The 57671-nt window shown below is 70.1% G+C and carries 49 protein-coding genes (1 of these 49 running past the window's edge); 17 read left to right on the top strand and 32 right to left on the bottom strand.

Features of this window, described 5'->3' with window-relative positions; all coding sequences use genetic code 11:
• Window positions 1-315: 315 nt before the first annotated feature.
• Complete coding sequence (gene ftsZ / locus ACFWN2_RS33565) at window positions 316-1632, bottom strand: cell division protein FtsZ (RefSeq protein WP_382434331.1); 1317 nt, start codon at window positions 1630-1632, stop codon at window positions 316-318.
• A 542-nt stretch (window positions 1633-2174) separates the two neighbouring features.
• On the opposite strand from ftsZ, the gene ACFWN2_RS33570 reads away from it, so the two are divergent.
• Both ACFWN2_RS33570 and ACFWN2_RS33575 read left to right on the top strand, forming a co-directional pair.
• Complete coding sequence (locus ACFWN2_RS33570; RefSeq protein WP_382434333.1) at window positions 2175-2300, top strand: hypothetical protein; 126 nt, start codon at window positions 2175-2177, stop codon at window positions 2298-2300.
• Window positions 2301-2462: 162 nt separating this feature from the next.
• A complete protein-coding gene (locus tag ACFWN2_RS33575; RefSeq protein ID WP_382434335.1) occupies window positions 2463-2951 on the top strand; it encodes a hypothetical protein in 489 nt (162 codons plus the stop codon).
• A gap of 22 nt (window positions 2952-2973) precedes the next feature.
• On the opposite strand, the gene ACFWN2_RS33580 is transcribed toward ACFWN2_RS33575, so the two are convergent.
• The 8 genes from ACFWN2_RS33580 to ACFWN2_RS33615 all read right to left on the bottom strand — a co-directional run bounded on the left by ACFWN2_RS33580 (window position 2974) and on the right by ACFWN2_RS33615 (window position 13202).
• Complete coding sequence (locus ACFWN2_RS33580) at window positions 2974-3723, bottom strand: cell division protein FtsQ/DivIB (protein WP_382434337.1); 750 nt, start codon at window positions 3721-3723, stop codon at window positions 2974-2976.
• Window positions 3720-5057 (bottom strand): UDP-N-acetylmuramate--L-alanine ligase, encoded by a 1338-nt coding sequence (gene murC / locus ACFWN2_RS33585; protein ID WP_382434339.1) that lies wholly within the window; start codon window positions 5055-5057, stop codon window positions 3720-3722. The genes ACFWN2_RS33580 and murC overlap by 4 nt, the downstream gene beginning before the upstream one ends.
• Window positions 5058-5098: 41 nt before the next feature.
• On the bottom strand, window positions 5099-6202 hold the full coding sequence (murG, locus tag ACFWN2_RS33590) for an undecaprenyldiphospho-muramoylpentapeptide beta-N-acetylglucosaminyltransferase (protein WP_382434341.1): 1104 nt from the start codon (window positions 6200-6202) through the stop codon (window positions 5099-5101).
• Window positions 6203-6223: 21 nt separating this feature from the next.
• Window positions 6224-7690, bottom strand: coding sequence for a putative lipid II flippase FtsW (gene ftsW, locus ACFWN2_RS33595; protein ID WP_382434342.1), 1467 nt, complete (start codon window positions 7688-7690; stop codon window positions 6224-6226).
• A 68-nt stretch (window positions 7691-7758) separates the two neighbouring features.
• The gene (murD, locus tag ACFWN2_RS33600; RefSeq protein ID WP_382434343.1) at window positions 7759-9132 is read right to left on the bottom strand and encodes a UDP-N-acetylmuramoyl-L-alanine--D-glutamate ligase; all 1374 of its coding nucleotides are present in this window, start codon (window positions 9130-9132) and stop codon (window positions 7759-7761) included.
• A 4-nt stretch (window positions 9133-9136) separates the two neighbouring features.
• The gene (gene mraY / locus ACFWN2_RS33605) at window positions 9137-10222 is read right to left on the bottom strand and encodes a phospho-N-acetylmuramoyl-pentapeptide-transferase (RefSeq protein ID WP_382434345.1); all 1086 of its coding nucleotides are present in this window, start codon (window positions 10220-10222) and stop codon (window positions 9137-9139) included.
• Window positions 10219-11679, bottom strand: a complete 1461-nt coding sequence (murF, locus tag ACFWN2_RS33610; protein ID WP_382434347.1) for a UDP-N-acetylmuramoyl-tripeptide--D-alanyl-D-alanine ligase — start codon at window positions 11677-11679, stop codon at window positions 10219-10221. The genes mraY and murF overlap by 4 nt, the downstream gene beginning before the upstream one ends.
• On the bottom strand, window positions 11676-13202 hold the full coding sequence (locus ACFWN2_RS33615) for a UDP-N-acetylmuramoyl-L-alanyl-D-glutamate--2,6-diaminopimelate ligase (protein WP_382434349.1): 1527 nt from the start codon (window positions 13200-13202) through the stop codon (window positions 11676-11678). Before ACFWN2_RS33615 ends, murF begins: the two co-directional genes overlap by 4 nt.
• 298 nt (window positions 13203-13500) lie before the next feature.
• Here ACFWN2_RS33615 and ACFWN2_RS33620 point away from each other — a divergent pair, with 298 nt between their 5' ends.
• Window positions 13501-14250 carry a universal stress protein gene (locus tag ACFWN2_RS33620; RefSeq protein ID WP_382434351.1) on the top strand — a complete coding sequence of 250 codons (750 nt, stop codon included), beginning with the start codon at window positions 13501-13503 and terminating at the stop codon, window positions 14248-14250.
• Window positions 14251-14294: 44 nt separating this feature from the next.
• A complete protein-coding gene (locus tag ACFWN2_RS33625) occupies window positions 14295-19448 on the top strand; it encodes a TIR domain-containing protein (protein ID WP_382434353.1) in 5154 nt (1717 codons plus the stop codon).
• Here the strand turns inward: ACFWN2_RS33625 and ACFWN2_RS33630 are convergent.
• The 5 genes from ACFWN2_RS33630 to mraZ form a co-directional block, all read right to left on the bottom strand.
• Window positions 19445-20632, bottom strand: coding sequence for a putative glycoside hydrolase (locus tag ACFWN2_RS33630; protein ID WP_382434355.1), 1188 nt, complete (start codon window positions 20630-20632; stop codon window positions 19445-19447). The genes ACFWN2_RS33625 and ACFWN2_RS33630 overlap by 4 nt on opposite strands.
• Window positions 20633-20791: 159 nt before the next feature.
• The gene (locus ACFWN2_RS33635) at window positions 20792-22693 is read right to left on the bottom strand and encodes a peptidoglycan D,D-transpeptidase FtsI family protein (protein WP_382434358.1); all 1902 of its coding nucleotides are present in this window, start codon (window positions 22691-22693) and stop codon (window positions 20792-20794) included.
• Window positions 22693-23301, bottom strand: a complete 609-nt coding sequence (locus ACFWN2_RS33640) for a hypothetical protein (protein ID WP_382434360.1) — start codon at window positions 23299-23301, stop codon at window positions 22693-22695. Before ACFWN2_RS33640 ends, ACFWN2_RS33635 begins: the two co-directional genes overlap by 1 nt.
• Window positions 23298-24251, bottom strand: coding sequence for a 16S rRNA (cytosine(1402)-N(4))-methyltransferase RsmH (gene rsmH / locus ACFWN2_RS33645; RefSeq protein ID WP_382434361.1), 954 nt, complete (start codon window positions 24249-24251; stop codon window positions 23298-23300). The genes ACFWN2_RS33640 and rsmH overlap by 4 nt, the downstream gene beginning before the upstream one ends.
• Before the next feature lie 167 nt (window positions 24252-24418).
• A complete protein-coding gene (mraZ, locus tag ACFWN2_RS33650; RefSeq protein WP_053733094.1) occupies window positions 24419-24850 on the bottom strand; it encodes a division/cell wall cluster transcriptional repressor MraZ in 432 nt (143 codons plus the stop codon).
• 617 nt (window positions 24851-25467) lie between these two features.
• On the opposite strand from mraZ, the gene ACFWN2_RS33655 reads away from it, so the two are divergent.
• The 3 genes from ACFWN2_RS33655 to ACFWN2_RS33665 are packed head-to-tail and all read left to right on the top strand — an operon-like array spanning window position 25468 to window position 30222.
• Window positions 25468-26469: an AAA family ATPase gene (locus ACFWN2_RS33655; protein WP_382434363.1), complete on the top strand. Its 1002-nt coding sequence runs from the start codon at window positions 25468-25470 to the stop codon at window positions 26467-26469.
• 2 nt (window positions 26470-26471) lie between these two features.
• Window positions 26472-27746, top strand: a complete 1275-nt coding sequence (locus ACFWN2_RS33660; protein WP_382434365.1) for a DUF58 domain-containing protein — start codon at window positions 26472-26474, stop codon at window positions 27744-27746.
• Between the two features lies 1 nt (window position 27747).
• On the top strand, window positions 27748-30222 hold the full coding sequence (locus tag ACFWN2_RS33665) for a transglutaminaseTgpA domain-containing protein (RefSeq protein ID WP_382434367.1): 2475 nt from the start codon (window positions 27748-27750) through the stop codon (window positions 30220-30222).
• A 205-nt stretch (window positions 30223-30427) separates the two neighbouring features.
• On the opposite strand, the gene ACFWN2_RS33670 is transcribed toward ACFWN2_RS33665, so the two are convergent.
• Entirely contained in the window at window positions 30428-30823 is a 396-nt protein-coding gene (locus ACFWN2_RS33670; RefSeq protein ID WP_382434369.1) for a DUF3040 domain-containing protein, read from the bottom strand.
• A 282-nt stretch (window positions 30824-31105) separates the two neighbouring features.
• Here ACFWN2_RS33670 and ACFWN2_RS33675 point away from each other — a divergent pair, with 282 nt between their 5' ends.
• Both ACFWN2_RS33675 and ACFWN2_RS33680 read left to right on the top strand, forming a co-directional pair.
• Complete coding sequence (locus ACFWN2_RS33675; RefSeq protein WP_382434371.1) at window positions 31106-31612, top strand: hypothetical protein; 507 nt, start codon at window positions 31106-31108, stop codon at window positions 31610-31612.
• On the top strand, window positions 31612-33150 hold the full coding sequence (locus ACFWN2_RS33680; protein WP_382434373.1) for an alkaline phosphatase D family protein: 1539 nt from the start codon (window positions 31612-31614) through the stop codon (window positions 33148-33150). Before ACFWN2_RS33675 ends, ACFWN2_RS33680 begins: the two co-directional genes overlap by 1 nt.
• 43 nt (window positions 33151-33193) lie before the next feature.
• Here ACFWN2_RS33680 and ACFWN2_RS33685 read toward each other — a convergent pair whose 3' ends face one another.
• From ACFWN2_RS33685 to ACFWN2_RS33700, 4 genes are all read right to left on the bottom strand, one after another.
• Window positions 33194-36352 carry a S8 family serine peptidase gene (locus tag ACFWN2_RS33685; RefSeq protein ID WP_382434375.1) on the bottom strand — a complete coding sequence of 1053 codons (3159 nt, stop codon included), beginning with the start codon at window positions 36350-36352 and terminating at the stop codon, window positions 33194-33196.
• A 604-nt stretch (window positions 36353-36956) separates the two neighbouring features.
• Window positions 36957-37616: a hypothetical protein gene (locus ACFWN2_RS33690; RefSeq protein WP_382434377.1), complete on the bottom strand. Its 660-nt coding sequence runs from the start codon at window positions 37614-37616 to the stop codon at window positions 36957-36959.
• 85 nt (window positions 37617-37701) lie between these two features.
• Window positions 37702-38976 carry a DNA polymerase IV gene (locus ACFWN2_RS33695; protein WP_382434379.1) on the bottom strand — a complete coding sequence of 425 codons (1275 nt, stop codon included), beginning with the start codon at window positions 38974-38976 and terminating at the stop codon, window positions 37702-37704.
• Between the two features lie 30 nt (window positions 38977-39006).
• On the bottom strand, window positions 39007-40104 hold the full coding sequence (locus ACFWN2_RS33700) for an amidohydrolase family protein (protein ID WP_382434380.1): 1098 nt from the start codon (window positions 40102-40104) through the stop codon (window positions 39007-39009).
• A 12-nt stretch (window positions 40105-40116) separates the two neighbouring features.
• Between ACFWN2_RS33700 and ACFWN2_RS33705 the strand changes: the two genes are divergently transcribed.
• The gene (locus ACFWN2_RS33705; protein WP_382434382.1) at window positions 40117-41427 is read left to right on the top strand and encodes a glutamine synthetase; all 1311 of its coding nucleotides are present in this window, start codon (window positions 40117-40119) and stop codon (window positions 41425-41427) included.
• Here ACFWN2_RS33705 and shbA read toward each other — a convergent pair.
• The 6 genes from shbA to ACFWN2_RS33735 all read right to left on the bottom strand — a co-directional run bounded on the left by shbA (window position 41408) and on the right by ACFWN2_RS33735 (window position 45668).
• Window positions 41408-41899 (bottom strand): RNA polymerase sigma factor ShbA, encoded by a 492-nt coding sequence (gene shbA, locus ACFWN2_RS33710; protein ID WP_382434588.1) that lies wholly within the window; start codon window positions 41897-41899, stop codon window positions 41408-41410. The two genes, ACFWN2_RS33705 and shbA, sit on opposite strands and share 20 nt — an antisense overlap.
• 233 nt (window positions 41900-42132) lie before the next feature.
• The gene (locus ACFWN2_RS33715) at window positions 42133-42810 is read right to left on the bottom strand and encodes an RNA polymerase sigma factor (RefSeq protein ID WP_382434384.1); all 678 of its coding nucleotides are present in this window, start codon (window positions 42808-42810) and stop codon (window positions 42133-42135) included.
• 103 nt (window positions 42811-42913) lie between these two features.
• A complete protein-coding gene (locus tag ACFWN2_RS33720) occupies window positions 42914-43480 on the bottom strand; it encodes a sigma-70 family RNA polymerase sigma factor (RefSeq protein ID WP_382434386.1) in 567 nt (188 codons plus the stop codon).
• A gap of 85 nt (window positions 43481-43565) precedes the next feature.
• Complete coding sequence (locus ACFWN2_RS33725; RefSeq protein ID WP_382434388.1) at window positions 43566-44282, bottom strand: methyltransferase domain-containing protein; 717 nt, start codon at window positions 44280-44282, stop codon at window positions 43566-43568.
• Window positions 44279-44848 carry a sigma-70 family RNA polymerase sigma factor gene (locus ACFWN2_RS33730; protein ID WP_382434389.1) on the bottom strand — a complete coding sequence of 190 codons (570 nt, stop codon included), beginning with the start codon at window positions 44846-44848 and terminating at the stop codon, window positions 44279-44281. Before ACFWN2_RS33730 ends, ACFWN2_RS33725 begins: the two co-directional genes overlap by 4 nt.
• 100 nt (window positions 44849-44948) lie before the next feature.
• Window positions 44949-45668 (bottom strand): class I SAM-dependent methyltransferase, encoded by a 720-nt coding sequence (locus ACFWN2_RS33735; RefSeq protein WP_382434390.1) that lies wholly within the window; start codon window positions 45666-45668, stop codon window positions 44949-44951.
• A gap of 33 nt (window positions 45669-45701) precedes the next feature.
• Between ACFWN2_RS33735 and ACFWN2_RS33740 the strand changes: the two genes are divergently transcribed.
• Genes ACFWN2_RS33740 through ACFWN2_RS33765 form a run of 6 tightly spaced genes read left to right on the top strand, consistent with a single transcriptional unit; the run spans window position 45702 to window position 50710 of the window.
• On the top strand, window positions 45702-46547 hold the full coding sequence (locus tag ACFWN2_RS33740) for a ParA family protein (RefSeq protein WP_167976179.1): 846 nt from the start codon (window positions 45702-45704) through the stop codon (window positions 46545-46547).
• Window positions 46540-47301 carry an Fpg/Nei family DNA glycosylase gene (locus ACFWN2_RS33745; protein WP_382434392.1) on the top strand — a complete coding sequence of 254 codons (762 nt, stop codon included), beginning with the start codon at window positions 46540-46542 and terminating at the stop codon, window positions 47299-47301. The genes ACFWN2_RS33740 and ACFWN2_RS33745 overlap by 8 nt, the downstream gene beginning before the upstream one ends.
• A gap of 32 nt (window positions 47302-47333) precedes the next feature.
• Window positions 47334-48575 carry a cytochrome P450 gene (locus ACFWN2_RS33750; protein ID WP_382434394.1) on the top strand — a complete coding sequence of 414 codons (1242 nt, stop codon included), beginning with the start codon at window positions 47334-47336 and terminating at the stop codon, window positions 48573-48575.
• A gap of 42 nt (window positions 48576-48617) precedes the next feature.
• Window positions 48618-49172: an RNA polymerase sigma factor gene (locus ACFWN2_RS33755; RefSeq protein ID WP_382434396.1), complete on the top strand. Its 555-nt coding sequence runs from the start codon at window positions 48618-48620 to the stop codon at window positions 49170-49172.
• Complete coding sequence (locus tag ACFWN2_RS33760) at window positions 49172-49690, top strand: hypothetical protein (RefSeq protein WP_382434398.1); 519 nt, start codon at window positions 49172-49174, stop codon at window positions 49688-49690. Before ACFWN2_RS33755 ends, ACFWN2_RS33760 begins: the two co-directional genes overlap by 1 nt.
• 42 nt (window positions 49691-49732) lie before the next feature.
• Window positions 49733-50710, top strand: a complete 978-nt coding sequence (locus ACFWN2_RS33765) for a quinone-dependent dihydroorotate dehydrogenase (protein ID WP_382434400.1) — start codon at window positions 49733-49735, stop codon at window positions 50708-50710.
• 194 nt (window positions 50711-50904) lie between these two features.
• On the opposite strand, the gene ACFWN2_RS33770 is transcribed toward ACFWN2_RS33765, so the two are convergent.
• From ACFWN2_RS33770 to rimO, 7 genes are all read right to left on the bottom strand, one after another.
• Window positions 50905-52089, bottom strand: a complete 1185-nt coding sequence (locus ACFWN2_RS33770; RefSeq protein ID WP_382434402.1) for a uracil-xanthine permease family protein — start codon at window positions 52087-52089, stop codon at window positions 50905-50907.
• Between the two features lie 236 nt (window positions 52090-52325).
• Window positions 52326-53147 carry a hypothetical protein gene (locus ACFWN2_RS33775; RefSeq protein WP_382434404.1) on the bottom strand — a complete coding sequence of 274 codons (822 nt, stop codon included), beginning with the start codon at window positions 53145-53147 and terminating at the stop codon, window positions 52326-52328.
• Window positions 53148-53188: 41 nt separating this feature from the next.
• On the bottom strand, window positions 53189-54040 hold the full coding sequence (locus tag ACFWN2_RS33780) for a PspA/IM30 family protein (protein WP_382434406.1): 852 nt from the start codon (window positions 54038-54040) through the stop codon (window positions 53189-53191).
• A gap of 358 nt (window positions 54041-54398) precedes the next feature.
• A complete protein-coding gene (locus ACFWN2_RS33785; RefSeq protein WP_090073917.1) occupies window positions 54399-54821 on the bottom strand; it encodes a helix-turn-helix domain-containing protein in 423 nt (140 codons plus the stop codon).
• Between the two features lie 105 nt (window positions 54822-54926).
• Window positions 54927-55403: a CinA family protein gene (locus ACFWN2_RS33790; protein WP_382434408.1), complete on the bottom strand. Its 477-nt coding sequence runs from the start codon at window positions 55401-55403 to the stop codon at window positions 54927-54929.
• Complete coding sequence (gene pgsA, locus ACFWN2_RS33795) at window positions 55400-55978, bottom strand: CDP-diacylglycerol--glycerol-3-phosphate 3-phosphatidyltransferase (protein WP_382434409.1); 579 nt, start codon at window positions 55976-55978, stop codon at window positions 55400-55402. The genes ACFWN2_RS33790 and pgsA overlap by 4 nt, the downstream gene beginning before the upstream one ends.
• Window positions 55975-57378: a 30S ribosomal protein S12 methylthiotransferase RimO gene (gene rimO, locus ACFWN2_RS33800; protein ID WP_382434411.1), complete on the bottom strand. Its 1404-nt coding sequence runs from the start codon at window positions 57376-57378 to the stop codon at window positions 55975-55977. Before rimO ends, pgsA begins: the two co-directional genes overlap by 4 nt.
• Before the next feature lie 129 nt (window positions 57379-57507).
• Here rimO and ACFWN2_RS33805 point away from each other — a divergent pair, with 129 nt between their 5' ends.
• On the top strand, window positions 57508-57671 hold the 5' portion of the coding sequence (locus ACFWN2_RS33805) for a hypothetical protein (protein ID WP_382434413.1). It continues 160 nt past the right edge of the window; only the first 164 of its 324 coding nucleotides appear in the window; its start codon is at window positions 57508-57510; its stop codon lies beyond the right edge, outside the window.

Below are 57671 nucleotides of genomic sequence, written 5' to 3' on the forward strand. Positions count from 1 at the left end.
CGCTTGACACCCCTGACCAGGTGTGGCCCGCTCTTGGTGCGGCTCGTGATGGGACCCCACCGCCAACGCAACCCTTCTACGAAACAGGCAGCCGCCCTACGCAACAGGCGTGCCATCAACCCGCAGGCAGCGCTACCCCCATTTCAGATTGCCGGGGTCTGGGGCAGAGCCCCAGGGGAAGCACGCAGCGCAACAGGCCGCACGCAAAACGACCCACCCGCAGAAGCCGCGACACGCCAACACGCCCACCCAAGGCAACAAAAAGACCCCCTGAGCCCAAGACTCAGGGGGTCCAACAAGATCAAACCAGCAAACTCACCGCCGCATGAACGGCGGAACGTCCACCTCGTCATCAGGGTCATCGGTGACCGGCACCGGCCGGGAAGGCAAAGACCCGTTGGGCGAGGACAACGACCGAGGCACAGAAGGCACGTACCCGTTCCCCTGAACCGGAGAAGGCTGCGGCGGCACGCTGGTGGGCGGCTGCTGCACGGGCGGAGCCTGCCGGATCTCGGGCTGCACCGGCTGCACGGGCTGAACCGGCGGCTGCACCGGAGCCTGAACAACAGGAGTCTGCGCAACGGGCTGCGCGTGCTGGGGCGCGGCCGAAGCGGACGCGATCGGCCCGGTGGCTGTCCGAGGCGGCGACGACAACGCCGTCGGCTCGAGCTTCTTGTGGGTCGGTCCCCCGCCGTCGAACCCGGCCGCGATCACCGTGACCCGGACCTCGTCGCCCAGGGAGTCGTCGATGACCGTACCGAAGATGATGTTCGCGTCGGGGTGTGCGGCTTCCTGGACCAACGACGCGGACTCGTTGATCTCGAAGAGTCCCAGGTCGGAGCCGCCCGCGATCGAGAGCAGCACGCCGTGCGCGCCCTCCATCGAGGCTTCCAGCAGAGGCGAGTTGATCGCCTTCTGCGCGGCCTGGACCGCTCTTCCCTCGCCGCGCGCCGAGCCGATGCCCATCAACGCCGAGCCCGCGCCGGACATGACCGACTTGACGTCGGCGAAGTCCAGGTTGATCAGACCCGGGGTCGTGATGAGGTCGGTGATGCCCTGGACACCGGAGAGGAGCACCTCGTCCGCGGACCGGAAGGCGTCCATCAGGCTGACGCCGATGTCGCCGAGCTGCAGCAGCCGGTCGTTGGGGATGACGATGAGCGTGTCGCACTCGTTGCGCAGGGCCTGGATGCCGTCCTCGGCCTGCTTGGCGCGGCGCTTGCCCTCGAACGAGAACGGGCGCGTCACCACACCGATGGTCAGTGCGCCGAGCTTGCGGGCGATCGAGGCCACCACCGGCGCGCCGCCGGTGCCCGTGCCGCCGCCCTCACCGGCGGTCACGAAGACCATGTCGGCCCCCTTGAGGACCTCCTCGATCTCCTCGCGGTGGTCTTCGGCAGCCTTGTGCCCGACCTCCGGGTTCGCGCCGGCGCCGAGGCCGCGCGTCAGCTCACGGCCGATGTCGAGCTTGACGTCGGCATCAGACATCAGCAAGGCCTGTGCGTCGGTGTTCACCGCGATGAACTCGACGCCCTTGAGCCCGACCTCGATCATGCGGTTGACGGCGTTGACGCCGCCACCACCGATGCCGACGACCTTGATCACCGCGAGGTAGTTGTGCGGGGGCGTCATCGGATCCGCCTTCCTGATCGTGGTCCGTGCTGTGCTGGGTGTGATGCACCCGGATTGAAGCTCTCAACCTCTCGTCGAGGCTCAGAGTTATGTCAACCCCGTATGTTCCTGCTGGACGGTAAGCACCGGCGGCACGTCGGTCCAGCAGCCACGCCGTAGGGTCCCAACACTGTGCGCTACTACTCCCCGGTCGTGCCGTCAAGTAGTTGCGAACGGCCCTGAGGACGACGCACCCCCCAAGCCTAGTCGGACGCCGATTCGGAGATCGTCTCGCCTCTGCCTTCGCGGGATCCAGGCGTTTTCCGGCGGTCCGGCGCCGACATCGGTGGCCGGGGACGGGGATGCCGAACGTCGCTCCGGCCGCGATCGCTCGCGAGGGGGGCGATCCGAACAACGAGATCACCACGTGCGAGGACGAGCGGCGGCCCCACTGGTCCGGGCCCGGCCTTGAGTACTTCCTTCGGGTGACAACGATCAATTCGGCTAATACCCCGAGTGGCACTCCGATGAGCACGGTAGTCGTTCATCACAGGAGGCACGTCTTGGCACCCGCACCCGCGTCCGTGCGTTCGCTCGTCATCGAAGCGATCGTCCTGGAACTCGTCACGAGCAGGCTGGGCAGCCTCGTCGTACGGGTCGCGATGGCGCGACTGAGGCCCGGCGGCTGACCGCGGACCTCAGGAGAATCCCTTGTGCTCCCAGTCGATTCGCCGGTCCGCGCACCGGCGAACGCGTCGCTTCCCGACGCCGTCGAGGCCACCGGCTCCACGTCCGTGACGTCGGCACGACGCACGCGCTGACGTTGGACGCCCTCGAACTGAAGGACCACCGTGGAACCACTTCCACCAGTAGTGACCGTCGGCACGGAGCCGTCGCCGAAACGCCGGCCGCCGTGGCTGGCGATCGGTTTCGCGCTCGTCGCACTGACAGCGGGCGGAATCGGCTTCGGACTGGGCAGGGCCACCGGGCCCGACCTGCTCCGCTCCGCCGGCGCGACCTCGGCCGCGCCGTCCACGTCGTCCTCGCCCGACGTGTTCACGGTCGACGGGTCGATGACCGTGAACGGCTCGTGCGGTTCGGGCGGCTACAGCGACATCAGGCTCGGTGGACAGGTCGAGATCGTCAACCAGGACAACGAGGTCCTCGCGGTCGGCACGCTGCTGACCGGCTTGGGCTCGTGCAAGTTCAACTTCGCCGTGACCGGTGTTCCCAAGGGAGAACGGCTCTACGGCGCCAAGATCGGCAACGCCAACCGCGGTGTCATCTGGAAGACGCAGCAGGAAGCCGACACCGACGGCTTCCACCTGACCCTGGGCTAAGAACTCCGGCTAGAAACTCCGGCTACGAAACGGTGGCGAGGTCCGGCGACGACACGTCGTACGTCGTGCCCTCCCGCGAGAGCAGCACGAGCAGCACGGCGCCCTTGCGCGGCGTCGCCTCGGAGGAGCCCCACTTCACCACCCGGTTGCCGGTGAGCGTCAGCTTCACGTCGGCACCGGTCGTGGCGGACACCGACACGACCTCGGGCCGCAGCTTCTCCGGCAGCTCGTTCAGGACGCCGACGGCGGCGCGGGTGGCCGGGTCGGAGGACGACGGCAACGTCAGCACCAGCTCGGGCACGCCCTGCGCCGCCGCCGGCACGATCGCGTAGTCCTTGCCGGTCGAGTCGACCAGGTGGAAGCCGTCTGGCAGCTTCACCGAGCCGACCGGGACCCGTTCGGTGAGCAGCAGGCGGACCGTGCCGGGGAGCTGGCGTTCCACCTCGACCGCGGCCACGCGCGGGATGCCTGCCACGCGGTCGTGGATCTCCTGGAGGTCCAGGCGCGCCAGCGGGGAGCCCGCGTCGATCGACGCCACGGCGCGGACCTCGTCCTCGGTCAGCGCCGAGTTGCCGCGGACGTCCACCTGGCGGACGCCGAGCAACGGCGTGAAGAAGACGCAGTACACCAACGCCAGCACGGACAGCACCGTCAGCAGCGCGACCAGGCGGCGGCGCAGGATGACCCTGCGCCGCGCCCGGTACTCGGCGCTCTTCGGTCTCCGGTTCGCGGGGCGAACTCGCGTGGACCTTCCGCGAACCGGGGCGCTCATGCCTGCTCTTCGCTCGCCAGCGCGGTGACGATCTCGGGGCCGAGCATCGTCACGTCGCCCGCGCCCATGGTCACCACCAGGTCGCCCTCGCGCACCAGCGACGCCACCAGGGCGGGCACGCGGTCGAACGACGGCTCGTAGTGCACGGACGCCGTGACCTGGTCGGCGATCAGCCCACCGGTCACGCCGGGCTCCGGCTCCTCGCGGGCGCCGTAGACGTCCAGCACGACGACCTCGTCCGCCAGCGACAGCGCGGCGGCGAACTCGGTCGCGAACGTGCGGGTCCGCGAGTACAGGTGCGGCTGGAACACCACGACGACACGGCCGGCACCGGCGACCGGACGCGCGGCACGCAGCTGTGCGTCGACCTCGGTCGGGTGGTGGGCGTAGTCGTCGTAGACCGACACGCCACGGCCACGGCCCTTGAACTCGAACCGCCGCCGCACGCCACCGAACGCCGCCAGGCCTTCGAGCAGACCGGTCTGGTCGGCACCGAGCTCAAGGCCCGCGAGCAGCGCCGCGATCGCGTTCAACGCCATGTGCTCGCCCGGCACCGCGACCCGGACCTCGACCGGCACGCCGTCGATCTCGACCGACGCGAGGCCGCCCGCCTCGAACGGCTTGTAGTCGACCAGACGCGCGTCGGCGCCCGCACGTCCGTACTCGCGCACGCGGATCCCGCGCGCACGGGCCTCGGCGATCAGGCGAGCGGCACCGGGATCGTCCACACAGGACACCAGCACCCCGCCCGGCGCGATCCGGTCCAGGAACGAGTCGAACACGGCCGTGTAGGCCTCGACGGTGCCGTGGTGGTCGAGGTGGTCGGCCTCGACGTTGGTCACGACTGCGACGGACGGCGAGAAGAACAGGAACGAGCCGTCGGACTCGTCCGCCTCGGCCACGAACACGCCGCCGGTGCCCTGGTGGGCGTTGGCGCCGGACTCGTTCAGGTCACCACCGATGGCGAACGACGGGTCGACACGGCAGTGCTGCAACGCCACGGTGAGCATCGACGTGGTCGACGTCTTGCCGTGCGTACCGGCAACGCACACGACGCGATGGTCTTCCATCAACGCCGCGAGGGCCTCGGCGCGGCGCAGCACGGTGATGCCGCGCTCCAGGGCCGCCGCGTACTCAGGGTTCGTGTCCTTGATCGCGGTCGACACCACGACCTCGGTCGCGCCGCCGTCGAGCTGGTCGAGGTTCGCGGCGTCGTGACCGACGGCGATCCGCGCGCCCTGGGCGCGCAGGGCCAGCACGGTGCGGGAGTCCTTGGCGTCCGAACCGGACACCTGCACGCCGCGCGCCAGCAGGATGCGGGCGATGCCGCTCATGCCGGCACCACCGATACCGACGAGGTGAACGCGTTCGAGGCTCACTTCTTGATCACATCCAGAACGGTGCGGGCCAGGATCTCGTCCGCCTCGCGACGGCCGGTGCCGAGCGTCGCGGCGGACATCTGCGCGAGCCGGTTGCGGTCCGCCATCAGCGGCACCACGAGCGACGCGACCTTCTGCGGCGTGAGCTCCTCGTCGGGCACGAGGATGCCACCACCGGCGGAGACGACGGGGCCGGCGTTGAGCGCCTGCTCGCCGTTGCCGATGGGCAGCGGCACGAACACCGCGGGCAGGCCGACGGCCGACACCTCGGCGACGGTCATCGCGCCCGAACGGCACAGCACGGCGTCCGCGGCGGCGTACGCGAGGTCCATGCGCTCCAGGTACGGCACCGGCACGTACGGCGGGCGACCCGGAACCTGTTGCACCGCAATGTTGTTCTTCGGGCCGTACGCGTGCAGCACGCCCACGCCCGCGCGCGCGAACTCGGCGGCGACCGGCGCGACGGCCTCGTTGATCGAACGCGCGCCCTGCGAGCCGCCGAACACCAGCAGCACCGGAGCGTGCGGGTCGAGGCCGAAGAACCGGCGGGCCTCGTCGCGCAACGCGGCGCGGTTCAGCGACGTGATCGACTGGCGCAGCGGGATGCCGATGATCTGCGCGTCGGTGAGGCCGGAGTCCGGCACCGCCGCGGCGACGTGCTCGGCGAACTTCGCGCCGACCTTGTTCGCGAGACCGGCCTTGGCGTTCGCCTCGTGCACGACGATCGGCACGCGGCCGCGCGCGGCGAGGTACGCGGGCAGCGCCACGTAGCCGCCGAACCCGACGACGACGTCCGCGCCGACGCGCTCCAGCACCTCACGGGTCTGCTTCACGGCGCCGCGCACGTTCAGCGGCAGCTTCAGCAGGTCGAGGGTGGGCTTGCGCGGCATCGGCACCGGCGGGATCAGCTCCAGCGGGTAGCCGCGAGCCGGGACGATCTTGCTCTCTAGGCCGCGCTCGGTGCCGAGCGCGACGACGCGCGCGTCCGGCCGCAGCCGCATGACCGCGTCGGCCAGCGCCAGTGCCGGCTCGATGTGTCCGGCGGTGCCACCGCCCGCGACCACGACGCACGGACCACTGGGGGCAGGGTGCCCGGTCAAGACTTCCTCCGAGGGATCAAATCAGTTCGATCGCCCGCGACCGCGGGTCGACCGGCCAAGCTCTGAACGGCCCTGTGTGCGCCGCGAGTCGCGGCGACGGTACTCCGACGGCGGAGCAGAGCGTCCAGCCATACGACGTTCGTCCACGACCGGAAGTTGCTGCGTGCGGGAACGTCCCGGTGCCCGCGGGGGCGTCGACGGGCGGACGGGCTTGCGTTTGGCGGGCACCCGGTACGCCTCGGGCGCGGGCAGTTTGAGCAGGCCACCGACCCTGCCGGGGCCGAGCGACCGCAGCGCCGCCACGGCGTCGGGCTCGTGCCGCGCGCAGTTCGCGAGAATGCCGAACACGATCATGGTGATCACGATCGACGTGCCGCCGGAGGAGATCATCGGCAGCGTGAGTCCCGTGACGGGCAGCAGCTGCACGACGTAGCCGATGTTGATCGCGGCCTGCGCGACGAGCCACACCGTCATCGTCGCGGACACGATCCGGATCCACGGGTCGGTGTTGCGCGACGCCACCCGCAGGCCGACCCACGCGAGCCCGCCGAACAGCCCCAGCACCAGCGCGCACCCGACGAACCCGAGCTCCTCGCCGATGACGGCGAAGATGAAGTCCGACTCGACGTTGGGCAGGTACCGCCACTGCGAGCTGCCCCGCGCGAGCCCCTTGCCGAACAGGCCTCCGTCGGCGAGCGCGAACATCGCCTGCCGCGCCTGGTGACCGGCTCCGTCGGGATCCGCGTCGGGGTTGAGGAACGACGTCACGCGCTGCAACCGGTACGCGGCACCGATCGCGAGCACGACGGCGCCCGCCACCGCGCCGGCGGCGATCACGCCGAACAACCGCATCGGCGCGCCGACGAACCACAGCAGGCTGATCAGCACCACGCCGAGCGTGATCGTGCCGCCGAGGTCGGGCTGCAGCATGACCAGCGCGAACACCAGCATCGCGACCGGCACGACGGGCACCAGCAGGTGGCGGTACTGCGACAGCAGCGCCCGCTTGGTGACCAGGACGTGCGCGCCCCACAACGCGAGCGCGAGCTTCACGGCCTCGATCGGCTGGAACGAGACGGGCCCGAGCGTGAACCACGAGCGCGCGCCACCGCGGACGTCACCGAGCGGCGTCAGCACCAGCGCCAGCAGCAGCACGCCGATGCCCATCGCGGCCGTCGAGAAGTGCCGGAGCTTGCGCAGCGGGAACCGCAGCATCACCCAGAACAGCACGGCACCGATGCAGACGTAGATCAGCTGCTTCTGGAACACGCTGTAGGCGGACACGCCCGACGCGACCTGACCTGGTGCCGACGCCGACAGCACCATCACCAGGCCGAGCACGGTGAGCATGCCGAAGATCGCGAGCAGGAGGTGGAAGTCGGCGAGAGGACGGCTCATCCACGACGTCAGGCCCGTGCGCAACGAGGCGACGCGGCCGGTGGGACGAACCTTCCGCTTGCTTCTCGGCTTGTCGGCGACGACGGTCACCAGATCATCGTCTCCTGTGTCAAGCGCTCGAACGGGGATTCCTGGGGGCGTGTCGCCCCCTTTGAACCCTACCGACCACCCGTCAGGCGCTTCACGGCGTCCGTGAACGCCTGCCCTCGGTGCGCGTAGTCGGTGAACATGTCCATCGACGCCGCCGCGGGGGCGAGCAGGACCGTGTCCCCGGACTGCGCGAACTCCTGCGCCTCCCGCACGATCGCCAGCATCGGGTCCGCGTCACCCGTGAGGTCGAGCAGCTTCACCGGCACGTCCGGCGCGTGCTTCGCCAACGCGTCCGCGACGACCTGGCGATCAGCACCGATCAGCACCGCGCCGCGCAGCCGGTGCGCCTCGGTGCGCACCATGTCCTCGACCGAAGCGCCCTTGAGCAGCCCGCCGGCGATCCAGACGACGCTGTCGAACGCCCGCAGGGACGCCACGGCCGCGTGCGGGTTCGTGGCCTTCGAGTCGTTGACGTACTTGACGTCGGCGGCGTCGACCGTGACGAGCACTGCGCGGTGCGCGGCCGGTTCGAACGCCTCCAGACCCTCGCGCACCGCCTCGGACGGCACGCCGTAGGCACGGGCGAGAGCGGTGGCGGCCAGGGCGTCGGCGATCCCGGGAGGACCGGCCGGGCGGATCTTCGCGACCTCGACCAGCGGCTCGTCGTCGGCGAACGCGCGGTCGACCAGCCAGCCGTCGCGCACGCCGAGCTGACCGGGTTCGGGCTCGTCGAGGGTGAACCCGACCTTGTCCTTGGCGGGTGCGGCCCGCAGCAGGTCGACGACCAGGTCGTCCTCCAGCCAGCCGATCGCCACGTCACCGGTGAGGACCTGGGCCTTGGCCTGCGCGTAGGCGGCCATGCCGCCGTGCCAGTCGAGGTGGTCCTCGGCGAGGTTCAGCAGCACGCCCGCCTGCGGCCGCACCGACGGCGCCCAGTGCAGCTGGAAGCTCGACAGCTCCACCGCGAGCACCCGGCGACCGGCCAGCAGAGCGTCCACGACGGGCAGGCCGACGTTGCCGCAGGCCACGGCGTCCGCTCCGGCGGCGTGCAGGATCGACTCCAGCATGCCGACCGTCGTGGTCTTGCCGTTCGTGCCGGTGACCGCGAGCCACACGGGCGGATCGGCCAGTTCGGAGGCCATCCGCCAGGCCAGCTCGACCTCGCCGATCACCTCGATGCCCGCGGACGACGCGGCCGCGAGCAGCGGGCTCGACGGCTGCCAGCCGGGGCTCGTGACCACGAGGGAGGTGCCGGCCGGGGGTTCCGCCAGGCCGGGCACCAGTTCCACGCCTTCGAGCAGGGTCTCCAGCGCCGCCAGTCGTTCCGGCGACGAGTCCGTCACCATGACCTCGGCGCCCGCCGCGAGCAACGCCTCCGCGGCGGACCGGCCGGTCACTCCAGCACCGGCGACCAGCACCTTTGTTCCGGCCAGCTTGGTCATCGTCTTAGAAACCGCCCGTCAGCCACTCGCTGTAGAACACGCCGAGCCCGAACATGCAGCAGATGCCGGCCATCAACCAGAACCGGATGATGACCGTGGTTTCCGCCCACCCGGCGAGCTCGAAGTGGTGGTGGAACGGTGCCATGCGGAACAGGCGCCGTCGTGAGGTGCGGAAGACCGCGACCTGCAACGCCACCGACAGGGCCTCGACCACGAACAGACCACCGATGACGATCATCAGCAGCTCGGTGCGGGTCGCGATCGCGAGACCGGCGACGAGACCGCCGAGCGCGAGCGAACCGGTGTCACCCATGAAGATCTTGGCCGGAGCGGCGTTCCACCAGAGGAAGCCGATGCAGCCCGCCATCGCGGCCGCGGCGATCACCGCGAGGTCCAGCGGGTCGCGGACGTCGTAACAACCGGCCACGGCGTAGCTGGAGCAGTTGTAGCGGAACTGCCAGAACGAGATCACGACGTACGTGCCGAACACCATCGCCGACGAACCACCGGCGAGGCCGTCGAGGCCGTCGGTCAGGTTCACGGCGTTCGACCACGCGGCGACCATGCCGTAGCAGAAGACGACGAACCCGACGACGCCGAACGAGACCACGGTGATGTCGCGGACGAACGACAGGTTGACCGACGCGGGCGTCAGGCCGTCCTTGTTCGGAAACTGCAGCACCAGCACCGCGAACGTGATCGTCGCGATGAACTGGCCGACCAGCTTCGCCGTCTTGTTCAGACCCAGGTTGCGGGCCTTGCGGATCTTGATGAAGTCGTCGAGGAAGCCGACGATGCCGAGCGACGTCGTCAGCATCAGCACGAGCAGGCCGGACGCCGTCGGGGTCTGGCCCGACGCCGACGCCGACATCGAGTTCACGAGGTGCGTGCCGAGGTAACCGGCCCACATCGCGACCAGGATGGCGAGGCCGCCCATGGTCGGCGTGCCGCGCTTGGTCTTGTGGTGCTGCGGACCGTCCTCGCGGATCTCCTGGCCGAAGCCCTGGCGAGAGAAGACCTTGATCAGGTAGGGCGTCAGCAGGATCGACACTGCCAGTGCGATCGCTGCGGCGATCAGGATGCTCTTCACTTGGTTCCTGCCTCCAGCAGGGCCTCGGCAATGCGCCACAGGCGATAGGCGTTGGATGCCTTGACCAGCACTACGTCACCGGGCCGGACTTCCCCCAGCAGCAACGCGATCGCCGCGTCCGCGTCCGGCACCCCGACGGATTCGTCTCCCCAAGATCCTTCCAGGTGCGCACCCTGGTGCATCGCGCGGGCCGCTTCTCCGACGACGACCAGCTTGCTGATGTCCAGGCGCACCACCAGGCGGCCGATCTCGTCGTGCTCGCGCACCGCGTCGTCGCCCAGTTCCGCCATCGGGCCGAGGACGGCCCAGCTGCGGCGGGCAGGGGTGGTGGAGCGCGCGATCGACGCGAGCGCCTTGAGCGCCGCCCGCACCGAGTCGGGGTTCGCGTTGTAGGCGTCGTCGATGACCGTCACGCCGTCGGGACGGTCCCGGATGTCCATTCGGTGCGCGGAAACCCGTTCGGCCGCGCCGAGTCGCTGGGCCACTTCTTCTGGCGTGGCGCCCAGTTCGAGCGCGATGGCGGCGGCGACCAGTGCGTTGCCGACCTGGTGCGTGCCGTTGAGCCCGAGCTTGACCTCGGCGTCGCCCTGGGCCGTCTTCAGCGTGAAGCTCGCACGGGCCTGTTCGTCCAGCACGATGTTCTCGGCGCGGACGTCGGCCTTCGAGCTCTCGCCGACGAGGACGACCTTGGCCTTCGTGCGGCTCGCCATGCCCGCGACCAGCGGGTCGTCGGCGTTGAGGATCGCGACGCCGTCCTCGGGCAGCGACTCGATCAGCTCGCCCTTGCCCTGCGCGATGCCCTCGCGCGAGCCGAACTCGCTGAGGTGCGCCGTGCCGACGTTGAGCACGGCGCCGAACTTCGGCGGGGCGATCTCGCACAGGTTCGCGATGTGGCCGATGCCGCGCGCGGACAGCTCCAGCACGAGGAACTTGGTGTCCTCGGTGGCCCTGAGGGCGGTCCACGGGTGGCCGAGCTCGTTGTTGAACGAACCGGGCGGGGCGATGGTCTCCCCGGCCGGGCTCAGCACCTGGGCGATGAGGTCCTTGGTGGACGTCTTGCCCGCGGAGCCGGTGATGCCGACGATCGTCAGGTCCTTCAGGCGGTCCGTGACGTGGCGCGCGAGCTTGGCCAGCGCCTCCAGCACGGCCGCGCCCTCACCGTTCGTGTCTCCGGCAAGCACGTAGGCGTTGGCGTGCCTGGTCTGCACCGGCGGCGCGATCACCGCGGGGGCGTCGACCTCGCGGCCGGCCAGCACGCCGGCGGCACCCGAGGCCACCGCCTGCGCGGCGAAGTCGTGGCCGTCCACGCGTTCACCGGGCAGGGCCAGGAAGAGGCCCCCCTCGGTGACCTTGCGGGTGTCGAACTCGATGGTGCCCGTGACGACCGGGCTCCCGTCGGTGGCGTGCAGGCGTCCGCCGACGATCTCAGCGATCTCGGCGAGCGTGAGTGCGATCAACGGTGCGCCTCTCTGATCGCGGCGGTCAGCGTCTCGACGTCCGAGAACGGGTGGATCACGCCGGCGATCTCCTGTCCGGTCTCGTGCCCCTTGCCCGCCACGACGACCACATCACCCGGAAGTGCCAGCTCGACGGCCTTCTGGATCGCGAGCCTCCGGTCGCCGATCTCGAGCACCTCGCCCCGGTTCGCGGTGGCGAGGGCCCCTTCGAGCATGGCGGCCCGAATAGAAGACGCTTCTTCACTCCTCGGGTTGTCATCGGTGATGATCAACACCTCGGCCCGTTCCGCGGCGGCCTCGCCCATCAGCGGGCGCTTGGCCCGGTCCCGGTCGCCACCGCAGCCGAGCACGATGATCACCCGGCCGTCGGTCTTGGCGCGCACGGCGTCGAGCGCGAGCGCGACGGCGGCGGGCTTGTGCGAGTAGTCGACGACGGCGGTGAAGTCCTGGCCCTCGTCGACGCGCTGCATGCGGCCGGGCACCTGGACGTTGCGCAGGCCCTCGGCGATCGCTTCGGGGCTGATGCCTTCGAGGTGCAGGCAGGCGATGGCCAGCAGGGCGTTCGTGATGTTGAAGCTGCCCGCGAGCGGGAGGTGGACGCGGATGTCGCCGTCGGGGCCGTGCGCGGTGAACGTCTGCTCACCGGTCGCGCTCACCTCGACGTCGCTCGCGGTCCAGTCGGCGGGCCCGGTCGTGGAGACGGTGACCGTGCCGTCCTTGACCAGGCGGGGACCCCACTCGCCGTCGACGCAGACGACCTCCCGGCGCGCGCGGCCGTCGAACAGCTGCGCCTTGACCTGGAAGTACTCCTCCATGTCGGCGTGGAAGTCGAGGTGGTCCTGGCTCAGGTTGGTGAACGCGCCGATCTCGAACTCGGTGGCGGCGACGCGGCCCATGTGCAGCGCGTGGCTCGACACCTCCATCGCCACGTCGGTGACCCCGCGCTCGGCCATGACGGCGAACAACGCCTGCAGGTCCGGCGCCTCGGGCGTGGTGTGGGAACTGCCGAGCTGCTCGGTGCCGATGCGGGTGCCGACCGTGCCGATGAGGCCCGTGTGCTTCCCGGCGGCGCGCAGCACCGACTCGATCATGTACGTGGTGGTGGTCTTGCCGGACGTGCCGGTCACACCCCACAGCTTGACCTTGGTCGACGGCTGCCCGTAGACGTGCGCGGCGAGCAGGCCCACGACCTCGCGTGGCCGCGGGTGGATCAGCACGGGCACGTCCTTGAGGGAGTCGCGCGCGGCTCCTGCCTCGTCCGTGAGCACGGCGACGGCACCGTTCTCGATCGCCGTCGCGGCGAAGTCGGCACCGTGGACGTGCGCGCCCGGGAGCGCGGCGTAGAGGTCTCCGGCGACCACGTGCTGAGCACGCAGAGTAACCCCCGTCACCTGGACGTCGGCATGTGCTGGCCTGGTCAGGTGCACGTCGGCGACTGCGGCGAGAGCAGCCACGGAAGCAGGGCGAATGGTGTTGGGGCGGGGCGGGGCGGTCGCGACCTTGCCCTCGAGCTTGGCAGGCACGGGCAAGAGGCTACCGGCGTACGCGGAGTGGCCGACCGGCGCGTTGGCGTTCGGGTGATGATCGGCGGTTCGGCTGCCCCGGCGCGACCGCCCTGCGCCGTTCGAGTGGCTTCGCGCGCTGGTCTTCGTGGGCGAGCCCGTCCGGCCGCACAAGTTCCTGCCCGCTTCGTGACTTAGTGCCCTGTGACCACTCGTGCGCCTGCGGTGAGGTGTAAGGCGGCAGGAGGCGGCAATGAGAACCAGCACGGCGGTGGAACCCAGGAGATTCTCCTTCTGGGCACCCGATTTCAGTCGTTCCGTGACAGTAGGGGTCGACACTTCCGAGTTCGCTTACCACGCGTTCGAATGGGCGGCACGCCACGCGTGGTCGCTCCGGACAGATCTCCAGGTCTACCTCGCGGACCCCGGTGACACGACCGTCCAGCGCGTGCTGGAACGGCTTCCCATGCTCACCGCCCACTTCCGCCCGAGCGGGGACGACCCGGTGGCCGCACTGGTGAGGGCGTCGGACTCCAGCGCGACCTTGGTCTTGGGGTGCAAGGGAGAACAGCACCGCGGCCTGGGTCTGGGATCCCTCGTCCTCCCGGTGTTGCGCCGCGCGCGGTGCGGCGTCGTGGTGGTGCGCGGACGTCCACAGGCGATCCGCGGCGAACACGGCTGGATCACCGCTGCCGTCGGCGGGTGCGAGGACCCGGTCGTGCTGCGGCGCGCGGTCGAGCTCTGCCGCACCCGCCGAGCGCGGCTGCGACTGCTGCACATCCACCTGCCGGCCCAGCACGGCGACGCGGTGCCGCGCGACGAGGCGGCGCTCCGGCGCGCGGTGTTGTTCCTGCGCACCACCGCCCCCGAGCTGACACCCGAGGTGCAGGTGGAGTCGCGGCACCCGCACGAGGCGCTGGCCTCCCTGGACTCCGACCTCGTCGTGGTGGGGCGCGGCGGGCAGCACGACGAGGTCGGGCTCGTCACCAGAGCGGCGCTCTACCACGCGTCGTGTCCCGTGCTGGTGGCCAAACCGGAGCCGGTGCAGGACGACCGGGTGAAGCTGTAGCCGAAAGCTCGTTCGGGCGCGCACGAGCTACCTAGCATGTGGCGATGCCGCCCGCTGACGCGACGACGCTCCGAGGCGCCCTGCTGACCCTGGGCCACGAGGACGACGACTGGCTGACCGGCGTCGACCGGTTACTCGGACGGGCGCTGACGAACACGTCGTCCCCGTCGCCGGCCGCGCTGATCGGGTGGCTCGACGGCGGCGAGGCGCCGGAGCTGGTGCGAGCCCGCCTGACGCACGTCACCGAACGGCTGGCGTTCCTGCGCGGACGGGCGCGGCTCGATCCGGTCTTCGCCCTCCACACGGCGTTGATCGCGACGGTGTTCTTCGAGACGGTCCGCGACGTCCTCGCGGCCGAGATCAGGTTCGACGTGCGCCGCTGGTCGCAGGAGGACCACTCGTTCGCCACCTACCTGTACTCGGACGAGATGCCGACGTTCTCCGCCACCTCGGGCCTCGGCGACGGGTTGAAGAGGTGGGTGGCCGATCGCGGTGTGCGGGTCCGCCTCGCCCTCCGCAGGACCAGCGCCGAATACCGCAGCGAGGCCCTGGGCGAGCAGGTCTTCGTCGATCGGGTGGCCTCCCGTTTCGCGGCGAGCTTCGAGGAACTCGTCCCGGAAGTGCCGGAGTTCGGCATGTGGGCGGCCGAACCCGACGACCGGGTGTGGAGGCACCTGCTCGGTTCGGCCGGGCAGGGCCGGATCAGGGCGGCGCTGAGCGACTCCAACCAGGCCCTGCTGGACGAAGCGGCGCTCGGCACCTACGTCGTCCCGAACCACCGCCTGGCCGAGGCGGGCCCGTCGGCACGCCCCGCCGACGAGAACTGGTGGGCGGAGCGACCCGTGCGGCAGGACGTGCACGCGTTGCTGGGCACCCACTTCGTCAGTCCCGGCGCCTTCAGGTCCCCGCTGCTGGTCGTCGGCGCGGCGGGCACGGGGAAGTCGATGCTCACGAAGGTGCTCGCCGCTCGCCTGTCGCGCAGCGGCTACACCGCGCTCCGGGTCTCGTTGCGCGCGACCGCGCCGGAAGCGACCGTCGTCCAGCAGATCCAGCAGGCGCTGCGGCGGCAGACCAGGGTCCACGGGGACTGGACCGAGCTCGCCGCGGAGAGCTCGCTCCAGATCTGCGTGGTCCTGCTGGACGGGCTCGACGACATGCCACAGGTCTCCGGCGGCACCCGGAACTACCTGATGGAAGTGGTCCGCTTCCAGCAGAACGAGTCGGCGGCGGGCAGGCCGGTGGCCGTCGTGGTCACCTGCCGGACGTCGTTCCTGACCAGGATCGTCATCCCCGACGGCACTCCCCTGGTGCAGCTCGCGGAGTTCGACGACGCGCAGATCGACCAGTGGGTCGGCGCGTGGAACCGGACGCACGCGGAACGACGTCCTCTGACTCCCGAAACCCGGCTCGTGCGCAACCCCTACCTGCTGTCGCTGCTCGCGGTTCAGCTGACCGAGTCGGATTCCCCGACCGCACGGGTGCCGTTCCAGAGTGCCGTCGAGGTGTTCGCGGCGCTCTCGCCGGACCTCTCCGTGACAGGCGTCGCCGCGCTGGGAATGCTGAACCGGGGCTGGCGGCCGATCTCCGAGGCCGAATTGCGCGGTGACCTCACGGCGCTCGGTCACCTCGACACGGCCAACGTCGAGCCGGTCCTGCGCGAACTCGACCAGCAGCCGTCGGCCTTCGCCGAGCACGGCATCGCCGCGTTCGTCCTGGACGTGCTCGCCACGACGGCGTCCCGGTCGCAGAACGACGAGTTCGACGACGACCTGCTCTTCGCGTTGCTGTCGCGGGCCGCCCTGTCGTTCCGGCCGTTCACGCTGGAGGTCGTCACCCAGCTCAGCGAGGGCATGTCCGAACTGCGGCGAGCCCATCTCACCGAGGCCCTGGACGTGTTGCTCGGCGGAGTGCACACCCGCGAACACCTGAGCAAGTACGCGAGCTACCGGCCGTCACCACCGCAGAACTTCACACTGCCCGCCCCGAGCACGGCCCCGTCACTGGCCACCTACGCGGTGAACCTGGCTCTGTTGCGGCTGTTCATGAACCCGGCCTCCGGCAGCCCGCCCCTCGCGGCCGGCCTGTCCGCCGCACTTCTGGACATGTGGGCCTCCGAGGCGAACCCCGCGACCATCCGCTCGCTCCAGTCGTTGCTCGAACTCAGGGTCGACGGGATCTCCCGGCGTTCCGGCGGGGACACGGCCGGCGAGGTCCAACTCGCCCCGGACCGGACACCGGCCGGTGTCACCTTCGTCCACCGGCTGCCGTCCACGAGCAGGAGCCAGGTCGTCCAGATCACCTGGTCCCCCGACGGCGATCTGCTGACGACCGGGCACGGCAACGGCCAGTTGACCTGCTGGCGCATGACGGCGGGCGCGAATCCCGAGGTGGTCAGCGAGCTCATCGGCGTGTCCGACGTCGCCTGGCATCCCACGCGCCCTTTCGCCGCGGTCGTGCAGCAGCTCACCGCGCCCTTCACGACCAGACCCGGTTTCCAGAACGTCGTGCTCACCTGGCTCGGCACCCGGCAGAGCCGCGAACTCTGCTCCGTGCGGCGCGGCACGCGGATCTCGTGGTCTCCGGACGGCGAGTCGCTAGCCGCGTTCGACGCGGACTCCCTGTGGCTCCTCGACGGCACCACCGGCGAACGACGGCAGCTGGCCGCCTTCACCGATCCGGGCGAACAGACGGTCCTCCACCTGCTCACACCGCGGTGGGCGAAGGACGGTGACGAGATCTGGACTGCCGGAGGGGGCGTCGTCACCGTCTCGGGCAACGGGCGGGAGCCGGTCACGCTGGCCCGGTTCGACCTGCAGGCTCTCGCAACCGACATCGGCGACGGCAGGCGAGCGGTCGCCGCGTTCGGCAACGGGTCGAGCATCCTGACCGTTCCCCTCGGCCGCCAGGACATCACCGTGGAGCTGGAAGGGCACACGAAACGCGTCACGTGCGGGGCGTTCTCCCCGGACGGCGGCTACTTCGCCTCCATGGCCGAGGACGACACCGTGCGGATCTGGCGGCGGTCCGACTGGCACTGCGTGGCCGTCATCGCCCGCGACCAGATCAGCGGACCAGGCGGCCTCGCGTTCCACCCGACAGAACCGCTGCTCGCGATGAAGAACGGCGACAGCGTCGACGTCGTCCGGCTCGACCACGGGCTGCTCGGTTCGCTCGGTGCCGCGCGGACGTCACGCCTCTACGCCAACGCGAAGATCGTCCTGGTCGGCGACACCGGCGTGGGCAAGTCGGGGCTGGGACTCGTGCTGAGCGGCCGGCCGTTCGCGCCGACCGACTCCACGCACGGGCGCAACGTGTGGACGTTCGAGAAGTCCATCGGCACCACACCGTCCGGTGACGTCCAGACCAGGGAGACCCTCCTCTGGGACCTCGCGGGCCAGCCCGGCTACCGGATGGTGCACCAGCTGCACCTCAACGAGGTCGCGGTGGCGCTCGTGGTGTTCGACGCCCGCAGCGAGACCGATCCTTTCGCCGGGGTGCGGTACTGGAGCCGGGCACTGGCGCAGGCGCGGCGGCTGGACGGCGCGGCGGCCGTGCGGTTGCGGGCCTATCTGGTCGCCGCCAGGACCGACCGCGGCGGCACGGCCGTGAGCCCCGCCCGGATCCAGCAGGCCGTCGACCTGCACGGGTTCGACGGGTTCGTCGAGACCAGCGCCAAGGAGGGCTGGGGCGTCGACGACCTGATCCGCACGGCGCGCGAGGCGATCGACTGGGACGCGGTGCCGGTGGTGAGCTCCACCGACCTGTTCCAGTCGATCAAGGACTTCGTGGTGGAGGAGAAGCGGCAGGGCCGGATCCTCTCCACCGCGGACGACCTGCTGCACGGGTTTCGCCACGTGCGGCAGGACGAGTCGCCCGCCGATGAGCTCGCCGGCGGGTTCACGGCCTGCCTCGGCCGGCTGGAGAGCGTCGGGGTGGTGCGGCGCATGCACTTCGGCGACTACGTGCTGCTGCGCCCCGAACTCCTCGACTCCTACGTGTCGTCCCTGGTGCAGGCGGCGAAGGACGAGCCGGACGGTCTGGGGTTCGTGCCGGAGAAGGACGCGCTCGAGGGCACCTTCCGGATGCCCGAGTCCGAACGGCTGCCGAACGGGCAGCAGGAACGCGTCCTGCTGATCGCGGTGGTCGAGGAGCTGCTGCGCCGCGAGATCGCGCTGAAGGAGGTCACGGACAAGGAGGTCGACCTCATCTTCCCGTCCCAGTTCACCAGGGAACGGCCGGACGCTCCAGAGGTCCCGGGTCAGGACGTGGTGTTCACCTTCGACGGGGCGCTGGCGTCGATCTACTCGACGCTCGCGGTGCGGCTGTCGCACTCGCGGTTCTTCCAGAAGCACGAGATGTGGCACAACTCCGCGACCTTCACCGCGGACGCCGGCGGCACGTGCGGCATCGCGATCCGCGAGGTGGAGGAGGGCAAGGGCGAGCTCGTGCTGTTCCACGACGAGCAGGTCCAGGCGATCGTCCGCAGGCAGTTCGAGGCCTACGTGATGGAGCACCTGCAGTCGCGGGCGGGCAACGTCGTGCTGCGCCGCGTCCGCAGGTGCAGGCCCTGCGACCACCCCGTGGACGACGTGGTCGTGCGCAAGAGGCTGGGTGCGGGCTTCACGAACGTGCGGTGCCAGCTCTGCGACGGGTTCGTCTCGTTGCTGGACGAGGAACAGCCCGACGTCCGGCCGGTCGTGGCGGCGATGAACTCCCACGCCAACGCCCGGCGAGACCTCGACGTGGCGGCGACGACGCTCAAGGGCAAGCGGGAGGCGGAGGACTACGACGTCTTCCTGTGCCACAACGTGCGGGACAAGTCGCTGGTCATGAAGGTCGTCGCCGAACTGGAGGCGCGCGGGATCCTGCCGTGGCTCGACATCCACGACATCCCGCCGGGATCGCGGTGGCAGAACGAGATGGCGAACGGCATCGAGAAGAGCCGGTCGGCGGCGGTGCTCGTCGGGCCGTCGGGGTTCGGGCCGTGGCACGACGCCGAGATGCAGCTCATCAGCGACTGGTCGGTGCGCGACGCCCGCCGTCGCGTGATCCCGGTGTTCCTCGAAGGCGCGGACCAGGACCTGAAGATGCCGGGGTTCCTGCGGGTGTGGTCCACCGTCGACATGCGTACGGCCGACCCGGATCCCGTGGAGCAGCTCGTCTGGGGCGTCACGGGCGAGCAGCCCCACTGGTCCTAACAAGCCTTGCGCAGCACCGTTCCGGTCGTCCCCGGCAACGCCACGTAGGTGACCGGCGCGCCGTGCTCGTTGGCCTGCGTCTCGGCGAGGCGCACGGTCACCGGGCCCGTGCCGGTCCGGTTGGCGTTGACGATCACGGTGCCGCACTCGAAGTCGCGCTGATGCACGTTCTTCGCGATCTCGTGGTGCGCGCCGAGCGGTGCGCCGAGGTCCCAGTCGTACTCGCCGCGCCACCGCGACGGGCCGTCGTAGCCGTCGGTCTTCTCGATCTCGGAGATCGCCGCGTGCTCGCCCTTTGCCAGCAGGTAGCTCGCGAACGCGTAGCGGAACGGCTGCTCGGCGCCGCTGTGGTGGGGCTGGACCCAGGTGATCTTGCCCTTGGCCTCGTTGGCGGTGATCTGGGCGATCTGCCTGCTCCAGCCCTCCGGGTACTCGGACAGCAGGTCCTTGTCGCCGAAGGTCAGCCACCACTCGTCGAAGCCGCCGTCGAGGTGTTCGACGTAGGAGTCCCAGGCGCCGTCGTGCAGGCGGGCGTTCGACATGTTCGCGACGGTCTTGAGGCCCGCGTCGACGAACCTCTGGCGCGTGTTGGCGAGCATGGAGCGGTATGCCTCGCGCATCGCGGCGTCGGTCGGGTACGCGGCCGGGCAGACGCCGTCGTGGTAGGTGTCGCAGGCGAACAGGGCGTTGTCCATGAGGACGCCGTCGAAGACCTTCGCCGAGGAGGCGACCACGTTGTCGGCCCAGGCGTTCTGGTAGCCGGCGTTGCCGACGTCCATCTGCCAGTGGCCCGCGTAGCCCCCGTACTCCAGGCGCCTGCCGCCGGAGTCGACGAGGAACCACGACGGGTCGGCCGCGCAGTAGCCGACGCCGGTGGGGAGATCGGTGTCGTCCACGCCGCCGGAGCAGGCGTAGCTGCGGGTCGAGGAAAGATCTTTGTAGACGTACGTCTGGATCTCCGGGTTCGCCTTTTTGAGCTTTGCGGCAAGATCGGTTTCCCACGCGTTCAACACGATGTACGAACGCCTCCGAGCTTCCGTTTCGATCATTTCATCGGAAACGGTCGTGCTGTTCATGTGCAGCCAGTACGACTTCACGTCAGGGTCGTCCTCCGGGGCCTGAACAGGGACGACGGGCGCCGTCCCCAGCAACAACGCCAAGATCGAATACACGACGGAACGCACGACGCACCTCATCTCGTTCAGCTCTCCGGTTTCGGAGAATTAAACGTGATGAAATGCGTCTCGACACGAAGAAGTTTTCACTGTCAAAACAACGGAATCACGCCTGGGCGTGCCCGTGCCTCTTGTGAATCCGGGGCACGCCGCCCACAATGCGCGCCCTTACAGCTGCAGCTGCACGTACGGCGTCTGCTCGGTCGACATCGGCACCTGGAACCGCTGGGTCAGGAAGGTCGCGATGTCGTGGAACACCGGCGCGGCCGACTGGGCCCCCGACGGCGCGTCGAGCATGATGCCGACGACGTAGCGCGGGTTGTCGGCGGGGAGGATGCCGGCGAACGTCGTCCAGTACTGCGACTGGGAGTAGCACTTGCAGGCCTGGTCGATCTGCTGCGCGGTGCCGGTCTTGCCCGCGACCTGGTAGCCGGGCACGGCGGCGGGCTTGCCGGTGCCGTTCTGGTTCGCGTCGCGCGGGTCGGACTGGGTGACCGAGCGGAACATGTCGCGGACGGTCTTCGCCGTCTCCTTCGACACCACCTGCACGCCGTCGGGCCGCTGCTTCTCCGACCGCGCGCCCTCGTCGCCGATCTCGGCGCGGACCAGCCGCGGCGGGATGCGCAGGCCGTCGTTGGCGATGGCCTGGTACATGCCGGTCATCTGCAGCAACGTCATCGAGAGGCCCTGGCCGATCGGCAGGTTGCCGAACGTCGAGCCGGACCACTGGTTGAGCGGCGGGACCTGACCGGCCTCCTCGGCGGGGACGCCGGAGCCGGTGCGGCGGCCGAGACCGAACTTCTGCAGCATCTCGGCGTAGCGCTCGGGGCCGACCTCCTGGGCGGCCTCCAGCGTGCCGACGTTGGAGGACTTCGCGAACACGCCGGTGAACGACATCGGCACGGTGCCGTGGTTCCACGCGTCCTTGATGACCCGGTCGGCGACCTTGATCGAACCCGGCACCTGCAGCACGTCGTCCGGCTTGAACAGGCCGTACTCGACGGCCGCCGCGGCCGTGACGATCTTGTTCACGGAGCCGGGCTCGAAGCTGTAGGCGACAGCGGTGTTGCGCTTCTGGTCCTCGGAGGCCTTGCCGAAGTCCGTCGGGTCGTACGTCTTGTCGTTGGCCATCGCGACGATCTCACCGGTGCGGCTGTCCAGCACGACGGCGGAACCGTTCTTGGCGCCGAACTTCTTGGTGTAGTCGCTGATGATCTTCTGGACGGCGTACTGCGTGTCGATGTCGATCGTCAGTTCGAGGCTCTTGCCGGGCTGCGGCTTGACGAGCTCGCGCTCGGTGTTCGGGATGACGAGGGTGTCGTCGCCCGACATCGTGTCGACCACGCGGCGGCCCGTGCGGCCCGCGAGCACGTTGTCCTGGGCGTTCTCCAGCCCGAGGATGCCCTGGACGGTGGGCGGCTTCTCGTCCTGGCGCCAGTTGGCCGCGCCGATGATGTTGGAGGCCAGGTCGCCGTTGGGGTAGATGCGCTTGGAGCGGTACTCCGAGCCGATCTCCGACGGGTACTTCTTGACGATCGCCGCCGCCTTGGCCGGCTCGGCCTCGTTGACCAGGACCTCGTAGGAGATGTCCTTGACCAGCTGCTGGTAGATCGTCTCCTCGTCGGTCTTCTCGCCGTTGACCTCGGGGCCCAGCGTCGAGGAGATGAACTTGGCGACCTCGCGCGCGTGCTCGTCGTAGGTGCCGGGGTACTTCGCCGCGTCCTTCGCGTGCGCCTCGTCCCAGGTCTTACGCGCGCGCTGCGGAAGGATGTAGAGCGCGCGCACCTCGATCGAGAACGCGAGCTGGTTGCCGTTGCGGTCGAGGATCGAGCCGCGCTCGGCGGGGATGTCGATGGGCGTGGTGCGCTGCTTCTGCGCCTGCTGCGACAGCTCCTGCGCCTGGATGCCCTGCACCTGCACGAGCTTGACGCCCGCGATCACGAGCGCGCCGATCAGCAGGACGCGGCCGACGCCGATGCGCAGCCTGCTGTTGCCGCCCAGCCGTGCGGCCGGGGCGGGCCCGCGCACCGACAACGGGCGGCGCGGGCCCCTCTGCTGCGGACCGGGCATCAGCCACCCGCCGGAGGGGTCTGACCCGCGGGAGGCTGCTGGCCGGCCGGCGGCTGCTGTCCTTCGGGAGGGGTCTGACCTGCGGGCGGTGCGGGCGTCTCGGGGGCCGGCGGAGGCGGCGGCGTCGACTTGGTCGGCGCGCTCGGCTTGCCGAACTCCTCGATCGAACCGTCGGGGTTCTGCCGCAGCCGGGCCGGGTTGGACGGCTCGACGAGGCCCATCTCCCCCGCGCGGCGCGCGAGGTCGGTCGGCGACTCGAGCAGCGCGACCTCCCGGCGCAGCTGCTCCATCTGCAGCGTCAGCTTCTCGGCCTCCGCCCGCGCCTCCTGCAACCGGTACGTGTCGGCGGCGGCCTGGGTCGAGAAGTACATGATCCCGGCGACGCCCGCGCCCAGCACGAGCATCACCAGCACGACGAACGGAGCCTTGGACACGACCTTCTGCTGCGTGCTCGCGGAGCCGTTGCGCAGGTTCGACGCCCGCTGGGCGCGTCGCGCGTAGGCGCGCTCGGCGCCGGCGGACCGCCTGCGGGCCTTGTCCTTGTCCTCGGTCTTCTTGGCGGAGCCGTCGCGAGGCGACGGACCACCGACCCGTGCGGGTGCCGTCATCTCGGTGCTCCGATCCGCTCCGCCGCCCGCAGGCGCACCGGCGCCGCACGCGGGTTGTCCTCGATCTCCTGCTCGTTCGCGAGTTCCGCGCCCTTGGTCAGCAGCTTGACCTCGGGCCCGTGGCCCGGCAGCTCGACCGGCAGGCCCGGCGGGGTCTTGGACTTCGCCAGCTCCGCGAGCGCCTGCTTCACCATCCGGTCCTCAAGGGACTGGTAGGACTCCACGACGATCCGGCCGCCGATGCCCAGCACGCCGAGCGCGGCGGGCAGCGCGAGCCGCAACGACTCCAGCTCGCCGTTGACCTCGATCCGCAACGCCTGGAAGGTGCGCTTCGCCGGGTGCCCGCCGGCGCGCCGCGACGCCGCCGGCACGACGGCGTAGAGCAGCTCGACGAGCCGGCCCGAGTTCGTGAACGGCTCCTTCTCGCGCTCCCGCAGCACCGCGGAGGCGATCTTGCCCGCGAACCGCTCCTCGCCGTAGGTCGAGAGGATCCGCGCGAGGTCGCCGTGCGAGTACGTGTTGAGCACGTCCGCCGCCGTCATGCCGCTGCCCTTGGACATGCGCATGTCGAGCGGGGCGTCCTTGGAGTACGCGAACCCGCGCTCCTCCTCGTCCAGCTGCAACGAGGACACGCCGAGGTCCATCAGCACACCGTCCACGTGGGAGAAACCGAGGTCTTCCACGGCTTCGTCGATGTGGTCGTAGGTGACGTTGACGAGCTTCACGCGGTCGCCGTGCCGGGCGAGGCGCTTCCCTGCCATCTCGATGGCCTGCGGGTCGCGGTCGAGCCCGATGAGGGTGAGCTCGGGATGCGCGCTCAACAGCGCGTCGGAGTGGCCGCCCATGCCGAGGGTCGTGTCGACAACGATGGCAGGCTTGCCGTGCAGCGCCGGAGCGAAGAGTTCCAGGACGCGGTCCAGCAGCACCGGAACGTGCCGCGGCTGATCCATCGTCCCTCTACTCCCCGTAATGCGCGTTTCGGGTGACGTCAGGTCCCCGCCCGCCCGTCGAACCTGGCGCCGGGGAAGGTGCGCCAGGGCCGATACTCGAGCGGACCGAGGCCTCACGGCACCCGAATCGCGGTGGAACATCCGGCCTGTTGCTCGGCTGACCGCCATCAGAAGACGCCCGGTATGACCTCCTCGCGAGCGGTGGCGTAGCCGTCCTCGTGCTCGTCGAGATAGGTCTGCCAGGCCGCCGCGTCCCAGATCTCCAACCTGGTGAACGCGCCGACGACCACGCACTCCTTGGTCAGCCCGGCGTACCGCCGCAGTTCCGGTGCGATCAGGACGCGGCCCTGACCGTCCGGACGCTGCTCGTCCGTTCCTGCGAACAGATACCGCTGGTAGGCGCGTACGGCGTCGTTGGTGAACGGCGCCTCGGCGACCTTCCTCGCCATCTGCTCGAACTCGGCCCGGGGGAACACGTACAGGCAGTGGTCCTGGCCCTTGGTGACCATGAGACCTCCCGCCAGTTCGTCCCGGAACTTCGCAGGCAGTGTCAGCCGACCTTTGTCGTCCAGGCGCGGGTAGTGAGTGCCGAGGAACATCGGCGTACACCTCCCTTGCCGGGCGACGAGACCGGCAGTGGAGCCCCCGTCTGCCCCACCGGCCGCCACAGTACCCCACTTTTCACCACAGTCAACGTTGAAACAGGCGTTTACACAGCGCGTTGTAACCCGTTTGTGCAGGTAGAAGCCGTGGGGCGCCGTGGGGGGAGGGTGGGGGAACTCGTGCGGCACCACCTTCGCGGGTGAGGGTTCAGCCGCGAATAAGCACTCGAACGGCCTAGAAAATTCCGCGAAAACGGCGTGTGGCGGCGAGGTGGTGGGGGAAGGTGGAAAGTGGTGGAGCGAACCCGGTGCGGCCCGCGGACCGGGACTGTCGGTGCCGCCCGCTACCGTGATGACGAAATGGTCACGGCGACCTGGGCCCGCACCGCCCGGGAAGACCTCTGCCGGCCGACGGGGATCAACTCCGCCGACGGGCGGCGACTGCGACTACACCGTGGACCGGCACTGGGTCCACACTTCGGGTAACGGCACTTAGCCGTGGTTTGACACACTGCGTGAAACGCTCACACGTCCGTGTTCCGGACACGGCTGCTGGAGGTTTAGTGACGCCGGGAAGCCCAAGCGCGAACAGTCACGCGCCGGTCGATCAGGTAATGGGTGAGTTGCACGGCGCCGTCCAGCGGATCGCCGCCAACGTCGAACGGGTGCTCGTCGGCAAACCCGACGTGGTCCGTCTCGCCCTCGTGACGCTGCTCGCCGAGGGGCACCTGCTGGTCGAGGACGTGCCGGGTGTCGGCAAGACCTCGCTGGCCAAAGCGCTGGCCCGTTCGATCGACTGCACGGTGAGCCGCGTGCAGTTCACCCCAGACCTGCTGCCGAGCGACATCACCGGCTCGTCGATCTACAACCGGCAGGAGAACGACTTCGAGTTCCGGCCGGGACCGATCTTCGCGAACATCGTCGTCGGCGACGAGATCAACCGCGCCTCCCCCAAGACGCAGTCCGCGCTGCTGGAGTGCATGGAGGAGCACCAGGTCACGGTCGACGGCAACACGTACCCGCTGGGCTCGCCGTTCATGGTGATCGCGACGCAGAACCCGATCGAGATGGAGGGCACCTACGCCCTTCCCGAGGCGCAGCGCGACAGGTTCACCGCGCGCGTTTCGGTCGGCTACCCGGACCCGCAGGCCGAGCTCGCGATGGTCGACGAGCACGCGGGCCACAACCCGCTCGACGACCTGCGGCCCGTCTCGGACGCGGCGCAGATCCTGCGGTTGATCGAGGCCGTGCGCAGGGTGCACCTGTCGCCGGAGGTCCGCCGGTACGCCGTGGAGCTGGTGTCGGCCACGCGCCGGCTGCCGGAGCTGCGGCTCGGTGCCTCGCCGCGGTCCACGCTGCACCTCGTCCGCGCCGCCCGCGCGCAGGCCGCGCTGGCAGGACGTGACTTCGTGGTGCCGGACGACATCCACGCGGTGTCGATCCCGGTGCTGGCCCACCGGCTGGTGCTGACCGCGGAGGCGCAGGCCGCCCGCCGGTCCCCCGCCGACCTGATCAGGGCCCTGCTGCAGCGCGTGCCGGTGCCGACGGCGGCACTCGACCCCAGCGCCGCGTTCGTCCGCAGCATGAACAACAACAACGCAGGGACGCCACGCTAACGATGCGCACCGCACTCTCCGGTCTGACCACACGCGGAAGATGCTTGCTGGCCGCGGGGTTCGCCGCCGGAGTGTGCGCCGCCGTGCTGAACGAACGCGACCTGCTGCGGGTCGCGGCCTTCGTGATCGCGCTTCCGCTGCTGGCCGCGTGGCTCGCGACGAGGGCTCGGGTGGGGCTGCGCGCCTCCCGGTTCCTCGCCCCGAGCCGGGTGCCGGTCGGTGCCGCGTCCGAGGTGAAGCTCGAACTGCGCAGCACGGGCCGGCTGCCCACGGGCGGGCTCATGCTGGAGGACACGGTCCCGTACGCGCTGGGCGCGCGGCCGCGGTTCCTCGTCGAGCGGCTGCCCCGCAACACTCCGACGGCGTTGCGCTACCCGCTCAAGCCGGTGATGCGCGGTGTCCAGCAGGTCGGCCCGCTGATGGCGCGGATCACCGACCCGTTCGGGCTCGCCGAGTTCGACCGCGAGCTCGCGGGCCGGTCGCGGCTGGTCGTGGTGCCGCGGGTCGTGCGGCTGGGCGGTCTGCCCGGCGGGTCCGGCATGGGCGCGGGCGACGACGGCTCGGTGCGGCTGCGGGCCGGTCAGGGCGAGGACGACGCGGTCGTGCGGCCGTACCGCCAGGGCGACGACCTGCGGAAGGTCCACTGGCGGTCCACTGCCCGGCGTGACGAGCTGATGGTGCGCGTCGAGGAACGTCCGTGGCGTGGCGGCACGACGGTGCTGCTGGACCACCGGGTGCACGCGCACCGCGGCAGCGGTCCGACGGCGTCGCTGGAGTGGGCCATCTCGTTCGCGGCGTCCATCTGCCTGCACCTGCACCACTTCGGCCACCAGGTCCGCCTGGTCGCCGAGGACGGGCGGGTGCTGGCGGGCGGGTCGTCCGACGGCGGGCACAGCGACCACGTGGTGCTGGACGCGCTCGCGGCCCTGCAGGGATCGCACCGCCGTGAGCTCAGCGGCGGGATGGACCCCGGCGCGGGCCAGGAGGTCATCGCGGTGCTGGGCGGTCTCTCGCCGGCGTCGGCGGAGGAGCTCGTGCGGTACCGGCCTCGCGGCACGCGCAGCCTGGCCGTGCTGCTGGACGTGAACGCGTGGGCGGGTGCGAGCGGTGGTTCGGACGCCGCGGCCCCCGATCCCGAGGACGCCCGGCGGTTGCTGAGCGGTGCGGGCTGGGGCGTGGCGGTCGCGAAGCCGTCCGCGTCGATGCAGCAGGTGTGGCAGGAGTTGTGCGCCTCGGCAGGGACCCGGGGTCCGTCGTTCCGCTCGGAGGTGGGCTGAGATGGGGTCCCGTTCCGCTCCCGCGAAGGGCACCGAACCCGAGTGGTTCACGTCGGCGACGCCGTGGATCGCCGCGCTGGCCGTGCTCTGCGCCTCCACCGCGCTGTCCGGCGTGATCGAGGGCGACCTGTGGCTGGCGCGCATCGGCGTGGTGATCGTCGCGATCACCGTGACCGGCGCGTTCCTGCGGGCGACCCGGCTGACCCCGCCGCTGGTCGCGATCGCCCAGGTGGCCGTGCTGTTGTGCCTGCTCACGGCGTTGCACACGCGGTCGGGCATCTTCCTGTTCATCCCCGGTCCGGAAGCGCTGGGCGAACTCGGCGACGTGCTCGCGGAGTCCGTGGCGCAGGTGCAGACCGGGGTGCCGCCGGTGCACGCGTCACCGGCGATCCAGGCTCTCGTGGTGCTGGCGATCGGTCTGGTCGCGGTGCTGGTCGACACGCTGGCGGTGGCCGCGGCGGCTCCGGCGGCGTCCGGTCTGGTGCTGCTGTGCGTGTTCGCGGTGCCCGCGTCGCTGGCCGACGAGATGCTGCCGTTCTGGACGTTCATCCTGGGCGCGGCCGCGTTCGCGATGCTGCTGGCGGTCGACGGGCAGCACCGGCACGAGGCGTGGCGCGGCAGGCTCGGTTCCGGGTCGGCGAGCGGGTCCGGCGGGTCCGCGACGTCGGTGGCGGCGATCGCGATGGTGATCGCGCTGGTCGTCGGCGCGGGGTTCACGCTCGTCGGCACCGTCGGCAGGCTGCCGGGCAGCGGCGTCGGCGGTGGTGGCAAGGGCGGCATCGGCCTGAGCGAGATGACGTCGTTGCGCGGCATGCTCAACCGAGGCAAGACCGCCGAGGTGTTCTACGTGCGCGGCATGACGGACCCGAGCTACATGCGGGCGTCGACGCTGGCGCAGTACGTGCCGAACAAGGGCTGGGAACGCGGCAGTCCCCCCGGCGGCCAGCCCGCGCGGGGTGAGCTTCCTCCGCAGGCGGGCGACCGCGGCGAGGGCAAGACCACGCGGATCAACATCGAGCCGCGCGACTGGCGGAGCTTCTGGCTGCCGACCTACGGCGCCGTCCGCCGCATCGAGACCCCGGACGACGACTACCAGTTCGACGCGAAGAAGGGCGTGATCTACACCCAGCGGGAGCGCGAACCGGAGTCGTACGAGATCGACACGGTGCTGTCGACGCCGACGAAGCAGGCGCTGCGGCTGGCGCCGACCCAGGCGAACGCGGTCGACCGCGAGTACTACAAGTTCGACGGGGTCGAGCAGGAGGTCGTCGACCTCGCGAAGAAGGTCGTCGAGGGCGCCACGAACGACTTCGACAAGGCGGCGCAGCTGTCCGAGTTCTTCAACAGCCCCACCAGCGACTTCAAGTACGAGCTCAAGACGCAGGGCGACGTCACGAGGGACGCGCTGACCGACTTCGTGATGAGGAGCAAGGTCGGCTACTGCGAGCAGTTCGCCTCCGCGATGGCCGTGATGGCGCGTGTGGTGGGCCTGCCGTCGCGCGTGGCGATCGGTTTCACCGCCGGGGTCAACTCCGCGGACAACGAGTACCGCGTGATCAGCACCGACGACGCGCACGCGTGGGTCGAGATCTTCTTCCCGAACTACGGCTGGATGACCTTCGACCCGACCCCGATCTCCGACGGCCGCGGCATCCAGCCGCCGTACCTGCGTGAGACGGCGCCGGGCCAGGAGGAGGTGCCGACCGCCGAGACGACGACGGAGTCGGTGGCTCCGTCCGCGTCCGGCTCGGCCCAGGCGTCGGCCTCGCCCGACGGTGAGGACGGGGACCAGGGCCTGCCGCAGGCGAGTGCCGAGACCACGCCGTCGTGGCACCTGTGGGCGTTGGGCGTGGTGCTGCTGCTCGCGGCGCTGCTGTCGATCTTCCTGGTGCTGGCGCTGCTCGGCGTGATCGGCGCCGGTCTGCTCGGTGTGGCGTGGGCGCGCAAGCTGCTGGTACCGGCCGCGGCCGGGCTGTGGCTGATAGGCGTGGGGCTCGCGGCCGCGTTGTTCTCGTGGTGGCTGGCGGTGCCGCTCGTGCTGGCCGGGATCCTGTTCACGCCGATGCTCGTGCGTGCCGTGCGACGGCGTAACCACCTGCACGCCGTGACGGCGCTCGGTCCCGGCGCGGCCTCGGCGGCCTGGAGCGAGCTCATGGCGGAGTCGATCGACCGCGGCGCGCCGGTGCCGGCCGCCGAGACGATCCGGATCGCCGCCCGCCGGTTGGCGCGGGAGCACAACCTGGACGACGCGGGCAAGGACGGGCTGCGGATGGTGATCGGGGCGATCGAGCGGTCCTGGTACAGCCCGAACCCGGCCGCCGACCCGGCGTTGCCCGGCGCGCTGGCCGCGGTCCGGCAGTCGTTGAGGCAGCACGCGCCGCTGTCGTTGCGGGCGAGGCTGTTCCCGAAGTCGGTGCTGAAGCCGGCGCCCGCGCCGATGGCCGACGCGCCGGACCGGGAGCCGGTCGGGGTGTAGGAAGCGCGGCCCGCTCCCCTGCCGGGGCGGGCCGAACGCCCGTTCGCTCTCGACGGGCGAGGCACCCGTTCCCACTCGACAGGCCGAAACGCCCTCCCACGCGACGGCAGAGCGCGCGTTCCCACTCGTGGTTCGACAAAGCGATGGGCCCGCTCCCCTTCCGGGGGGCGGGCCCATCGCCTGTGAAGACTTCTTCGACCGGGGCTTACTGCTCTTCGTCGAAGCGACGGCGGAAGCGCTCTTCCATCCGTTCGGAGAACGAGCTGCGGCTGCGCGCTGGCTTGCCGTCCTCCTGCGTTCCCTCGGCGACCTGGTCACCGCGACGCAACGTCGTCAGGGTGATGAGCGCACCGAAGAACATGAGCAGGAAGCCGAAGACGCTCACCACGGGGATGCTGGCGATCGAGAGCGCCGGCAGCATCACTCCGGTGATGAGCGCGGCCACGCCTACGACGAACAACACGATGCCTTGTACGCGGCGCCGTTTGGACGGCCGCCGCAACTTGGCGCCTCGTACGGTGGATGCGAACTTCGGGTCCTCGGCGTAGAGCGCGCGCTCGATCTGGTCGAGCAGTCGCTGCTCGTGCTCGGAGAGTGGCATCGTTCCTCCTCCGGCACAGCGGTCGCGGGCGCCGGGTGTTTTCGGTTTCCGCCGAACCCGGCGGACGACCCACCCTGGGGACGTCACCTTCCAGGATACGATCCGCGCGCCCCGGCGACTACCCAGTCGGCCTTCTCATACGGTCTGTTCTGTCACCATCATCCTCCTGGGGCAGTGGTGAGGCCTTCGTGAGGCTCCAACCAGCCCCTTGTGGCCTTGCGTTCACGTGCAGTTCGGCCCTGGGCCTTGCCCGGGAAATCCCCGCTTGCTCGGATCGGTCGCATGACCGAACTCATCGTCAACGGCGCCGCCGAGCAGGGCCTGACCGGCTGGCTCGTCGTCGCGGGCGCCCCCGTCGTGCTGCGGTACGACACGGGCCAGGGGTATCCGGGGCCCGGTGATCCCGGTCCGGCTCAGCGCGGTTCGTCGTTCTTCGGCGGCGGCGACACGCCACTGAGCACGCTGCGACAGAGCGTGACGTTGCCGCGGCGATCGTCTCAGTTCGCGGTGTCCGCGTGGCTCGGCGGCTACGCCTCGCAACAGGACGGCGCCCGGCTGTCGGTCGAGTTCCTCGACGACGGCGGCACGCCCCGCGGTCTCGTGGTGCTCGGACCGGTGACCGCGGAGGAGCGCTCGGGCCGGACCGGCCTGCTGGAGCGGTCGGCTCGCGGCACCGTGCCTCCGGGCAGCCGCACCGCCGTGGTGACGCTGCAGATGACCCGATCCGGTGGTGGCACGTCGAACGACGGCTACGCCGACAACATCTCGTTCACGGTCGGAGGCCGCTGATGCTGAACCGACGTGATCTTCTGCGCGCCGCGGCCGCCGCCGGCGCACTTGGCTCCGTGTGGCCGTTGTCGGCGGGTCTGTCGCCCGCCGAGGCCCACGCGGCCGCGCTGGATCTCGGGGCGTCGTGGGACGCGGCGCCGTTCTGCCTGGGCGTCGGATCCGGGGACCCGTTGCCGGACAGCGTGGTCCTGTGGACGCGGCTCGCACCGGAGCCGCTGGCGTTCGAGCAGCCGCTGCCCGAGATCGTCGAGGTCGAGTGGTCCGTCGCCACGGACCGCACCATGCGTTCGCGCGTCGCGCACGGAACCGTTGCGGCGTCTGTGTTGTTGGGCCACAGCGTGCACGTGCCGGTGCACGGACTGCGCCCCGGACGCACCTACTACTACCAGTTCTCGGCGCTGGGCAAGCGTTCTCGCGTCGGCCGCACGCGCACGGCCCCCGTCGGCCCGGTGTCGAAGGTGCGCTTCGCGACGGCGAACTGCCAGGCGTTCCACGACGGCTTCTACGCGGCCCACCGGGGGATCGCCGCCGAGAACCTGGACTTCGTCGTGCACCTGGGCGACTACATCTACGAACACGGCCAGGTGGGCGGCGCGCACGTGCGCGACCACGAGGGCCCCGCCGTGCTGTCCCTTGCGGACTACCGGCGCCGCCACGCGTTGTACAAGGGCGACCCGTCCCTGCGCGACGCCCATGCGGCACACCCGTTCTACCTGACGTGGGACGACCACGAGGTCGTGAACGACTACAGCGGCACCGAGGGCGCCGCACCGTTCGTGAAGCGCCGCGCCGCCGCCTACCAGGCCTGGTACGAGCACCTGCCGATCCGCTCTGGGAGCGCTCTCGAACCGCAGATCCACCGCCGCCGCCAGTGGGGTTCGCTGCTCGACCTGACCGTGCTCGACCTGCGCCAGTTCCGGTCCGCGCAGAACCTGGCCGGCGGCACGATCCTGGGCGCCGAGCAGAAGCAGTGGCTGCTGGACGGCATCTCCGGCGCCCGCGAGGCGTGGCAGGTGTGGATCAACTCGATCATGCTGTCGCAGCTCGCCCGCCAGGGAGGCGGCTACTACTTCACCGACCAGTGGGACGGCTTCCTGGCCGAACGCCGCGAAGTGCTCGGCCACGTGGCCTCCACCGGCCTTGAGGACCTCGTCGTGCTGACCGGTGACTGGCACTCGGCGTTCGTCGACGACATCAGGCCGGACTTCGACGACCTCTCGTCCCCGGTGATCGGCACGGAGTTCACCGCGCACTCCGTCACGTCCGGCGCGTACTCGCCGGAGTGGAACGCGGTCAACGGCCCGGTGATGGGGGCGGCGAACCCGCACCTGAAGTACTTCGAGGGCAACAGGTACGGCTACGACGTGTACGAGGTGGCGCCCACCCGGTTCACCACGCACATGAAGGTGATCGGGGACCGGCGGGACGCGGCCTCGCCGGTGTCGACGCTGACGACGTTCCACGTCGACCGGGGGAAGGCCGGGAGCTACGAGAACCCGGCGACGGTCGGGTCGCCGGCGCAGTACCGGCGTCCGTGACCGGTGTGCGGGCGAGGTTCGCGCCTCGCCCGCACACCTCGGCTCAGCTCGCGATCCTGTAGGCGTGGATGATCGTCACCTCGCCCGTGTTGCCCGCCGCGTCCGTGGTCTTGGCACGCAGCGACGCGAACTTCGCGTTCTTCGGGTGGTGCACGACGGCCTTGTCACCGGCGACCTGCACCTGCTTCCAGGTCTTGCCGTCGTCGAACGACACCTCGACGGTGACGCGCCTGACCTTCGGCGTGTTCTGCGCCTGCTCGACCTTGAGCGGGACGAGCTGGACACGACCGTGTGCGGTGTCCTGGTCGTCGAGCTTCGGCAGGAACCGGACCACCGTGAGCGGCAGGTGCGTGATGTCGTTGGTGTGCTTGGACTTGAAGGTCCAGGCACCGCTCACCCTGTTCGACAGCTCGGTGTCGCGGCTGTGTTCCATTACGGCGCGGTAGGTGGCCTCGCCGGCCGGCACGTCGAAGATCGCGCGCGGCTGGGGCTGCTCGCCGACCGCGGTACCGTCGCGGAACAGCGAGGTCTTCACCGTTCCGGTGAGCGCCCTGCCCGCACCGCCGTTGTTGTCGGTGAACAGCGGAACCCCGACGGCGACCTGGTCCGCGAGCCTCGCGAGTCCGAAGCCGGGCGCCTCCGGGACCGACGGGCCGAGGACGGCGCCGCCGAACGTCAGCGCGTACTTCCTGCCTCCCTTGAAGGAACGCGTAGGCGTCTCGGTCGTGTACTCGGCCTGGCCGTCCGGGCCGACCCTGTCGTAGATCCAGCTCCACCTGCCCGTGACGGTCGAGACGTGGTCGACGGCGCTGCCGCCCTCGGGCACCTCGGTGAACGCGCCGAAGCCGCCGCTGCCGTCGACCGGGTTCGGCATCACCGCGATGCCGTGCCGGCGCCCCTCACCCGCCGGGCGGAAGGTGCCGGCTACCTCGGCGAGTTCGTTCGCCCTGGCCGTGCGCTCGTAGCCGGTCGGCATGCTCTTCTCGCTGTACATCAGGCGATAGGTGACCGGGGTCTTCTCGTCGCGTGACGTGCCCTTGAGCTGTTCGGCGATCGTCACCAGGAAGTCCGGGGCGTCCGGGCCGAGCTGGGCGGTGGACGCCTGGCCCGCCAGACCGTCGAAGAACGCCCAGCCGTGGCTGAACGGCGCGCCCGCCACCTTCGCGCTGAACGAGATCGTGCCGATCAGACCCTTGGCACCGGCGTCCGGCGTCTTGAGCGCCACCGGCTTCGCCTTGCGGGCGTCGACCGTGAACGAGCCCTTGCCGTTCACCACGAACTTCGGCTGCACGATGAACGCGACCTTGAAGTCCGGGGTGAGGACGCTGCTGTCGACGACGTACTCGCCCTTGGGCAGGCGGACGTTCGCGGCGTTGCCCGGATAGACCTTGCCGGTCGCCGTGTTGACGAAGATCGTGCTGTAGTCGGTCGCCGGGTTGCCGTCGGCACCGATCACCGACACCGCAGTGTCGTAGCTCTCGACCTCGCGGGTGACGCTCACGAGCGTCCGCAGGCCGTTCGACGCCACGACCGCACCGCTGTAGGCGCCGTCCGGCGCGTTCACCTTGGTGTCAGCGGTGATCGTGGCCTTGGCCTCGCCGCCGGCGGGAACGGTGACCTTCGCCGGGGACACCGCGACCAGGCCGGCCGGAGCGGACTTGCCGTCCGGGCCCTTGACGTCCGTGGTCAGGTCGAGGGTGACGGGCTCCTTCCCCTGGTTGCGGTAGGTGATCTCGCGGACGACCTTCTGGTCGTCGTCGTGCGGCCACTGCTGCACACCGAAGCTGATGTTCGCCGGGTCGGCGACCACCTGCTGCGCCAGCATCTTCGGCACGTCGACACGTCCCGTGCCCTGGTCGAACGTCGTCAACGCCGGGTTCGCCCTGGCCGACGCCATGACCGTCGCCTTGAGCCGCGTGCCCGACCAGTCCGGATGTTGCTGTTTGAGCAGCGCGACCACACCCGCGACGTGCGGGGTCGCCATCGACGTCCCGTCCATCGCGACGTGGCCCTGCGTACCCGCCTCCGCCGCCACGATCCCGACGCCGGGCGCCGTCACGTCAGGCTTCACCGCACCGTCCGCGGCAGGACCCCGGCTGGAGAACGACGCGATGCCGTCGTTGCGGTCCACGGCCCCCACCGTCAGCGCCGACTCGGCACTGCCGGGCGAGCCGATCGTCTCCGGCCGCCCGGAGTTGCCCGCCGCGATGACGAACAGCGCACCGGTCTCGCGTGACACCCGGTTGACGGCCTCTTCGATCGGGTCGATCTCGGGAGTGTCCCCGCCGCCCAGGCTCATGTTGACGACACTCGCGCCCTGCTCGGCCGCCCACTGGATGCCGGCGAGGATCGCCGAGTCCGGGCAACCGCCGGGCCCGCAGACCTTGCCGTCGAGGATCTCGGCGTCCGGCGCGACACCGCGGTACTTCTCCCCCTTGCTCGCGATGGTCGACGCGACGTGCGTGCCGTGCCCGACCTCGTCGGTGTTGTCCGGCGACTCGGTGAAGTTCTTCTCGGCGACCTGCTTGCCCTGCAGGTCCGGGTGCTTCTCGTCGACACCGGTGTCGAGCACCGCGACCTTCACGCCCTTGCCCGTGACACCCGCCTCCCACGCCGCCGGCGCACCGATCTGCCTGGTGCTCCGGTCGAGCGAGACCTTGCGGAGGCCATCGAGCCACACCTTCTCGACCTGCCCACCGCGCAACGACTCCCAGGCGCTGCCCGACTTCCCGGCCTTCGCGGTCACCAGCCCCGCCACGGACTCCTTGGCGTCCAACGCGTTGACACCCGATCGCGCGCCCGCCGCCGGCCGCACGATCAAAGGAACGTCGCCGCGCCGCGCGTCGTCGTAGCCGAACTCGACCAACGACGTCACGTCGAACAACCGCGGGTCGAGCTTCCCGTTGTCCACCAACGCGATCGCGTCAGCGGGCACGACGTGCTGATGCCCGTCCCGCACGAAGGTGCGCACGGGGATCTTGCCCCTGCCCGCCCCCGGCACGAACCGCACGACGCGCTCGCCCGCCAACTCGACCTTGTCGCCGGTGATCAGCGTGACGCTGCGATCACCCCGCCCCGGCTCCGCCTGCGCTTGCGCTTGCGCGACAGCCGTCGTCCCCGTTGCCGTTCCAGTGGCGACGAGGCCTGCCGACAGCGCGAGCGCGGTGAACCCCCGACGGGCACCTCGCTGTCCTGCTCTCACTGGTCTACCTCCAGTGCTCGATGAGGTGTTGCGCCAGTGACCGTAGGGATACCGAGCGTCACCTCACCTCCGTCTGGAGGCTGGAGCTCTGGGGGCCGATGTCATCCCGGGGGAGGTGATGGAGTGGCCGATCGGCTGGTTGACACGCTCCTTTCGCCGTTGGGCGGCCTGGGGTTCGGGGGTGGGGTGGTTGCGGGGTGGAGCGCGGGTTGTGGGGTGACGCGCGAGCCATGGGTGAGACGCGGGCGGTGGGGTGCGGGTTGTGGGGTGAAGCGCAGGCCGGGGGGAAGCGCGGGCCGCGGGGCGGGGGTACGGCGCGGGTTGTGGGGGTACGGCGCGGGTTGTGGGGGTACGGCGCGGGTTGTGGGGGTACGGCGCGGGTTGTGGGGGTACGGCGCGGGTTGTGGGTTGACGCGCGAGCCGTGGGGTGCGGGCTGCGGCGCGGGCCGTGGGAGGGGAGGCAGGTTGCGGGAGGGGACCGGGTCCGTGGGACGGGAAGCGGCCAGGCCAGGTGCGCCGGCGCGCGAGGTCGGCGGGCAGGGTTCGCCGGTGGACGGGTCGAGGTCGCCGGTGGACAGGTCGAGTCGCCGGGCGGCCGGTGGGGTCATCCGATCGGTAGTGGGGTTCGGGCCTGCGGGATCGCCGGCGTGCGGCGTTCCATCACCGCCAGTTCCAGTTGGCGGGCAGGCGAGTCGCCGAGGAGTTTGCGGGCCAGGGCCGTGCCCTTGCGCGGGGCCATGGCCAGTTCTGCTCGCAGGGCTTGGACGCCCACGTAGTGGGTGACCTCGTCGAGGATGGCCTTCGTGTCCGGGATCGAGTGGGTGCGGCGGATGGCGTCGATGGCCGCTCGTTCCAGCGGAGCCACGTGGAAGCCTCGGCGCAGGGCCGGTCTGGGGAGGCGGTCTGTTCGTTCCAGGCGCAGGGTGGCGTGGCCCCAGGCTCTGGAGTTGCGTGGGGCGAGGACGTGGATGGCGTCTGCCGCGGGCAGGACGGATCTCATGCCGTGCAGGTAGAGGGCGTCGAAGGCGGTGAGCATGGCGCCCTCGCCCGCGTAGAGGAGGGCGGCCTGCACCAGTTGTTCGCGGGAGGGGCCTGCCCTGGACAGCAGGAAGATGCTCGGGAACAGGCGTTGCCAGGGGCCGCCCGGCCGGGAGCGCTGGTCGATCAGGGACGACGACAGTCCTATGTGGAGCAGGGCTGCCACCGGGGCTACGCGGTGGAGGAAGAGGGTGCCCAGGGCTTCCAGGTCGATGGGGTGGCGCATGGGTCAAGGGTGCGCCTGGGGGACGGCGGAACGGCGGGGCTGAAGTGAAGTTGTGGACAACTCGCGGGTTGTGGACAGGTTGCGATCACTCGGGCTTCGGTTCGAAGTCCGCAGTCCTTTCCGGACTGTCGCGGAGCAGTGAGGCCGGGCGGACGGCTAGCGAGCCGAAGCGGGAACGGGCCTGGTCAGCGGCTTGCTCGGCTTCGCGCCAGCCGCGTTCCGGGGCGTCGAAGATCAGTTGCTGGGCGGAGTCGGCGTTGTCAAGCCCCTCTATTCGGACGCCGATCAGACGGACTGCGCCTGGAGGTACCTGGGTGTCGAGCAGTTCGGTGGCGACTCGGTAGACCTCCTGGGTCACGTCGGTCGCCACCGGCAGGGTGCGGGAGCGGGTGATCGTCGTGAAGTCGCCGAAGCGGACCTTGATCGACACCGTCCGGCCGAGCAGGCCCTTGGCGCGCAACGAACCCGCCGAGCGTTCGGAGAGTCGTAGCAGCTCACGGCGCAGCAGTGCTCGGTCGACCACGTCGACCTCGAAGGTCTCCTCGGCGCCGAGCGACTTCTCCCGCGACACCGGCACGACGGCGCGATCGTCCACCCCTGCGGCCAGCGCGTGCAGGTGTTGCGCGAGCGCCACGCCGATCTTGCGGCGCAGCCTGGGCAACGGCATCGCGGCGACGTCCGCCACCGTGTCCAGGCCCAGTTCCTCCAGGCGCGCGGCGGTTTTCGCCCCCACGCCCCACAAAGCCGACACGGGCAGCGGGTGCAGGAACTCCAGCGAGGCGGCGGCGGGCACGACCATCATGCCGTCGGGCTTGCACATGCCCGAGGCGAGCTTCGCGAGGAACTTCGTGGACGCCACCCCGACCGAGCACGAGACACCGTGGGCCTCGAACACGCGGGACCTGATCAGCTCCCCCACGCCGCCCGGCGTCAGGCCGAGCCGGCGCAACGCGCCACCGACGTCGAGGAAGGCCTCGTCCAACGAGAGAGGTTCCACCAACGGAGTAACGTCGCGGAAGATCGCCATGACCCCGCGCGACACCTCCTGGTAGAGGTCGAACTGCGGCGGCAGGTACACGGCGTGAGGCGCCAACCGGCGCGCATGCGCGGTGGGCATCGCCGAACGCACGCCGTACTCACGCGCGAGGTAGTTGGCGGAGCACACGACACCACGTCCACCGATGCCGCCGACCACCACCGGAACGGATTCGAGCTCAGGACGTTCGCGGATCTCCACCGACGCGTAGAAGGCGTCCATGTCGACGTGCAGCATCCGGCAGCCCGTGTCGTCAGGCCAGACACCGTCACGCGCGCGGAACCGGTCGACCAGGCCGCGTGGCAGGTTCGCACTGCGACCCATGAACACCCCTTTCGAACGCCAGTGCGAATCCTACAGTTTGTACACCCGTGCGGCGTTCTCCGACGCGATGAACCGTGCGATGCGGTGCGCGTCCTCCTCGAGGAACGCGTCACGGCGCAGTCCGTCCGCCAGGAAGTCCGACAACGCGCGCCGGAACAGCAACGCGCCGAGGTAGTACAACTCGGGCAGAGCGAACGCATCGGTGGAGAACAGGAACTTCCCGTACGGCACGATCTCCAGCGCCTCGGCGAACACCCGCGACGCCTGGTGGCCCAGCCCGTGCGTCGCCAGCCCGAGGTCGCAGAACACGTGCGGGAACACCTGCGCGAGATACCCGGCCTGCCGGTGGAACGGGTAGTTGTGCAGCAACAGCACCGGCACACCCAGACGGGTGGTGGCCCGCAGGAACGGCGTCAGCAACGACGGATCGCACCGGTGCAGGTCGAGGTCCGAGTCGCCGTACCCGACGTGGAACTGCAACGGCAGCCGGGCTTCCAACGCCTCCCAGGCCAGCCAGGTGATCACCACGGGATCCACCAGCCGCCCCGAGGTCCACCCGCCGAGAGCCCGCTCCACAGAAAGATCATCAGGCCGCGCACCGGGCAGGTCGAGCCCGATCCGGTACGCCGCGACCGACTTCGCCCCCACCGCCGAAGACGAGGCCAACGCCGACCGAACCGCCCCGAGGAACTCCGACGGCGACACCGAAGGCCGCAAGGACTCCGCCAACGCCTCCAGCCGCACGATCTCGTGCGCGACGCCCCCGCCCAGCCCGGCCAACTCGGACGCGGACAGCAGCCGGTCCGGCTGGAACCCGCCGTCCACCAGGAACGTGTGGATCCCGGACGCCATCAGGAACGTCCGGGACACCTCGGCGATGTGCAGCGAGTTCCGCCGTTCGAGGTACTCCCCGGCCGACGCGTGCCGGGGCAGGTCGAGCAGCGGAGCGCACCACCGCCGCACCGCGAACCCCACCGCGGAGTCGAAGTACGACCCGCCGATCGGGGAGACCGCGTCGGCCTCGAGCAACAACGACTCGAACTCCCGACGGGTGCTGTCTTCCCGCAGCACCCCGTGGCAGTGGTGATCTATCAGCCCGAGCTCGGCGACGAACGGCAGAATGCCCATAACCTTAGGATCGTGGACTCTGCGGAACGTGACCAGCGGTTCGAGCGGGCGACGGAGCTCTTCGACGGGCTCAACGCGAGGGACGTGAGCGTCGTGGCGCTCACCTGGGTCGACAACAGCGGCATCACCCGCACCAAGTCCGTTCCCCTGCGCAGGCTGGCCCACGCGGCGGCGCACGGGGTGGGCGCGTCACCGGTGTTCGACGTGTTCCTGCTCGACGACTGGATCATCCAGGGCCGGTTCGCCGGCGGCCCGGTCGGCGACCTGCGCCTGCACCCCGACCTCGACCGGCTCACGGTGCTCGCGGGCCAGCCCGGCTGGGCCTGGGCGCCGGTCGACCGCCACTACCAGAGCGGCGTCCCGTACCCGATGGACCAGCGGCTGCAGGCCCGCAAGGCCGTCCGGAACCTCAGCGACCAGGGCCTCACCGCGCTGGCGGGCTTCGAGATCGAGTGGTGCGCCGGCAAGCCCGGCACCGACGACTGGGTCCCCGCGACCAGCGGGTCCGCGTACGGCCACGCCCGCCAGGTCGAGGTGTCCGACTACTGCGTCGACCTCCTCAACGCCCTCGACCGGCAGAACGTCGAGGTCCTCCAGTTCCACCCGGAGTACGCCGCCGGCCAGTTCGAGGTCTCCACGGCTCCGGAAGATCCAGTGGCCGCCGCCGACACCGCCGTGCTCGTCAAGGAGACCATCCGCGCCGTCACGATCCGGCACGGCATGCGCCCGTCGTTCTCCCCCAAGGTGATCAACGGCGGCGTCGGCAACGGCGGCCACCTGCACCTCAGCCTCTGGCGTGACGGCACGAACCTGTTCGACGGCTTCCAGGACGAGGCCAGGCGGTTCAGCGCGGGCGTCCTCACCCACCTGCGCGCGTTGTGCGCGATCGGCGCGCCCTCTCTCGCGAGCTACCTCAGGCTCGTGCCGAACACGTGGGCCGCGCCGTTCGTGGCGTGGGGCGAGGAGAACCGCGAGACGGCGCTACGCCTGATCAAGGACAACATCGAGATCAAGTGCTTCGACCTGACCGCGAACCCGTACCTCGTCGTCGCGGGCGTGATCGCGGCCGGCCTGGACGGCATCGCCACGCAGGCCGAGCTCCCCGAAGGCCTCAACGTCGACCCGGCGCTGCTCGGCGACGTCCAGCGCCTGCCCACGTCGCTGAGGGAGGCGGTCGACGAGTTCGAGAAGGACGCGGTGCTCGCCGAGGCGTTCGGCCAGGAGCTGGCGGGCACGATCGCCGACGTGCGGCGCGGCGAGATGGAGCGGTACAAGGACGCGAGCCCGCAGGGGATCGCGAACGTCACTCGCTGGCGGCACTGAGCTCCTTGCGCAGCCGCGACAACGCCCGGTGCTGGGCCACCCGCACCGCACCGGGCGTGGAGCCGACCGCCTCGGCCGTCTCCTCCGCCGACAACCCCACCATCACGCGCAGCACGACGATCTCGCGCTGCTTCTCCGGCAGCACCCTCAAGAGCGTGGCCATCTGCTCCGACAGTTCCCCCTGCATCGCCCGCTGCTCGGGGCCGGCCGCCGTGTCCATGGACTCCGGCAGTTCCGGCACCGCCTCGGCGCGGTTGCGCGAGAAGCTGCGGAACGAGTCCGCCACCTTGTGCGCCGCGATCCCGTAGACGAACGCCAGGAACGGGCGCCCCTGGTCGCGGTACGACGGCAACGAGGTCAGTACGGCCAGGCACACGTCCTGCGCGACGTCGTCCGCCGACGCGAACGACCCGACGCGCGCACGGCAGTACCGCACGATCAACGGCCTGATGGTGCCCAGGAGCCGGTTGATGGCGGCACGGTCACCGGCGACAGCGCGCGCGACGTGTTCGTCCGCGGCCTGTGGGCGGCCCGTGTAGTAGGTGGGTGCCGGCGGGTCGACCGGCGGCTCAGGAGCGACGGTGGTCCGTTCGACCAACGCGTCGAGAGTGCCCCTCGAAGCGGAGACCGGCCCACCGACGGATGAGCCCTGAACGGCTTCCGCAGGCACCTTGCGGTGCAGGCCGGGTGTGAACTCCACGCAGATCACCGTTCCTCTTCTGGACGCCGGCGCACCGCGAGACGCGCCCGCCGGATCCGTCCTTCGACCGCGCGCGGGGTGAGTCGCATCAACTCGCCGATCTCCGCATGCGAATAGCCCTGGTCATGAAGGAAGAGCAACCGCCTGCTGTCCTCGCTCAGCGTCGCGAACGCGGCGTTCGCGGTCTGCTGCTCGATGACAGCGTCCTCAGGGGTCCCCTCGGCCACGACGTGTTCGAGGGACGCGAGGGTGTCCACGAGCCGTACGTCCTGCCAGCCGTGAGTCCTCGTCTGCCAGCGCCGGTACACGTTGGGGAACGCGAGCACGCAGGCGTTGACGAAGTACTCGTTCAACGGCTGCCCCTTCTCGACGGACCACTCCTGGCCGAGGAGACCCCGGTCGCGGAAGTGGACGAACCCCTCGAACACCGCGTCGCTGGCCAGTTCCTCGGCCTCCAGCCGCGGGATCTCCTGCTGCTGCAGGTACCGGCCGTGGCGGCCGGACCGGCTGAAGATGCCGCCGGACCGCACGAGCTTGGTAACGATCGTGAGCCCGCGTCCGAGGAGCTGACGGTGGAACTGGTCCCAGACGGGCCCGGATAGCCCCGACTCGCGGAAGTGCTGCACCAGCACCCCGTCGATGCGCAGCCGGTCGGCGGCAGACGCTGGGTCCGAACTGTCCATGCCCCCTGGTCCCTATGTCGGTGTCTTCCTGCCCTCTAGGTATGTCGTTTGGATGCGTTTACCCCACGCATCCACTACGACTCGTAACAAATGCAAACGAATGTCACCCGATCGGGACAGCCAGAGACGCGATTTCCTTGCGAAGGCGACCGAGCGCGCGGTGCTGAGCGACACGAACAGCACCCGGCGTCGACCCCACCGCGTCCGCGGTCTCCTCCGCGGACAGACCCACCACGACGCGCAGCACGAGGATCTCGCGCTGCTTGTCCGGAAGGACGTGCAAGAGCTGACCGAGCGTGCCGTTCAACTCGTCCTGGAGGACGAATTCCTCCGGTCCCCCTGCCCGCACGGCCGCGTCGGGCACCTCCGCGACCGGCTCCGCACGGTTACGAGCCAGTGACCGATGCGCGTCGGCGACCTTGTGCGCGGCGATGCCGTAGACGAACGCGAGGAACGGCCGGCCCTGCTCCCGGTAGTTCGGCAGCGCCGTCAGCACGGCCAGGCAGACCTCCTGCGCGACGTCGTCCGCAGTTGTCGCTGAACGTCCCACACGCGCGCGACAGTACTTCACCACCAGCGGGCGCAGGTAGCGAAGTAGCTGGTCAACGGCCCGGCGCTCACCCTGCACGGCCCGACTGACCAGTTCCGCGGATAACGCTGAACTCTCCATCCGAAGTGTCCCCTCGTCGACTTCCCGTGGAGGAGACGTGCGACGCGTCACTCCTTATGCGGAAAGTAGGGAGAAACTTCAAACGTCACCCGTTTGTCGCAATGAAGAGCGGTTGGTAATAGGCATGAGGCAACCACTCCGAGTAATCGAAACCCGCGCGTTCCGCCAATTCGGTGATTTCGTGACGAGTAATCGCCCAATACCGTGCCTTGCTCACGTCCACGCGCCAGGACTCGGTTTCGTGCAGCCGGAACATCTCCAACTCGTACCGGTCGCCGTCCCAATGCCAGAGCTGGAACCACACGACGCGACCCGGTCCCACGGACGGAGAAGTCGACAACGGCCGCTCGCTGCGGATCGCGTCGTAGTCGCGCGTAGAGAGGATGAGCCGACCATCGGGCCTGAGCACCCGGCGCATCTCGCGCAGCGCCGCCAGCACGTCCTCAGCCGTCAGCAGATGGGGCAACGCGTTGTCCGCCGCGAGCACGACGTCGAATGAGGCATCCGCGAACGGCAGCGAGCGCATGTCCGCGGCGAACGCGGGCAACGTGACGCCACGCGCCGAGGCCTCCAGCACGGCCCGAGAAGCCGCCTTGGGGCTCAGATCGGCGCCCACGACCTCATAGCCGCGCAGAGCCAGACCGATCGCCTGCGTGCCGATGCCGCACGCGCAGTCGAGGACGCGCGCGCCCCGCGGAACGAACTCCGCGAGCTGCGACGCCTGCCGGGCCATCGACGCGTCCCAGTCCGGGAACATCAGGTCGTACGTCCCGGCCAGTCCGTCGTAGAAGGCGCCGGTCAAATCAGCTCCTCGACCCCCACGGACGTCCTCAGCTTGGCCAGCGCGCGGTGCTGGGCCACGCGCACGGCGCCCGGCGTCGATCCGATCGCCTCAGCCGTCTCCTCCGCCGTCAGACCGACCACGACGCGCAGCAGCAGGATCTCGCGCTGCTTGTCCGGCAGCAGCCGCAGCAGTTGGCCCAGCCGTGCCGAGAGGGAGCCCATCAGAGCGTTCTCCTCGGGGTCGACGGTCAGCGACGGACCGTCCGGCACCTCGGCGACGGGTTCGGAGCGGTTGCGCGCCGAGACCCGGTGGGCGTCCGCGACCTTGTGCGCGGCGATGCCGTAGACGAACGCGAGGAACGGTCTTCCCTGCTCACGGTAGGTCGGCAGGGCCGTCAGCACCGCCAGGCAGACCTCCTGCGCCACGTCGTCGGCCGACGCGTACGCCCTCTCGTTGCGGCCGACGCGCGCACGGCAGTACCGCGCCACGAGCGGCCGTACGGAGGCCAGCAGTCGTTCGACGGCAGGCCGGTCACCCGCAACGGCCTCGTTGACCAGTGAGGCCAGCAGGTCGGAACTTTCCATCGCGTCGGATCCCTACGTCGGCAGCGAAGCCATTATCTTTCGCCCCGGCGTTGTTTGGGACCACTCATCAGTGTCATAAAAGTCCCGAATGCAAACGCTGTCAGGCGGTGCGGCGAGCGAGCACGTGCAGCCGGGCGGCGACGTCCCTGAGCGGGGATCTGGTCGCGGCGGCCAGTTCCAGCTCGGCGAGCGCGTCGGCGGCACCCGGATTCGCGTCCAGCACGACGCCGGGCACGAGATCCGAAACGATGCCATGTCCTTGGAGCAGTTCCACGGAGAGTCCGGCCTCCAGGACGAGCTTCTCAAGACCTGGGACGTCGAACCGGCGCTGCAGCGGGTCGCGGGTGCCCGCGAGCTGACCCGCGTCGTCGTCCAGCAGCCTGCGGGCGTCGACGATGCGGCCGGCGATCGCCCGGTGCAGGATCGCCGCGAACCGGTTCGCGACCACCACCGACACCGCGCCGCCCGGCGCCACCGCGGCGGCCAGCGAGGCGAGCGCGGCCGGTGCGTCGTCGACGACCTCCAGCAGCCCGTGCGCCAGCACCAGATCGGCCTCACCGGCGGGAACGCCCAACGCGTCCGTGTCGCCCTGAACGGCGTTGATGGTCACCCCGGCCTCACGCGCACGGGTGTTCAACGTCGCCAACGCGTTCGGGGAGGGCTCCACGACCGTGACCGCGCATCCCGCTGCGGCGAGGGGCACGGCCCAGACGCCGCTGCCGCCTCCGACGTCGAGCACGCGGGGCTGTTCTCCACCCCTGCGCTCGCGTGCGGCGGCCAATTCGGCGTCGAGCACCCTGTGTACGGCGTCCGGTCGCATGGCCAACAGACTAGGAGACCCTAGAGTAGGTCTGTGCATACGGTGTCCGTGCTCAGCCTCAAGGGAGGCGTCGGCAAGACGACGGTGGTGCTCGGCCTGGCCTCTGCCGCCCTCCGCCGTGGTGTCCGCACTCTGGTGATCGATCTCGATCCGCAGTGCAACGCCACGTCGACGCTGGAGCCAGAGGAGTCCAAGGCGAGCATCTACGACGTCCTGCAGGACCCGTCCGAGGAGAACCTGGAACAGGCGATCCGCCCCAGCAGATGGGGTGACGGCATCGACGTGCTGTCCGGGTCCGAGGACGCCGAGCTGCTCAACCACCCGGATCCGAACGAGTCGCGCCTGCACCGGCTGAAAGACGCGTTGCGCACGTTGCGGGACATGTACGACGAGTTCCCGTACCACCTGGTGCTGCTCGACTGCCCGCCGTCGCTCGGCCAGCTGACCCGAAGCGCGCTGGTCGCGGCCGACCGCGCGCTGCTGGTCACCGAGCCGACGATGTTCGCGGTGGCGGGCGTGCAGCGGGCGTTCGAGGCGGTGCAGAACGAGCGGGAGAGCAACAACGCCGACCTGCAGCCGCTGGGCGTCGTCGTGAACCGCGTGCGTCCGCGTTCGCACGAACACCAGTTCCGCATCGAGGAGCTGAGGGACATCTTCGGTCCGTTGGTGATGCCGGTGGCGTTGCCGGACCGTCTGGCCGTGCAGCAGGCACAGGGCGCGTGCATGCCGATCCACGAGTGGGGCACGCCGGGCGCGCGTGAGGTGGCGCTGGCGTTCAACCTGCTGCTCGCCCGCATCCAGCGCATCTCGCGCAGCCGGCGCCGGGCCGTGCACCACGACTTCGACGACGACGAGATCCAGGAAGCGGTGGATGCCTGAGGGCGACACCGTCTTCCTGGCCGGCCACCGGATGAACGAGGCGCTGGCCGGGAAGACCCTCCTGCGCGGCGAGCTGCGGCACCCCCGGCTGGCCGCGCTGGACCTGGCCGGGCTGGACGTGCTCGGCGTGCGGACGTACGGCAAGCACATGTTCACCCACTTCTCCGACGGCAACAGCCTGCGCAGCCACTTCCGGATGGACGGTTCGTGGCACCTGTACCGGCCAGGTGAGCGCTGGCGCCGTCCCGCGCACCAGGCCCGCGCCGTGTTCGAGGTGGACGACCGGCAGGCGATCGGATTCGCGTTGCACGACCTGGAGTTCGTGCCGACCGCCGAGGAAGATCGATTGATCTCCCACCTCGGACCTGATCTTCTGGCGCCTGAGTTCGACACCGCTGAGGCCGTTCGGCGGTTGACCGCCGACCCTTCCCGGCCGATCGGGCTCGCATTGTTGGACCAGCGGGTCATGGCGGGCGTCGGCAATCTCTACCGCGCGGAAGTTTGTTTCCTGTTGCGCGTTCTGCCGACCGCTCCGGTCTCCGCCGTGGACCCCTCACGTGCGGTTGCGCTGTCGAGGAAGCTCTTGCAGGCCAACCAGTGGCGGCCCGAACAGAGCACGACCGGCGACCTGCGCGTGCAGCACTACGTTTTCGAGCGGACCGGCAAACCCTGTTTGCGTTGTCGCACAAGGGTCCGATCGGACGAGATCGACGGAAGATTCGTGTACTTCTGTCCAAAATGCCAATCCGGTTGAACCGAGACGCTCTCCGGGCCGTGTGCCCCAATATGGCGGTAAATCTGGATGCGTTGCGCCCCGGCTTCACCGACGACCCCTACTCGGTGCTGAAGAGCCTGCGCGACGCCGGCCCCGTGCACCGGGTGGAGACGCTCGGCGTACCGATGTGGCTCGTGACCCGTCACGCCGACGTGCGCGCCGCGCTGGACGACCCGCTGCTGTCCTCCCACGGTTCGGCGCTCGCCGAACCCCTGCGCGGCCACCCGCACTTCGCGTCGTGGTGGTTCGGCGACCTGTCCGACCACATGATGAACAGCGACGAGCCCGACCACACCCGCCTGCGCCGCGCGGTGTCGAGCCAGCTCACGCCCCGCCGCATCGCCGACCTGCGCCCCCGGATCGAGCAGGTCGCCGCCTCGCTGGCCAACGGCTTCGCGGACTCCGGGCGCTGCGACCTGATCGCGGACTTCGCGGCACCGCTGCCGATCACCGTGATCATGGAGCTGCTCGGCGTGCCGGCCGTCGACCAGGAGAACTTCCGCTACTGGGCCGACGTGGTCACCGGGCTGGCGGACGGAGACGCGTCCTCGGCCCGTGAGGAGACCTCCGGCTACCTGCGCGACCTGGTGACGCACAAGCGGACCTCCGGCGACGACGACCTGATCGGGGGTCTGGCCCGCGCGACCGGCGAGACCGCGCTGACCGACGACGAACTGGCCTCGCTCGCGTTCCTGCTGCTCGTGGCGGGGTACACGACCGCCGTCGACCTGGTGGGCAACGGCGCGCTGGCGCTGCTGCGCGACCCCGAGCAGCTCGAACTGCTGCAGCGCTCGTCGTCGCTGCTGCCGGGCGCGATCGAGGAGTTCCTGCGGTTCGACGGCCCGGTCTCGCACGTGGTGCGGTTCGCGACGCGGCCGCTGACGATCGGCGGCGTGCAGATCCCTGCGGGTGACGTCGTGCTGCTGTCGCTGGCCTCCGCCGAGCACGACCCGAACCGCTACCCGCGCGCCGACCAGCTCAACATCGAGCGGGCGGACCGGCAGCACCTGGCGTTCGGGCACGGCATCCACTTCTGCCTGGGCGCGCCGCTGGCCCGGCTGGAGGGCGAGATCGCGTTCCGGACGCTGCTGGGGCGTTGCGCCGGGCTGACACTGGACACCTCGCGGCCGCTGGGGTGGCGGGTGTCGCTGGGCAGCAGAGGGCTGCGGGAGCTGCCGGTGACGTTCCTGGCCAAGCCCAAGATGCCGCTGGACGAGCAGGCGACGATCAAGGTGGCGAAGCCGACCGTGTAACGGCGCGGCTGGAAGTCGGCAATCATGGTCGTGAGCCAGCCGATGACAGCCCCACGACATCCACCACCGCCTTCTCCGACGCGTGCGGCACGTGCGTTCGCGGAGATCTACGAGGCCGAGTTCGACGTGGTCACGTCGTACTTCGCACGGCGCACCGCGGACCCGCAGACGGCCGCCGACCTGACCGCGGACACGTTCCTCGCGGCCATCACGTCGTTCGCGACGTTCGACCGTTCCCGGGGCACGGCACGAGGCTGGGTTCTCGGCATCGCACGGCGGGTGTTCGCGCAGCACTGCGAGGCCGTCACACGCGGCCGTGACGTGGTCGCGCGCATCCACGGACGGCGCGTGCTCGCCACCGACGAGATCGCCGACCTGGTCACGCGCATCGACGCGGAACGGGCCGGGCGCGAGCTGATCGCGGCCATGGGCGCGTTGCCCGCCACCGACCGCGAGGTGATCGAGCTCGTCGACCTGGTCGGGATGGCACCGAAGGGCGCGGCGAGGGTGCTGGGCATGTCGTCCGGCGCGCTGCGGATCAGGCTCTTCCGGGCGCGCGGCAAGGTCCGCGCCCTGATCACGGACGGGGGACAGTGATGACGACGTTCAAGGACAACCTGCTCGACGACCTGATGCGCGAGCACGGCGAGACGGTCGAGGAGGCGCCAGAACAGCGCAGGAGGTCCGCACGACCGTTGCTGGCGGCAGCGGGAGTGCTCGCCGTGGCCGGTGCGGCGACCGTCGCGATCGTCAGCGGCAACTCCGAGGCCTACGCCGTCACGAAGAACGCCGACGGGACCGTCACCGTGACCATCAAGGACGTCAAAGGGGTCGACGGGGCCAACGCGAAGCTGCGCGAGTACGGGATCCGCGCGAAGGCCGTGCCCATGTCGCGGGACTGCGCCGAGCTGGACGAGAGCAAGATCTACATCGGCGACTACCGCCTGCCGGACCACGCCGACGACGGGTCGATGACGTTCCGGCCCGGCGACCTGCCCGAGGGCCACACGATGTTGATGGGCATCTCGAACCTGCCGAACCGGGGCCACGGGCTGGGGTTCACCGGCCCGATCCGCGACCCGGCGCCCGACTGCTTGGCCGAAGTCGGGAACTGAGGGCCGCGCGCCCGCCCTGAACTGGCGTTATAGGGTGGGCGCGTGGTGTACAAGCAGGTGGTTCGCAGGGCGTTGTTCGGAATGCACGGCGGCGACGCGGAGCGGGTCCACGAGACCACGCTCGACGTCATGGCCCGGTTGAGCCCGCTGGCGAAGTTCGCCCGCGGCCAGAACAACCCCCGCACCGTCTTCGGCGTCCGCTTCCCGAACCCCGTGGGGCTCGCGGCGGGCCTCGACAAGGACGGGCGCGCGCTGCCGGCGTGGGCCGCGCTCGGGTTCGGGTTCGTCGAGGTCGGCACCGTGACGTGGCACGCGCAGCCGGGCAACCCGAAGCCGCGCCTGTTCCGCCTGCGCGAGGACGAGGCGATCATCAACCGGATGGGCTTCAACAACGCGGGTGCGCAAGCGCTTGCCGCGAAGCTCGACCGGACGTCGTTGAAGGCGCCGCTGGGCATCAGCCTCGGCAAGTCCAAGATCACGCCGGTCGAGGACGCCGTGCAGGACTACCTGGACTCGCTGAACGCGCTGAAGGACCACGGCGACTACTACGCCATCAACGTGAGCTCGCCGAACACCCCCGGCCTGCGCAGCCTGCAGGACAAGGGCGCGCTGACCGAGCTCGTCGCGGCCCTGACCGCGGCCACGGACAAGCCGATGCTGGTCAAGATCGCGCCGGACCTCACCGAGGACGCCATCGCCGAGGTCATCCAGGTGTGCGTCGACAACGGCATCAAGGGCCTCATCGCCACGAACACCACCCTCAGCCGTGAGGGCCTCACGAGCGCGCATCAGGGCGAGACCGGCGGCCTGAGCGGCAAGCCGCTGACCCGGCGCGCGAACGACGTGGTCCGGTTCATCACGAAGAACAGCGACCTGCCGGTCATCGGCGTCGGCGGCATCGCGACCGCGGACGACGCCCAGCGCATGATCGACGCCGGCGCGAGCCTCGTGCAGATCTACACCGGGTTCATCTACGAGGGCCCCGGGCTGGTGTCGCGGATCAACCGGGCGCTGCGGTAGCGCATCGTCCACAGCGGACTGCACCGCCCGCGCGACGCACGGCTCCTCGTGGCGCGCCGGGATCACGACCCACACCGTTGCCGCCCAAGGCAACGGTCGCGAGCGGTGCAAGATCAACTAAATGATCGGTCCGAAGTGGAGGAAGCCAAACCACCTGAACGGGTGGACGCCAGGTGCGGCGGGCGGCCGCGGCTCTAGGTGCGGCGAGCGGCCCGGAGCCAGCGCATCACGGGGTGCAGGATCACGACGAGCAGCGAGCCCCACACCATCCCGCCCAGTTCGAGGTCGCCGATCTTGATGGTCAGGTCGCCGACGCCGGCCACCAGCGCGGCGCCGCCGACCATCGCGTTGACCGGGCTCGCCAGGTCGACGCCCCGGTCCATCCAGATCCGCACGCCGATCAGCACGATCAGGCCGTAGAGCACCAGCGTGCAGCCGCCGAGCACGCCCGGCGGGATGGTGCCGAACAGCGCGATGGCCTTCGGGGAGAACGCCAGCAGCGTGGCGAAGACACCGGCGAACGCGAACGCGGCCGTCGTGTAGACGCGGGTCACGGCCATCACGCCGATGTTCTCGGAGTACGTCGTGGTGCCGGCGCCACCGCCGAGACCGGACAGCGCCGTCGACAGGCCGTTCGCGATGATCGCGTCGCCCGCGCTGCCGTCCAGGTTGCGCCCGGTGAGCGCCGCGACCGCCTTCACGTGCCCGACGACCTCGGCCACCAGCACGATCACCACGGGCAGCATCAGCAGCACGACGGACGGCCGCAGCTCCGGCTGGTACAGCTTCGGCAGGCCGACCCAGGCCGCGTCGCGCAGCGCGGCGATCCGCTCGGACGGCACGGCGCCGAACGCGAGCCCGCCCATCCAGACCGCCACGAAGCCGATCAGGACCGAGAACCGGAACACCAGGCCCCTGCCCAGCACGCCGGCCAGCAGGATCACCACGGTGGTCAGGGCGGCCAGCAGGGGCTGCTCGCCGAAGTTCGAGGTGGCCTGGCGGGAGAGGTTCAGGCCGATGAGGATCACGACGGCGCCGGTGACGACCGGCGGCATGACCGACTCCAGCAGGCGCACGCCGAGCGCCTTGACCGCGATGCCGACGACGATCACCAGCAGGCCCGCGGCGACGACGCCGCCGAGCTGGGCCGCGATGCCCTGTTCGCGGGCGGCCACGAGGGGCGCCACGAAGGCGAACGAGGAGCCGAGGTAGCTCGGGACGCGGTTCTTGGTGATCACGAGGAACAGCAGCGTGCCGAGGCCGGAGAACAGCAGGGTGGTGGCGACGGGGAGACCGGTGGCGGTGGGAACGATCACCGTGGCGCCGAACATGGCGACCAGGTGCTGCACTCCGAAGCCGATGGTGAGCGGCCAGCTCACCCTCTCCTGGGGTGCGACGGTTTCACTGTCGGTGATCCGACCGTCCCCGTGCACGGTCCACAACGCCAACGCACTGCCTCCCGGCAATTCAGCCGGACTTCCCGCAGACCGGCCCCGAGATCCTGCCACGCCATGTAGCGGCTACGGCTAGATAACAGTCCGATAATCACACGATTGCAGCAAAGATCTCCAGAGAGACTCGCCGAATAGCGGCATGCAATTACGGAGCGTTACATTCAGTACGCTGAATAGCCTGAGACATCACGCATCGCGGACGCCAAACCGGCCATGTGGTCGGTCGCGTCGTCCAGGACCTCGCCCGGGTTCTGGAACTGCGTGCTCGCCGCGAGGGCCTTGCCGGCCTCGGCCACCAACGCACAGTAGCGGTCCACGCCGTCCGCCAGTTGCACCCTGAGCACCCGGACACCCTCGACCAGCGACGCGCGCTCCAAATGCGGCGCGGTGTCGCGAGCGCGTTCGACCGCCTGCAGCTGCGCAGACACCGCGCGGATGGCCGTGGCGGCCTCCTGGGCGGCCTGGCGGGCGTGCTGGACGGACTCGGTCGGCATCGACGTGAGCGCGGGCGAGTCGAGCTGCACGAGCAGCTGCGCCATCGCGTCCTCGGCGCCGTGGAGCTTCTCCATCGGCACACGCGCGGACGAGATGTGCGCGGGCAGCGGCGGCCGGGGCGGCGGTGGCGGCGACAACGCGAGCCGCTGCCGGGCGACGCCCAGTTCCTTCAGCTTGAAGCCGCTGCGCACGGCGAGAACGGCGGGCACGGCCGCGCCGATCGAGCCGGTCACCGCGGCCCACGTGCCGAGAACGCCGGTGAAGCCCAGCACGGCGAGCGTGCCGAGCATCGAGATGACGATCAGCCAGAACGTGAGCACGGCGTTGGTGCGCTTGCGCTTGCGCTCGAGCTTCGCGACCGGGTCGTTCCACTTCTGCAGCCGGTAGCGCGCCTGCTCGGCCAGCGGGTGGCCCTGGAGCGACGCACCCAACTCGCCGACGACCTTGCGGACGATCTCGTTGTTGGGACGGTTTCTCCAGGGCTCCATGATCACCTGCTGACTCCTCCTGCTCCCCCGGCCTCAGAACGTCAGTTCTGGGCGGGAGGAACCTGCTGCTGCGTGGTCTTCTGCTCCGACTGGACTCGCTGCGCGATCTCGGCCTGGATCTGCGCGGCCGCGCTGTTGCCCGCCGTGACCTGCTGCGGGGTGCTCGACTGGCCGCCGTGCATGGACGCGCGGATCTGCTCGAGACGCGACGAACCGGCGAGCTGGGTGGTCGAGGCCTGGACCTCGAGCATCCGGCCCTGGACCGAGTTCTGGGCGAGCTCCGCGGACCCGAGCGCGGTCGAGTAGCGCTTCTCGATCTTGTCGCGAACCTCTTCGAGCGACGGCACGTTGCCCGGTGCCGCGAGCTCGCTCATCTGGTTCAGCGACGCGGAGACCTGCTCCTGCATCTTGGCCTGCTCGAGCTGGCTGAGGAGCTTGGTGCGCTCGGCCAGCTTCTGCTGCAGCATCATCGAGTTGCGCTCGACAGCCTGCTTGGCCTGTGCGGCGGCCTGCAGCGACTGGTCGTGCAGCGTCTTCAGGTCCTCGATGCCCTGCTCGGCGGTGACGAGCTGGGTGGCGAAGCCCTGCGCGGCGTTCTCGAACTGGGTGGCCTTCTGCTCGTCACCCTTCGCGCGCGCCTCGTCGGCGAGCACCAGAGCCTGACGGGCGGAGGCCTGCAGCTTCTCGACGTCGCCGAGCTGGCGGTTGAGCTTCATCTCCAGCTGGCGCTGGTTGCCGATGACGGCCGCAGCCTGCTGGGAGAGCGCCTGGTGCTGCCGCTGCGCCTCCTCGATGGCCTGCTGGATCTGCACCTTCGGGTCGGCGTGCTCGTCGATCTTCGACGAGAACGACGCCATCAGGTACTTCCAGAACTTCACGAACGGACTGGCCATCTCCTACGCCTGCCTTCTCGGTGCCGGTGTTGGATCCATCGTCTCAATTGTGCGTCGGCGTATCCACCGACACGGGGAGATATCCGGGAACACCCTGACCCACCCCGGGACTTAGGAGTACACGTCTGACGACGTGCCAATCCTGCCCGCACCCGCGCCCGGAGACGCGGTGACCCAGCGTGCTGATGCCAAGCCGTTGCCTGCCGTTCAGCGCGCCGCGTCTGTTGTGTGTTGAACGTACGAACTCTCCGTCTTGTTGCAGACCGTCACGTGGCGGGGGCCACAACCTGATGATGTTCACCCGGATGCAGGCGACCCCGCTCGCCAGAGGGCGAACGGGGTCGGTTGGCATGGGATCTCAAGCCGCGACGACTGCCTTGGGCGTCTCGCCGATCTTGCTCGTGAGCCTGTGCGTGAGCATGGGCTGCAGGCGCAGGTCGGACAGGTCGTCCGAGAGCGTGGACGGCAGCACGCGGCCACCCTCCAGCTTCCCGCGCTCCGAGCGACCGTCCGGGACGGTGTCGGGAACCGTGTCCGGCGTCTGCTGGACGGCGCCGATGTCGGAGGCAACGTGGTGCAGCAGTTCGGACAGGGGCAGTTCCAATGCGTCACAAATGGCCGCGAGGAGCTCGCTGGACGCCTCTTTGCGGCCGCGCTCCACCTCGGACAGGTACCCCAGGCTCACGCGGGCGGTCCGAGAGACCTCGCGCAGCGTGCGGCGTTGGTTGGTGCGGGCATGGCGAAGCCGATCACCGATCGCCTCGCGCAGCAGCACGGTCATCGCGCGCCTCCTTCCGGCCGGCCGTGTCCCTACGTTACCGATCGACACCGACAACGGGCAGTGACTTCCGAACACGTCCGCCAAGGGCGAACGAACGCGGAGTCATCATTTGTTCCCGTCGCCGATGGCCAGCAGGTTGTCCGACAGCAGGACCAGGGCTTTTTCCACAGCAGCCGAACGGACAGCTGCGCGGCCACCACTCAGAGTGATTGTCCGCACTGTGGACACTCCAGGCCCGCTCAAGCCGATGTGGACCGTCCCCGGAGCGACACCGTCCTGCGGATCGGGTCCGGCGACCCCGGTGAGCCCGATCCCCCAGTCCGCTCCGCACCTCGTCCGGGCGCCTTCGGCCAGTTGGATCGCGACTTCGGGGTGCACCGCACCGTGCTCGTCGAGCAACTGCTGGTCCACGCCCGCGAGCTCGTGCTTGAGCTCGGTCGCGTAGACGATCAACCCACCGCGGACCACGGCACTCGCCCCCGGTGTGTCGACGATCGTCGCGCACAGCAGACCCGCGGTGAGCGACTCGGCCGTGGCGACGGTCTGGTTCCTCGCTTTGAGCAGCTCGACGACGCCTGTCACAGCACCGCCCTGCCTGCTCTCGCCTTCATCTTGAACGCGTGGATGACGTAGTCGATTCCCGTGACGACGGTGAGGACGAGCGCGACGGCCATGATCACCCAGGCGATGAGCCCCAACACGTCGTTCTGCGGGAGCACGAACAGCCCGATCGCGATGACCTGGGCGAGCGTCTTGGCCTTGCCGCCGCGGCTCGCGGGGATCACGCCGTAGCGGATCACCCAGAACCGCAGCAGCGTGATGCCGACCTCGCGCACGGCGATGGTGATCGTGATCCACCACGGCAGCACGTCGAGGATGCTCAGCCCGACCAGCGCGGACCCGGTCAGCGCCTTGTCCGCGATCGGGTCGGCGATCTTGCCGAAGTCGGTGATCAGCCCGTGCTTGCGGGCGAGCGTGCCGTCGATGTGGTCGGTGAAGCTCGCGACCGCGAAGACCGCGAACGCGATGAGGCGCCACGTGGTGTCGAAGCCACCCGCTTCGAACAGGGAGAACAGGAAGACCGGAACGAGCGCCAGCCGCGCCATCGTGAGGATGTTCGCGACGTTGAGCAGCGGGACCTTCCGGGCCTCCGTCATGTCGGGATGACCTCGACGACCAGGTCGACGCCCTCGGAGTCGACCACCCGGCACCGCACGAGGTCGCCGCGCTTCAGCCCCTCGGCCTCCAGCACGATGCACTCGCCGTCGACCTCGGGAGCCTGGTGCTCGGCCCGGCCGACGCAGTCGTTCTCGTCGTCCTCCTCGGTCTCGATCAGCACGACGACCTCGGTGCCGACCCGGTCCTCTGCGCGCTGGCTGGTGAGCTCCTCGACGAGGTTGCCGATGCGCTGCACCCGTTCCGCGATGACCTCGGCGTCGAGCTTGCCGTCGAGCTCCTCGGCCTCGGTGCCGTCCTCGTCGGAGTACCCGAAGATGCCGACCGCGTCGAGCCGCGCCTCGGTGAGGAACCGCTCCAGTTCCTGCAGGTCCGCCTCGGTCTCGCCGGGGAAGCCGACGATGAAGTTGCTGCGGATGCCGGCCTCGGGCGCGTGCTCGCGGATCTGCCACACGAGCTTGAGGAAGCTGTCCGTGTCACCGAACCGGCGCATGCGGCGCAGCACGTTCTCGCTGGAGTGCTGGAACGACATGTCGAAGTAGTCCGCGACCTTGCCGGTCTTCGCGATGGCGGCGACCAGACTCGGCTTGGTCTCGGCCGGCTGCAGGTAGCTGACCCGCACCCGCTCGATGTTCGGAATGCTCGCCAGCCGCGGCAGCAACTGCTCCAGCGCCCCCTGCTCACGCGGCAGGTCCTTGCCGTAGCTCGTGGAGTTCTCGCTGACGAGGAACAGCTCCTTGACGCCGTTCTCGGCGAGCCACATGGCCTCGGACACGATCTCGTCCGGGTGCCGCGACACGAAGGCGCCGCGGAAGCTGGGAATCGCGCAGAAGCTGCACCGCCGGTCACAGCCGGACGCGATCTTCAACGGCGCCACCGGGGCGTCGTCGAGCCGCTTGCGCTGGACCTTGGTGGGCCCCCAGCCGTGGCCGGGCACCTGGACCGCCTGAGCAGCCTCCTGGCGCTTGACCGGCGTGATCGGCAGCAGCGTCCGCCGGTCCACCGGCACGTGCGACTCGACGGGCTTGCCGTGCAGCACGTCCTGCAGCCGCTCTGCCAGGTCGTTGTACTGGTCGAACCCCAGCACCGCCGCGGCCTCGGGAAGGCTGTCCGCGAGCTCCTTGCCGTACCGCTCAGCCATGCACCCGACAGCCACGACCTTGGCGCCGGTGTCGGACGCGGCGAGCAGCGTGTCGACGGAGTCCTTCTTGGCCTGCTCGACGAAGCCGCACGTGTTGACGACGACGACGTCAGCGCCCTCGTCCACCAGCTCCCAGCCGCCCTCGCCGAGACGCCCGGCGAGCTCTTCGGAGTCGACCTCGTTGCGGGCGCAGCCCAGGGTCAGCAGCGACACGCGTCGCGGAGTGGTGGGAGAAGACACGGCGCTCAGAGTAACCGCCCCAGGTCCCGGTGCTTGAATCGCGCTGTTGAGGCGTTCGTGACGTTGTCCAGGACCGGCACCCACATTCTGTCCACTTCTCATGTCCCCTCTGGGTGAACCCTGTGGCGCGTGCTCACCGAGTTGTTGAAGTCGGGTTACACGGCACCAGCGCTGCTGGCCGTGTCGGTGCTGCTCACCCGGCACGTGTGGGCGGAGCTGGCACGGACGTTCCGCGACTGGGTCCGCTCCGGCCCCGCCCGCCGACGCGCGAACCTGGAGAAGAAGGTGGTCGA

This window comes from Lentzea sp. NPDC058436, assembly GCF_042721515.1.
Lineage (GTDB): Bacteria > Actinomycetota > Actinomycetes > Mycobacteriales > Pseudonocardiaceae > Lentzea.

Excerpts from the sequence above, each read along its gene's own strand:
- ftsZ (WP_382434331.1), bottom strand. The coding sequence starts at position 1,632 with ATGACGCCCCCGCACAACTACCTCGCGGTGATCAAGGTCGTCGGCATC.
- ACFWN2_RS33580 (WP_382434337.1), bottom strand. The coding sequence starts at position 3,723 with ATGAGCGCCCCGGTTCGCGGAAGGTCCACGCGAGTTCGCCCCGCGAAC.
- murC (WP_382434339.1), bottom strand. The coding sequence starts at position 5,057 with ATGAGCGGCATCGCCCGCATCCTGCTGGCGCGCGGCGTGCAGGTGTCC.
- murD (WP_382434343.1), bottom strand. The coding sequence starts at position 9,132 with ATGACCAAGCTGGCCGGAACAAAGGTGCTGGTCGCCGGTGCTGGAGTG.
- ACFWN2_RS33625 (WP_382434353.1), top strand. The coding sequence starts at position 14,295 with ATGCCGCCCGCTGACGCGACGACGCTCCGAGGCGCCCTGCTGACCCTG.
- ACFWN2_RS33635 (WP_382434358.1), bottom strand. The coding sequence starts at position 22,693 with ATGCCCGGTCCGCAGCAGAGGGGCCCGCGCCGCCCGTTGTCGGTGCGC.
- ACFWN2_RS33640 (WP_382434360.1), bottom strand. The coding sequence starts at position 23,301 with ATGACGGCACCCGCACGGGTCGGTGGTCCGTCGCCTCGCGACGGCTCC.
- rsmH (WP_382434361.1), bottom strand. The coding sequence starts at position 24,251 with ATGGATCAGCCGCGGCACGTTCCGGTGCTGCTGGACCGCGTCCTGGAA.
- mraZ (WP_053733094.1), bottom strand. The coding sequence starts at position 24,850 with ATGTTCCTCGGCACTCACTACCCGCGCCTGGACGACAAAGGTCGGCTG.
- ACFWN2_RS33655 (WP_382434363.1), top strand. The coding sequence starts at position 25,468 with ATGGGTGAGTTGCACGGCGCCGTCCAGCGGATCGCCGCCAACGTCGAA.
- ACFWN2_RS33660 (WP_382434365.1), top strand. The coding sequence starts at position 26,472 with ATGCGCACCGCACTCTCCGGTCTGACCACACGCGGAAGATGCTTGCTG.
- ACFWN2_RS33665 (WP_382434367.1), top strand. The coding sequence starts at position 27,748 with ATGGGGTCCCGTTCCGCTCCCGCGAAGGGCACCGAACCCGAGTGGTTC.
- ACFWN2_RS33670 (WP_382434369.1), bottom strand. The coding sequence starts at position 30,823 with ATGCCACTCTCCGAGCACGAGCAGCGACTGCTCGACCAGATCGAGCGC.
- ACFWN2_RS33675 (WP_382434371.1), top strand. The coding sequence starts at position 31,106 with ATGACCGAACTCATCGTCAACGGCGCCGCCGAGCAGGGCCTGACCGGC.
- ACFWN2_RS33680 (WP_382434373.1), top strand. The coding sequence starts at position 31,612 with ATGCTGAACCGACGTGATCTTCTGCGCGCCGCGGCCGCCGCCGGCGCA.
- ACFWN2_RS33690 (WP_382434377.1), bottom strand. The coding sequence starts at position 37,616 with ATGCGCCACCCCATCGACCTGGAAGCCCTGGGCACCCTCTTCCTCCAC.
- ACFWN2_RS33695 (WP_382434379.1), bottom strand. The coding sequence starts at position 38,976 with ATGGGTCGCAGTGCGAACCTGCCACGCGGCCTGGTCGACCGGTTCCGC.
- ACFWN2_RS33700 (WP_382434380.1), bottom strand. The coding sequence starts at position 40,104 with ATGGGCATTCTGCCGTTCGTCGCCGAGCTCGGGCTGATAGATCACCAC.
- ACFWN2_RS33715 (WP_382434384.1), bottom strand. The coding sequence starts at position 42,810 with ATGGACAGTTCGGACCCAGCGTCTGCCGCCGACCGGCTGCGCATCGAC.
- ACFWN2_RS33720 (WP_382434386.1), bottom strand. The coding sequence starts at position 43,480 with ATGGAGAGTTCAGCGTTATCCGCGGAACTGGTCAGTCGGGCCGTGCAG.
- ACFWN2_RS33730 (WP_382434389.1), bottom strand. The coding sequence starts at position 44,848 with ATGGAAAGTTCCGACCTGCTGGCCTCACTGGTCAACGAGGCCGTTGCG.
- ACFWN2_RS33735 (WP_382434390.1), bottom strand. The coding sequence starts at position 45,668 with ATGCGACCGGACGCCGTACACAGGGTGCTCGACGCCGAATTGGCCGCC.
- ACFWN2_RS33745 (WP_382434392.1), top strand. The coding sequence starts at position 46,540 with ATGCCTGAGGGCGACACCGTCTTCCTGGCCGGCCACCGGATGAACGAG.
- ACFWN2_RS33750 (WP_382434394.1), top strand. The coding sequence starts at position 47,334 with ATGGCGGTAAATCTGGATGCGTTGCGCCCCGGCTTCACCGACGACCCC.
- ACFWN2_RS33755 (WP_382434396.1), top strand. The coding sequence starts at position 48,618 with ATGACAGCCCCACGACATCCACCACCGCCTTCTCCGACGCGTGCGGCA.
- ACFWN2_RS33760 (WP_382434398.1), top strand. The coding sequence starts at position 49,172 with ATGACGACGTTCAAGGACAACCTGCTCGACGACCTGATGCGCGAGCAC.
- ACFWN2_RS33775 (WP_382434404.1), bottom strand. The coding sequence starts at position 53,147 with ATGGAGCCCTGGAGAAACCGTCCCAACAACGAGATCGTCCGCAAGGTC.
- ACFWN2_RS33780 (WP_382434406.1), bottom strand. The coding sequence starts at position 54,040 with ATGGCCAGTCCGTTCGTGAAGTTCTGGAAGTACCTGATGGCGTCGTTC.
- ACFWN2_RS33785 (WP_090073917.1), bottom strand. The coding sequence starts at position 54,821 with ATGACCGTGCTGCTGCGCGAGGCGATCGGTGATCGGCTTCGCCATGCC.
- pgsA (WP_382434409.1), bottom strand. The coding sequence starts at position 55,978 with ATGACGGAGGCCCGGAAGGTCCCGCTGCTCAACGTCGCGAACATCCTC.